Origin of the sequence: Actinomycetospora aurantiaca (assembly GCF_037401875.1) — a bacterium.
In the GTDB taxonomy this organism is placed as follows: domain Bacteria; phylum Actinomycetota; class Actinomycetes; order Mycobacteriales; family Pseudonocardiaceae; genus Actinomycetospora; species Actinomycetospora aurantiaca.
Genome location: NZ_JBBEGN010000018.1, coordinates 1 through 56,929, shown reverse-complemented (window position 1 = coordinate 56,929; position 56,929 = coordinate 1). Strand labels below are relative to the sequence as shown.

Below are 56,929 nucleotides of genomic sequence, written 5' to 3'. Positions count from 1 at the left end.
TCCCGGGAGGACGCCGACCGGCTGCGGCTGTGGTGTGCCGCGGAGCTGGACCTCGACGGGCTCGGGGACGTGGTGGTGCTCGTGGCACGGACGCGCTCGTGAGCGCGCCGGGGTGGCTCGCGACCCGGCGGGTCGTGGTCGTCGACGGTGGGACCGGGCAGCCGTCGGTGACCCATGCCCTCGCGGAGCGGACGACGGCCCAGGTGGCGGCTGCGCTGCGGGCGCGGGTCCCGGCCGTCGTCACCGTCGAGCGGATCCTCGCCCGCCACCACGTGGCCGACCTCGCGACCTCCGTGCTCACCGGCACGATGCCGCCCGGGCTCGCGGACGTGGTGGACCTGGTCGGTCGGGCGGACGCCGTCGTCCTCGTCGTGGGGCCGACCGCGCTGCTCGCGACGCTCCTGGCCGCGATCGACCACACCCTCGACGGCGTGCCCGTGCTGGTGGCGGGCGCGTCGTCGAGCGGACCCGCAGCACAGGTCCGGGCCCTCGGTGGGGTCGTCGTGCCGTCGCCGGAGGCGTTGGCCGACGGGGTGGTGCGGCGTGGCGGGCCGGCGACGGTCTCGCTCGAGCCGGTGCCCGAGCCCGTGGCGATGGTCGACGGGAACTGGGAGGACGCGCTTCGGCACGGCGAGCTGGGGGAGTGGAGCGAGGCGGCCCGTCTGCTCGACGGGGTGGTCGAGGACGACCCGGACACCGCGGCGCCCCGGTTGTTGCTGGTGGAGGCCCTGATGTCCTCCGCGCAGTGGCGACCGGCCGCGGCGCACCTGCGCCGCCTGCTCGCGGAGCACCCGGCCGATGAGTACGCCCGGTTCCTGTTCGACCGGTGCACCGCGAACGCGGCGGCAGTGTCGCGGCGGTGACACTGCGACCGTCGGCGCGAGGACGGACACCGGCGACGGCAGGCGCGACGCTGGCCCGGTCGATGCCGACCGATCAGCGGAGCGTGAGTCCCATGACCGTCACCACCCCGTCCACGTCCCCGTCCGCCCCGATCAGGACCGCGGGTGCTCCTCCGGGCCGCGTGTACCCCCTGGCCGGCCGGGGGGCTGCGATCACGCTGCCGTCGGGCGCCGCGCTCGCCCTGGTGAGCACGAGCTTCGACCCGCCGTCGCGGGAGCCGGAGCCGCGGGGCATGTACGTCGCCTACGGGGCCGACCCGGCCGGCGCCGACCTCGCGGCGACGATCCTCCACTACGGCTTCCTGCTGATCGGTGTGGGTCTGCTGCTCGCCGGCGTCGCCCTGGCGTCCCGCCGGGGCCGGGTCGTGACGATCCTGGGCGGCGCGCTGGGCTTCCTCGGCTTCGCGAACCTCTCCGGCTCCGTGCTCGAGGACTGGTTCGACGCCCAGATCTCGGCCGCCTACGGGCCGGACGCCGCCATGGCGATCGCGGAGAAGGCCCTGGGCATGCCGGTGATGACCGCCGGCTGGCAGATCCCCATGGTGATCGGCTTCGCGCTCGGTCCGGTGCTGCTCGCCGTCGGGCTGGCGCGCGGTCGGGTGCTGCCCTGGTGGGTCGTGGCCCTGCCGGTCGCCTGCTCGGTGCTCTTCGTCGCCGCCCACGACCTCGGCGCGGTCGGCTTCCTCATCACGCTGGTGCAGATGGCGGTGTTCGGGCTGATCGCGGGCCGGGCGCTGTGGATCGCACCGTCGGTCTGACCGGGGACTAGACGGCCGGCCAGTCCAGCGTCGTGGTGTCGAGCGAGTCGAGCAGGTCGAACTGCGGACCCGTCCGGGGCAGCTCGAAGCGGAAGAAGTAGCGCGAGGCCGCCCGCTTGCCGACCGCGAACGCGTCGTCCCGGTCGCCCAGGGCGAGCAGCTGCTCCAACCAGATCCACGCTGCGACGACGTGGCCGACGGCCTCCAGGTAGACGCTCGCGTTGGCGAGCGTGACGTCGGGGTCGCCGGTCGCGTGCAGGGTGGCCGTCGTCTTCTCGACCCGGACGAGCGCCGCCTCGAGGGCGGCCGCCTCCTCCGCGTGGGCGTCGGCGCGGGCGATCGTGTCGCGCACGGTCGTCGTCAGGAGCTCGAGGCCGGCCCCGCCGCGCATCACGGCCTTGCGGCCCAGCAGGTCGATCGCCTGGATGCCGTGGGTGCCCTCGTGGATCGGGTTCAGTCGGTTGTCGCGGTAGAACTGCTCGACCGGGAAGTCGCGCGTGTACCCGGAGCCGCCGAGGATCTGGATGGCCAGGTCGTTGGCCGTCACGCACCACTGCGAGGGCCAGCTCTTGGCGATCGGCGTCAGGACGTCGAGCAACAGCGCGGCACGCGCCCGGGCGCTGTCGTCGGGATGGGTGTCCTTCTCGTCGACGAGGCGCGAGCAGTACAGCCCGAGGGCCATGCTCGCCTCGGCGTACGACTTCTGTGCCAGCAGCATCCGCTTGACGTCCGGGTGCTCGGCGATCGGGATCATCGGGCTGGAGACGTCGCGGCCGCCGACGGCGCGGCCCTGCGTGCGGGTCCGGGCGTACTCGAGCGAGTGCAGGTAGCCGGTGACGCCGAGGGCGGCGGCGCCCATTCCGACCCCGACGCGTGCCTCGTTCATCATGTGGAACATCGCCGCGAGGCCGCCGTGCTCGGCGCCGACGAGGTGGCCGACGGCGCCGCCGCGCTCGCCGAAGTTCAGCAGGGTGTTGACGGTGCCGCGGTAGCCCATCTTGTGGTTCAGTCCAGCGAGCGCGACGTCGTTGGGCGTGCCGTCGGCGAGCAAGCGCGGGACGGCGAACAGGCTGATGCCCTTCACTCCGGCGGGTCCACCGGGGATCTTGGCGAGGACCAGGTGCAGGATGTTCGGCGTCAGCTCGTGCTCGCCGCCGGAGATCCACATCTTGGTGCCGACGACGCGGTAGGAGCCGTCGGGCTGTGGCTCGGCGCGCGTGGTGATGTCCGCGAGCGACGACCCGGCCTGGGGCTCGGACAGGCACATCGTCCCGGAGACGCGGCCGTCAAGCATCGGCGGCACCCAGGTGTCGACCTGCTCGGCCGTGCCGTGGGTGAGCAGCAGGTTGGCCGCCGCCGTCGTCAGGAACGGGTAGGAGGCCGTGCCGATGTTGGCGGCCTGGAACCAGGCGAGGGCGGCGCGGGCGACGGTGAACGGCAGGCCGGTGCCACCGTGCTCGGCGGGTACGGAGGCGCCGACGAAGCCCGCCTCGGCGAAGGCCGCGATGGCCTCGGCGACCCCGTCGACGACGACGACCTTCCCGTCCGCGTCCTGGTGCGGCTCGGCGAGGTCGGCGGCCCGGTTGTGCGGCTCGAAGCGCTCCGTGGCGATCTGCTCGGCGAGGTCGAGGACGGCGTCGATCGTGTCGCGGTCGTGGTCCGCGAACGGCGCGCGGTCGGTGAGGTCGCCGACCCGCAGCCAGTCGTGGAGGAGGAAGTCCAGGTCCTGGCGCGAGAGGATGCGGGAGTCGCTCACGCCTCTCAGCGTGACACGGGTGCGGACCGGCCGCCGCCCTGTCAGAAGGGCGGTCGGTCGGTGGCGTAGGGGGTGCGGTCGGTGCGCCCGTGCAGGTGGCGTGCGGTGTCGAGGGAGGCGTCGGTGACCAGGCCGTGTTGGTTGGCGCGGGGTGTGCCGGGTGGTCGCCGGGCGGGTGGGTGCTCGGGGGTGCGGGGTCGGGGGCCGGCGCGGGCGACGGGGTCGGGCATGCGCCGGTAGCGGTGGGGGCGTCGGTGGTGGACCCGGCCGGTGGGGGAGGTCCAGCAGAACAGCCCGGGCCGGGGTTGGGTGACCGTCCAGCCGGTGTCGGGGTCGTGTTTGAAGCGGTGGTCGCGGCGGCAGAACGCGCCGAGGTCGTCGGCGACGGTCCGGCCGCCGTCGAGGACGGACACCGTGTGGTCGAGGTCGCAGCGGGTGGCGTCGACGGCGCAGCCCGGGGCGCGGCAGGTCCGGTCGCGGGCGGTGACCCAGTCGCGGAGCCGGGTCGAGGGGAACCGGTTCCCGGCTTCGGCGGTGGTGGTGGCGGGATGGTCGCCGGTGGCGCGGGCGCGGGCACGGGCCAGGGCGTGGAGGATGCGGCGCAGCAGGTCGCGGGCCGGTGCGGGCAGGGCGGGGTCGTCGAGCCGGGCGGCGAGGGCGTCGAGGTCCGAGGTGTGGGCGGTGAGCTCGACCAGGTGTCGGCGGCGGCGCCCGCCGACCGGGGGCGGTCCGGTGGTCGGCGGGCGGATCGAGAGGGTGTGGTCGAGGGCGCCGGCGGGGTCGTACAGGGCGACCCGCCAACGACCGTGGGCGCGGGCCCAGGCCATCGCGGTGGCGGCGTCGCTGCTGATGGGGCCGAGGCCGGGGAGCTCGCCGGGTCGCTGGTCGAGCCCGAGCACGGTCGACAGCTCGAGGCGCAGCACGGTCCGGGCGCGGAAGACCACCGGTGCGGTCGGGTCCGACCCCGTCTCGGTCGGCGCCCCGGTCTCGGCGCTCGGCTCGTCGTCCGGGCCGCTGTCGTCCGGGCCGTCATCGTCCGGGCCCTCGTCGGGGCCGGGCTCGGGGCGGTCGGGGCCGGGGCCGTCGTCCGGGCTGGGGCTGTCGGGGCCGGGGCCGCCGAGGACGGAGGTGACGTGCTCGACGACGTCGAGGTCGTACATCCCCGCCCCGGCGGGCCCGGTCAGGGTGAGCATGACCTCGGACTCGGCCTCGCCGACCGACACCGACCGGACGCCGGCGCGCTTGAGGCGCAGCAGTACCGCGTGGGCCAGGGCGACGATGCGGTCGTGCGCGTCCTGGGCGGGGTCCTCGGGCAGGTCCAGCCCGCACAGCTCGACCGCTCCCGAGGGCGCGGACCGCAACGCCACCCGCCGGCGCGCGATCGCGGCGGCCCGGCGTCGTTCGGCCCACTGCGGGTCGACGGCCATCGCGACCCGCCCGACCAGCCGGCGCAGCTCGGCGAACCCCAGCGACGGCGCGGACCCGACGACCTCGTCGACCACCGCGCGGGCCTGGGCGTCGTCGAGGTCGGCGACCAGCTCGACGATGTCGTGGGCCTTGCGTTCCTCCAGCCGCCCCGCGGTCATCTCCTCACCGAGGCGCGGGAGCCGCTCGAGGACCTGGCGGGCGAACTCGATCCGCGAGGCGCCGTAGCTCTCCGACCAGCCCAGCGACGTCGCGACGATCTTCCCGGATCGCGGGCGGGCCCGGACCCGCTCGGTGCTGCCGGCCTTCGCCCGCGAGCACTCCAGCACCCAGCGGCACAGCACCGCGGCCTGGGTGTTCGCCGCGGCGAACTGGCGGCTCATGCCCTCGTCGACCCACTGGCCCGGCAACCCCGACGGGTCCACCGGCAGCATCGGCGCGGGCGTCGGCGGCTGCCCCTCGCCCGCCGCACCGATCGCCGTCGTCATGATTCGAACACTAGAGCGACCCCCCGACAATCACGCCCCCGAGAGCCCAGGACACCGCCCAAAGGCACATCACGAACAGGTCACGATCCCGACCGACTACGCGGGCCGCTCGGCGTACGCCCGTCCCTGCAGCCGGAACAGCTCGGCGTAGATCCCCTCGAGAGCCATGAGGGCGTCGTGGTCGCCCTCCTCCGCGATCCGGCCGTCCTCCATCACGACGATGCGGTCCGCGCTGCGGATGTTGGCGAGTCGGTGCGTCACCAGCACCGTCACCCGGTCACCGTCCGCGGAGAGCTCCCGGAGGGCCGAGAACACCCCGTGCTCGGCCCGGGCGTCGAGGGCTGCCGTCGGCTCGTCGGCCACCACCAGCGCGGCGTCCCGGAAGAGCCCGCGGGCCACCGCGATCCGCTGCCACTGCCCGCCCGAGAGGTCCCGGCCCTGCTGGAACTCGCGGGAGAGCACCGTGGACGGCCCCTGCGGGAGGCCGTCGAACACCTCGTCCGCCCCGGACCGGGTGAGGGCGTCGACGTAGGCCGGCTCGTCGGCGCGGCCCAGCCGCCCGATCCGCACGTTGTTCGCGGCGGTCATCGGCCACCGCAACGGCTCCTGCAGCACCAGGGCCACCTGGTCGTGCAGGACCCGCGGGTCCACGCTCGTCGTCGGGACCCCGCCCCAGCGCACCTCGCCCGCGTCGGGCAGGTACAGCCCGACGACCAGCTTCGCGAGCGTGGACTTGCCCGAGCCGTTCTCCCCGACCAACGCGACCGTCTCGCCGCGACGCAGGACGAGGTCGACGTCGTGCACGGCGTCGGCCTCCTGGTCGGGATAGCGGAAGGACACGCCACGGAGCTCCACCGGGTCGGGCCTGGCGGCCCGCGGATCCGGCACCACGCCGCGGCGGTGGCGCCGAGCCTGGTCCACGCACTCCCGGTACAGGTCGATGAACAGGCCCGCCTCGAACAGGAAGTTGGCCTCGGTGACCGTGGTGACCACGGCGGACGCCGCGGTCCGCATCGCGATCACCGCGGTGCCCGCGAGGGCCAGGGGCAGCCCGCCCAGGAAGAGCAGCAGCCCCAGCACCACGTAGCCGAGTGCGGCCCCGACCCCGGAGAGGGCCCGCCCGAGCGTGGTCAGCACGTTGCGTCGGAGGGCCACCCGGACCCCCTCGGCGGCGAGGTCGGCGGCGATGCGGCGGTGCTCGGCGAGCAGGACGTCCTGGCTGGTGAACGCCCGCACCTCCGCGGCCGCCGTGCGTTCCGAGATCAACGACCCCGTGACCGACAGCCGCCGCGACCGGGAGGCCATCGCCAGGTGCGAGCCGAACATGACCCGGATCCCCGACAGGTTCGCCCACGCCTGCGGGATGGCCGCGAGCAGCACGACCGGGGCGAGCACGGGGTGGATCAGGCCGGCCGTGACGGTCGCCGCGACCACCGAGATCACCCCGGCGAGGAGATCGCCGACCATCTGTGCGCCCGACCGGATCCGCAGCAGCGCCGGCCCCGCCTGCTCGACGAGGGAGGTGAAGTCCGGGTCCTCGAACGCCACGAGGTCGGTCTCCACCAGGGAGCGGTACAGCTCGTCCTGCGCCCGTTGCTCCACCAGTGGCACGAGGACCGCACTCGAGCCCCCGGACAGCGCGTCCAGTCCGCCCCGCAGCACCAGGGCAGCGGCGACCACCGCCAGGGCGGGCAGGGCCGCCACGACGCGCTCGGGCGTCGGCCCGTCCGTGAGCAGCTGGGTGAACACCGAGGCGGTCGCCAGCAGCCCGGAGGCCGTGACGACGCCGGAGAGCACCTGGATCACGCCGGTGAGCACCGTCCAGCGCGGCGAGGCCGCCCAGGCCCACCCGACGAGGGTGCGCATCGTCCGCGGGACGGCCCGCGCGACCGCCAGGACGCCGGCCTGCGCCGTGGCCTCGAGCACCACCGCCCACCGCGGCGTCTCGACGTCCTCGGCCCCGATCAGTGGTTCCCCCATGCGGCGAGTGTGCGTCAGGGGCCCGACACCGTCCCGGTCCTCAGCGCCCGGCGCCCAACCACGCGCATGCCAGCAGCGCCAGCTCGACGTCGAGCCGGTCCGGCTCGACCGGCCGGCCGCGGACCTCCTTCGCCCGCCGCACCCGGTACTTCACCGTCGAGGGGTGCACCCCCAACCGGCTCGCGGTCGCGGCGTTGCTCCCGCCGGTCGCGAGGAAGACCTGCAACGTCTCGCGCAGCCGGGCCCGGGTGGCGCCCGGCTCGGCGAGCGGCCCCAGGACCCGGCGCACCCACGCGGTGGCGGCATCCAGGTCGGCGCAGAGCAGCGCGACCGCCCCCACCTCGTCGAACAGCGTGACCGGAGGCGCCGCCTCCCGGGCCGCGAGCGTCACCGCCCGGGCCCGCAGCGCCTGCTCGTGCGTCGCGCGGAACCCCTCGACGCCGCCCGCCGGCGCCCCGCACGCCACCCGGACCGGCTCGCCACCCCGCGCCAGCGCGGCCGCGACGGTCTCCCGCGCCACGGACTCCACCCCGGGCCACCACACCCAGGCGCTCTGCGTGTCCCACGGGACGACGAGCGCCCGCCCGTTCGCCCCGAGCGCGGCGGCCAGCCCGTCCGCGCACCGCTCCAGCACGACCAGCGCCGGACCCGCCGTCGGGGGCTCGTCGAGCCAGAGCACCGCCCCCAGGTGCACCGGCCCGAAGCGGTAGTTGAGCACCGCCTCCACGGCGAGGCGCTCGTCGGGGCCTCCGGGGGCGCGGCGGTCCAGCACGTCGCGGATGCGCGCGACCCGGATCGCGTGGCGGTTCTCCAGCCAGCGGTCGCGCTCGGCCTCGTAGACCGCGACCACGTGCTGGGAGACGTGGTCGACGTACTCGAAGACGGTCAGGACGACGTGCTGGGAGACCGCGGCGACGTCGTCCGGACCGCCCGCCACCTCGTCCAGGCACGAGAACGCCCACTCCATCAGGTGGGCCTGACCGAGCCGGTATGCACGCACGAGGGCGTTCACCGGCACGCCGCGCTGCGCGAGCCGGCGCGCGTACTCGACGGCGGCCGGCGGCGGCTCCACGCCGCGCGGGGACAGGTCGTGCGCCAGCACGTGCAGGATCGTCTCGACGTTGCCCCCGACGCTCGCGCCGAGCAGGTCGATCAGGGCCGGGTCGCCGCGGAGCTCGTCGATGCGCGAGGCGAGCAGGTCCCGGATCGCGGCGCTGATCTCGTCCCGGTGGCGGGCCAGGGCGGCCGCGACGGCGGCCGCCCTCCGGTGCGGCGACCCGGCGTCCGGACGGGTCACTGTGCCGCTCAGTTCCCGCACGCGACCACCGCCCTGTGACTGCCGCCACGAGGACCGTAACCCCCATCCGAGGGACAAGCCACCGTCCGGGAATCGTCCCCGGAGGACGAAGCGCCGCGGTGTGGTCGGGGTCACGGTAGGAGGCCCGACCGTCGATCGCGAGGAGACCCCCGTGCCGCTGCACCCCGAGGCCCAGGCCCTGCTCGAAGGCATGGCCGCGCAGGGCAGCCCGCCGTTCGAGAGCATGACGGTGCCCCAGGCCCGGATGGCCACCGCCGCCTTCCTGGACCTGCAGCCCCCGGCCGAGGAGGTCGGCACCGTCTCCGACCGCGCCATCCCGGGGCCGGCCGGCGACATCCCGGTCCGCGTGTACGTGCCGCACGGGCAGAAGACCCGCGGGGTGCTCCTCTACTTCCACGGCGGCGGCTGGGTGATCGGCGACCTCGAGACCGTCGACCGGCCCTGTCGCAGCATCGCGAACGCGGCCGACGTCGTGGTCGTCTCGGTGGACTACCGCCTCGCCCCGGAGCACCGCCAGCCCGCCGCGTTCGAGGACTGCTACGCCGCGACGCAGTGGGTCGCCGAGCACGCCGAGGAGCTCGGCGCCGACGCCTCCCGACTCGCCGTCGGCGGCGACTCCGCGGGCGGCCACCTCGCCGCGGCGGTGTCCCTCCACGCCCGCGACCACGGCGGCCCGGCCATCGCCTTCCAGCTGCTGATCTACCCGGTGACCGACTTCGCGTTCACGACGCCGTCGCACAGCGAGAACGGCGAGGGCTACCTGCTGCAGCGCGCGACGATGCAGTGGTTCTGGGCGCACTACCTCGGCGCCACCGACCCGGAGAAGGACCAGACCGTCTTCCCGGCGCGCGCCACCGACTTCGGCAACCTGCCGCCCGCCTTCGTCGCGACGGCCGAGTTCGACCCGCTGCGCGACGAGGGCGAGGCGTACGCGGAGTCGATGCGCGCGGCCGGCGTCCCCGTCACGTCCGTCCGCTACGACGGCATGATCCACGGCTTCCTCTGGACGCTCGGCGCCACGCCGTCGGGCGCCCGGCTGGTCGACGACGCCGTCGCGGCCCTGCGACCCGCCCTGGAGGCCTGAGCACCATGACCGTCACCGAGACCCGTCCCGAGACCACCGGCACCGGCGGGGTCGAGCACGTGGACGTCCTCGTCGTCGGGGCCGGCGTCGCCGGCATCGGCGCCGGGCACCACCTGCGCGAGAACTTCCCGGACCGCAGCTTCGCCATCCTCGACACCCACCCGGACCGTGGCGGCACGTGGTGGACCCACCGCTACCCGGGCGCCCGCTCGGACTCCGACCTGTTCACCTACGGCTACCGCCACAAGCCGTGGCGCGGACCGTCGATCGCGTCATCCGAGGAGATCCTCAACTACCTCGACGAGGTCATCGAGGAGGACGACCTCAAGGGCAGCATCCGCTACCAGCACCGGGTGGTCTCCACCAGCTGGTCGTCCGACGACGCCCGCTGGACCGTCGAGATCCGTCGGGAGGACACCGACGAGACCGTGCGGATGACCTGCGGCTTCCTGTGGATGTGCCAGGGCTACTACAAGCACGACGAGCCCTACACCCCGGAGTTCCCGGGCCGGGAGCGCTTCACCGGCCCCGTGCTGCACCCGCAGAGCTGGCCCGCGGACCTGGACTGGACCGGCAAGAAGGTCGTCGTGATCGGCTCCGGGGCGACCGCCGCGACCGTCGTCCCGGCCATGGCCGAGACCGCCGAGCACGTGACGATGCTGCAGCGGACGCCGACGTTCATGATCGCCGCGCCGAAGACCCACGAGCTCGCGATCCAGCTCCGGGCGCTCGACATCCCCGAGGAGTGGACCTACGAGATCCTCCGCCGGACCTACATCGAGCAGTTCAACGAGCTGACCCGGCTCTCGGCGGAGGAGCCGGACGCGGCCCGGCAGTACCTGCTCGACGAGATGCGTCCGCACCTGCCCGAGGACTTCGACATCGAGAAGCACTTCAACCCGGCCTACCGGCCCTGGCAGCAGCGGATCGCCCTGCTGCCCGACGGCGACATGTTCGCGTCCATCAAGGAGGGCAAGGCCTCCGTCGTCACGGACACCATCGAGACGTTCACCGAGACCGGGATCCGGCTGGCGTCGGGTGAGGAGCTCGAGGCCGACATCATCGTCACGGCCACCGGCTTCAACCTCTCCTGCTTCGGCGACGTCGACTTCACCGTCGACGGCGAGCCGGTCGACTTCTCGCAGCGCGTCACGTGGCGCGGGATCATGATCGACGGCGTCCCGAACATGGCCTTCGTGTTCGGCTACTTCCGGCACTCCTGGACCCTGCGGGCCGACCTCATCTCCGACCTCGTCAGCCGGCTCCTGACGCACATGGACGAGAAGGGGGCGCGCTCGGTGACCCCGACGGCGGGTCCGGACGTCGAGCTCCGGCCCTGGTCGGACCCGGAGAACTTCAACCCCGGGTACGTCATGCGTTCGCAGGACCGGATGTTCAAGCAGGGCGACCGCGCCCCGTGGACCCACATGCACGAGTTCGCCGAGGAGCGCCACACCCTGCCCGCGGCCGATCTCGACGACGGGTCGTTGAAGTACAGCTAGGCCGACAGGAAGAGCACGAGACCCGCGAGCACGAGGCTCGTCGCGAGGGTGACCCAGCCGCCGAGGGCGTGGGCCAGCGCGCCCCACCCTCCGTGGCGGGCCCCGAGCGCGGCGACGACGGTGGCCCCGAGCACCCCCAGCCCGATCACGACGACGGCGACGAGCTGGGGGAGTCCGGTGCACAGCAGCGCCGCGCTGCTCGACGTGCACGAGTCCGCCGCCATGGCGATCGGCAGCAGCGCGACCATCCCGACGAAGCCGCCCGCCCCGAGCAGTACCGCGGCATGGACGGCGGAGAGGGTCACGACGGCGGGGTGGGGCCGGGTCTCGAGCATCATGGGGGAGACCCTGGTCGCCCCGACCGGCCGTCGGGACCGGGGAACTACCTAGGCGCCGCGGTAGCGCGGGGGCCGCTTCTCCGCGAACGCCGCCGGCCCTTCCACGGCGTCGTCGGTGCGCATGACCGCGAGGAACGCCTCGTGCTCGCGGGCCATCGCGGTCTCGTGGTCGAGACCGAGCCCGTCGAGCACCCGAGCCCGGGCGGCCCGGACCGCGAGGGGACCCTTCGCGGCGATCGACCGCGCGAGCGCGCAGGCGGCCGGCACGAGATCCGCCGGCTCGACGACCCGGTTCACCAGCCCGGTCCGGTACGCCTCGGCCGCGTCGATCGGCTCCCCGGACAGGATCATCTCCATCGCGAGGCCCAGCGGCACCGCCCGCGGCAGCCGCACGGTGCCGCCGGCGCCCGGGATGATGGCCCACTTCGTCTCGGCGAGCCCGAACGTCGCGTTCGGCGAGCACAGCCGGATGTCGCAGGCCAGCGCCATCTCCAGCCCGCCGGCCAGGGCGTGCCCGTTGACGGCGGCGATCAGCGGCTTGCGACGCTGCGTCGCGGTGAAGCCGCCGAAGTTCCACTCCGGGTCCTCGCCCGCCCGGACGGCCTCGCGGTAGGCGGGGATGAGGCGCTTGAGATCCGCGCCCGCCGAGAACGTCGTGTCCCCGGCCCCGGTGAGCACGCCCACCAGGCGCCGGTCGTCGGCCTCGAAGGCCGCGACGGCGGCGCCGAGGTCGCGCTGGTGCTCGGGATCGAGCGCGTTGCGGGCCTCGGGGCGGTCGATGGTGATGACGACGACGCGGTCGTCGTCCGGGTCGTCCTCGACGCGGATCGGCACGCCGACAGCCTCGCCCAGCCGGGTCTCCTCGGCAACGAGACCCGGTTGTGCACGATCGGCTCGCGTGTGACAGTGAGGTGGATCACCGACGATGCTGTGGAGGCCACCACCATGAGCAGCACCTCTCTCTTCGAACGACTCGGCGGGACCTACGCGATCGCGGGGGCGGTCGACGTCCTGGTCGACCGGCTCTTCGAGAACGCCGGCGTCATCGCGAACCCGGCCGTCGCGGAGCACCACGTCGCGGCCAACGGGCCCGGCTACAAGTTCCTGGTCACCGCCTGGTCGATCGAGGCGGCCGGCGGGCCGAAGTGCTACCCGGGCCTGGACATGATCGCCGCCCACACCAAGCTCCACATCACCGACGAGCAGTTCAACGCCGTGTACTTCGAGATCGAGGCGACCCTGCGCTTCCTGGGCGTGCCGGAGCCGGAGACCCGGGAGTTCATGGAGGTCATCGAGCACTACCGCCCCGAGGTCGTGCAGCAGGAGAAGGTCGAGCAGGCCGGGACCCTCGAGCCGGCGGTCGCCTGACCCGCCGGTGAGCGAGGAGGGGCTGGACCTCGACCTGCAGCGGGCGTCGGCCGCGTGGCCGCGCCCGGTGCGGGTCGCCCTCGTCCCGCCCGACCCGGGCTGGCCCGCCGAGGCCCGCATCTGGGCCGGCCGGCTCGCCCCGCTCGCCCGGGTCGAGCACGTGGGCGCGACGGCGGTGCCGGGACTGCCCGCCGTCGCCCAGCTCGACCTGATCCTGATCGGCGAGCTCGCCGACGACGGGCTCCGGGAGGCGTACGACCTGGACCCGGCCCCCGGCGGTCTCCTGCGACGCCCCGCCCTTCCCGACGACAGGTCGTGCCCCACCGCGGTCGAGGTGCGCGTCCTGCCGCCGGCGGATCCCGCGATCGACGATGCGGTGCGTCTCCGCGACCTGCTCCGCGCCGACCCGGTGGCCGCCCGCCGCTACACCGACGTCCGACGCGGTCTGGCGGGGGAGTGGCGCGACCTGGCCGCCTACCGGCGCGCCAAGGCGCCGGTGATCGCCGCGCTCCTGCGGGGCTGAGCCGCGCGCCGTCGTCGGGACGTGAACGCCCACCCGCCCGGCGTCAACGACGCGTCAACGTCCGGTCCACCGACCCCGTCCCGGCGCAGGGTGGCGTCCGCACGGCGGCCCACCCGGGGCCGCCAGGAGCGGAACGGACGGCGGACGTGGCGGACCTCCTCTACGTGGGCCTGGTGATCGCGATGTTCGCGGTCCTGGTGCTCGCGGCGCGCGGGTTGGAGCGGTGGTGAGCGGGACCCTCGGCGACGTCGTCGGCGGGATCGTCGCGCTCGCCCTGCTCCTCTACCTCGTGGTGTCACTGCTGCGCCCGGAGTGGTTCTGATGTCGGACACGGCAGCCGGGCTGCTGCAGCTCCTCGTGCTCCTCGTCCTCCTCGCGGCCGCCTGGCGACCCCTGGGCGACTGGATGGCGCGGGTCTTCACCGACGAGCGGCACTGGGGCGTCGAACGGGCGGTCTACCGGGTCGGTCGCGTCGACCCCGACTCCGACCAGCGCGCCGTCACCTACACGCTGGCGATCCTCGCCTTCTCCCTGGTCGGCGTGCTGATCACCTACCTGGTCCAGCGCGTCCAGGGGCTCCTGCCGTTCGACGGCACCGCCACCGGCGAGTCGAAGGGCGCGGTGGAGCCCGGGATCGCCTTCAACACCGCGATCTCGTTCGTCACGAACACCAACTGGCAGTCGTACAGCCCCGAGGCGGTGATGGGCCACGTCGCGAACGCGACGGCCCTCGGGGTGCAGAACTTCGTCTCCGCGGCGGCGGGGATCGCGGTGGCGGTCGCGCTCGTGCGGGGCTTCACCCGCTCGCGCAGCGGACGCATCGGCAACGCGTGGGTGGACCTGACCCGGGCCGTCGTGCGCATCCTGCTGCCGCTGGCCACGGTCCTGGCCGTCGTCCTGGTCGCGAGCGGGGTGGTGATGAGCTTCCGTACCGGCGTCCCCCTGGTCGCCGCGGACGGCTCCACCCACCCGGCCGCGATCGCCCCGGTCGCCTCCCAGGAAGCCATCAAGGAGCTCGGGACCAACGGTGGCGGCATCCTCAACGCGAACTCGGCGCACCCGTTCGAGAACCCGAACGGGTGGACCAACCTGCTGGAGATCCTCGCGCTCCTGCTCATCCCGGTGTCGCTGACCCGCACCTTCGGCCGGATGGTCGGGTCGATGCGGCAGGGCTACTCGCTGCTCGCGGTCATGGCGACCCTGTGGGGCGCGATGCTCGCCGTGGTGTGGACCGCGGAGGCGCACGGGCCGGCCGCCACCGGCGGGGCGATGGAGGGCAAGGAGGTCCGGTTCGGGATTCCGGCCTCGGTGCTGTTCGCGAACTCCACCACCGGGACGTCCACCGGCGCGGTCAACTCGATGCACGACTCCTACACCGCCTTCGGCGGCGGCGGTGTCCTGCTGAACATGCTGTTCGGCGAGGTCTCGCCGGGCGGGGTGGGCACCGGCCTCTATTCGATCCTGGTCGTCGCGATCATCGCGGTGTTCCTCGCCGGCCTCATGGTCGGCCGGACCCCGGAGCTGCTCGGCAAGTCCCTCGGGCGCCGCGAGGTGACCTGCGCGGCCATCGTCGTGCTCACGATGCCCGCCCTCGTACTGCTCGGCACCGGAGCGGCGATCGTGCTGCCCGGGACCCGCGACGCGATGACGAACAGCGGGCCCCACGGCCTGTCCGAGGTGCTCTACGCCTTCGGGTCGGCGGCCAACAACAACGGCTCGGCGTTCGCCGGGCTCACCGTCACCTCGCCGTTCTTCCAGGTCGCGCTGGGCGCCGCGATGCTCTTCGGCCGCTTCCTGCCGATCGTCGCGGTCCTCGCCCTCGCCGGACTGCTCTCCGCGCAGCCACGCCGCGACGAGTCGGCGGGCACGTTGCGGACCGGCACGCCGCTGTTCGCGGGCCTCGTGACGGCGACCGTCGTCCTCGTCAGCGCCATCACCTTCCTGCCCGCCCTGGCCCTGAGCCCGATCGCCGAGGGCCTGGCGGCGACCGTCCCGATCGGAGCCCTCCGGTGACCTCGTCGGTCCTGAACCCGCCCAGTGCGGACACCCCGCCCGAGCCGTCCCGCGGCACCGGGAGCGCGGTCCGGGCCGGGGCGTTCCGGCCCCGGGCGCTGCTCGAGGCGATGCCGCTCGCGCTGCGCAAGCTCGACCCCCGGGTCCAGCTCGGCAACCCGGTCATGTTCGTCGTGTGGGTCGGGTCGGTCGTCGTCACCGTCTCCGCCGTCGTCGACCCGAGCGTGTTCGCCTGGCTCGTCACGGTGTGGCTGTGGTTCACCGTGCTGTTCGCGAACCTGGCCGAGGCCGTCGCCGAGGGCCGGGGGAAGGCCCAGGCCGATGCCCTGCGCCGGACGCGGACCGGCACCGTGGCCCGCAGCCTCGACGGGTCTGAGCTCCCGGCCACCGAGCTGCGTCCCGGCGACCGCGTCGTGGTCGAGGCCGGCATGACGATCCCCGGCGACGGGGACGTCGTCGAGGGCATCGCCACCGTCGACGAGTCCGCGATCACCGGCGAGTCCGCCCCGGTGGTGCGCGAGTCCGGCGGCGACCGCTCGGCGGTCACCGGCGGGACGACCGTGCTCTCCGACCGGATCGTCGTCGAGATCACCGCGAAGCCGGGGGAGTCGTTCGTCGACCGGATGATCGCGCTGGTCGAGGGCGCGCAGCGGCAGAAGACCCCCAACGAGATCGCCCTGTCGATCCTGCTCTCGGCGCTCACGATCGTCTTCCTGCTCGCCGTCGTCACGCTGCAGCCGATGGCGGTCTACTCCGGCAGCCCGCAGTCGCTCGTCGTCCTGGTGGCCCTGCTGGTCTGCCTCATCCCGACGACGATCGGCGCGCTGCTCTCCGCGATCGGCATCGCGGGCATGGACCGCCTCGTGCAGCGCAACGTGCTGGCCACCTCCGGGCGCGCCGTCGAGGCGGCGGGCGACGTGTCCACGCTGCTGCTCGACAAGACCGGCACCATCACCTACGGCAACCGGCAGGCGACCGCCCTGCACCCGGCGGGCCCGACGTCCGTCGAGGAGCTCGCCGGCCTGGCCCGGCTGGCCTCGCTCGCCGACGAGACGCCCGAGGGGCGGTCCGTGGTCGACCTGTGCGCCACCCGGTACGGGCTCCCCGCCGAGGCGTCGGCCGACGAGGCGCGCGCGGAGTTCGTGCCGTTCTCCGCCACCAGCCGGATGTCGGGGGTGGACGTCGACGGGCGCGGGCGCACGGTCCGGGTGCGCAAGGGCGCCGTGTCCGCGGTGCTGGCGTGGCTCGACGAGCACGGCACCGTCGACCCGGCCGCCCGCGAGCAGGCCGCACGGACCACCGCGGAGATCTCCGGGCGTGGCGGGACGCCGCTGGTGTGCGGACGGGTGTCGCCGGACGGCGTGCTCCTGGGTGGGGTCGTCGAGCTCTCGGACGTCGTGAAGCCCGGGATCGCGGAGCGGTTCGCCGACCTGCGGGCCATGGGGATCCGCACCGTGATGGTCACCGGCGACAACCCGGTGACCGCCCGGGCCATCGGGGAGCAGGCCGGCGTCGACGAGGTGCTCGCCGAGGCGACCCCCGAGGACAAGCTCGCGCTGATCAAGCGGGAGCAGTCCGGTGGCCGGCTCGTCGCGATGACCGGCGACGGCACCAACGACGCCCCGGCCCTCGCGCAGGCCGACGTCGGGGTCGCCATGAACACCGGGACCAGCGCCGCGAAGGAGGCCGGGTCGATGGTCGACCTGGACTCCGACCCGACGAAGCTCATCGGCATCGTCGAGGTGGGCAAACAGCTCCTGGTGACCCGCGGTGCGCTGACCACGTTCTCGGTCGCGAACGACCTCGCCAAGTACTTCGCGATCCTGCCCGCCATGTTCGCCGCGCTGTTCCCGCAGCTCGGCGTGCTCGACGTGATGGGCCTGGCCACGCGGGAGTCGGCGATCCTCTCCGCGGTCGTGTTCAACGCCCTGGTCATCGTCGCGCTCATCCCGCTCGCCCTGCGCGGCGTGCGCTTCCGGCCGGTGAGCTCCGAGCAGATGCTGCGGCGCAACCTGCTGGTCTACGGCGTCGGCGGGGTCGTCGTGCCCTTCCTCGCCATCCCTCTCATCGACCTCGTCGTCCGGCTGATCCCGGGGATCGGGTGAACCACGTGAGCACCATCGACAGCAGCACCGCGCACACGTCCGTGTGGCGGGGCCTCGCCCGGCAGCTCGGGCCGGCCCTGCGGCTGGTCCTCGTCGCCACCCTCGTCCTGGGCGTCCTCTATCCCGGGGTCGTCTGGGCCGTCTCCCGGCTGCCCGGCCTGGTGGACCGCGCGGAGGGCTCCGTCCTCGACGGCCCCGTGGCGAGCTCGTCGCTGATCGGCATCGACCCGGTGCCGGCGGACCCGGCCGCCGACCCCTGGTTCCACCTGCGTCCCTCGGCGTCGGCGCCCGACTCCGCGACGGCGGGTCTCGGCCCGGCCGACCCCTCGACGTCCGGGGGGTCGAACCTGGCGACGACCGCGGAGGACCTCGTGACGGCCGTCGCCGAACGCCGTGCGGTGGTCGCGGGCCGGGAGGGGGTCGCCCCCGCCGAGGTCCCCGACGACGCCGTCACGGCCTCGGCCTCCGGCCTCGACCCGGACGTCAGCCCGGAGTACGCGTCGCTCCAGGTGCCCCGGGTGGCGCGCGTGACCGGGCTGCCCGAGAGCGAGGTGCGCGCCCTGGTCGCCGACGCCACGGACGGCCGGGTGCTCGGCGTCCTCGGCGCGCCGACGGTCAACACCTCGGAGCTCAACGCGGCCCTCGTCGCCACCCGTCCAGGTCTGCGCTGACGGGCCAGAATGGACGACGTGGAGGACCCGGCGCAGCGCAGTCCAGGAGTGTCCGACTCCCGGCCCGCGGGCCGGGAGTCGGTGCGCAGCGACCCCGCCCGGGGTGAGCTGCGGATCCACCTGGGCGCCGCGCCCGGGGTCGGGAAGACGTTCGCCGCCCTGTGCGAGGCCCGCCGCCGCCGCGACCGGGGCACCGACGTCGTCGTCGGGCTCGTCGAGACCCACGGGCGGTCGCGCACCGCGGAGCTCCTCGAGGGCCTCGAGGTGCTCCCGCGGCGCACGGTCTCCCACCGTGGCACGGTCCTCACCGAGCTGGACGTCGACGCCGTGCTCGAGCGCGCTCCCGAGGTCGTCGTGGTCGACGAGCTCGCCCACACGAACGCCCCGGGCAGCCGGCACGCGCGGCGCTGGTCGGACGTCGAGGAGATCCTCGCGGCCGGCATCGACGTGATCTCGACGGTGAACGTGCAGCACCTGGAGTCGTTGCACGACGTCGTCGAGCGGATCACGGGCACCCGCCAGCAGGAGACCGTTCCCGACGACGTCGTCCGCGCCGCCGAGCAGGTGGAGCTGGTCGACATCACTCCGGAGGCGCTGCGCCGCCGCCTCGCGCACGGCAACGTCTATCCGGCCGAGCGGATCGACGCCTCGCTCGCGCACTACTTCCGCACCGGCAACCTCATCGCGCTGCGCGAGCTGGCCCTGCTCTGGGTCGCCGACCAGGTGGACGTCGCGCTGCGCCGCTACCGCGCGGACGAGGACATCGACGAGGTCTGGGAGGCGCGCGAGCGCGTCGTCGTCGCCGTGACGGGCGGGCCTGAGAGCCTGACGGTGCTGCGCCGGGCGGCACGCATCGCCCGGCGGGCCGGCTCCGCGGACCTGATGTGCGTGCAGGTGCTGCGCGGCGACGGGGTCGCGATCTCCGACGGCGGCCGGGGGCGGGACCTCCGGCGGCTGGCGAAGGAGGTCGGCGCCTCGTTCCACACCGTGGTCGGCGACGACGTCGCCGCGGCCCTGCTGGACTTCGCGCGGGGCGCGAACGCCACTCAGCTCGTGCTCGGGACGTCCCGACGGTCGCGGGTCGCCCGGCTCCTCGAGCCCGGCATCGGAGCCCGGGCCGTCGCCGGGTCCGGGGCCATCGACGTGCACCTGGTGTCCCACGTGGAGCCGGAGGGCGACGACCGGCAGGACGCGGCGCCCGGGTGGTGGGCGCGGCTCGAACGTCTCCTGCGGGGACGGCGGGCGGCCCAGGGCTGGCCCGCGGCGATCGTGCTGCCGCTCCTCGCGACGTGCTTCGGGTGGCTCTTCCCGGCCGCCGGGCTGTCCACGGACACGGTGGCGTTCTTCCTCGCCACCGTGCTCACCGCGATCATCGGCGGACTCGTCCCCGCCGTCGCCGCGGCGCTCTTCGGCGGGATGCTCCTGAACTACTTCTTCACCCCGCCCCTGCACACCTTCACGGTCGGGCGCGTCGAGGACCTCGTGGCGGTGACGACCATGCTCGTCATCGCCGTCCTGGTGGCGGCGGTGGTCGACCGGGCCGACCGACGCGCCGCCCAGGCGGCGCAGGCCCGGGCGGAGGCGGCGCTGCTCGCCTCGTTCGCCCGGGTCGTCATCTCCCGCTCGGACCCGTTGCCGCGCCTGCTCGAACGGGTCCGCGAGGCGTTCGGGTTCGACTCGGTGGCGGTCCTGGAACGCGGGGCGAAGTCGTCGTGGACGGTGAGCGCCCAGGTGCCCGTGGCGGCCGAGGGCCCGGACGGCGACCCGGCGGACGCCGACGCGGACGTGGAGATCGACGAGGGGTCGCACCTGGTCGGCCGCGGCCGGACCCTGACCGCCGCGGAGAACCGGCTGTTCGCCGCCGTCGCCGGGCCGGCGCTGCTGGCGCTGCGCAACCGGCGGATCAGCGCCGAGGCGGTCGACGCGGCGCGGCGCGCGGAGGCGAGCGGCCTGCGCACCGCCCTGCTCTCGGCGGTGGGCCACGACCTGCGGACCCCGCTCTCGGCCATCAAGGCCGCCGTGTCGAGCCTGCGCGATCCCGAGCTCGTCCTCGCGGCGTCCGACCGCGACGAGCTCCTGGCGACCGTCGAGGAGTCCGGCGACCGGCTCGTCGCGCTCGTGGACAACCTGCTCGACTCCAGCCGGCTGGCCACCGGGGCCGTCACCCCGCACCGGGCCGACGTGAGCGCGGGCGAGATCGCCCTCGCCGCGGCGGCCGCCCTGCCCCGGCCGGAGGACCGCGCGCGGGTGCGGGTCGAGCCCGGCCCGTTCCCCGACGACGTCGCGGTCGACCCCGGGCTCACCGAGCGGATCGTCGCGAACCTCGTCGACAACGCCCTCCGGCACGGCGGCGACGGGCCGGTGGCGGTGCGCACCAGCGCCCACGGCGACCGGGTCGAGGTCCGCGTCGTCGACACCGGGCCGGGCGTGGACCGCGACGCCGAGCTGTTCACCGCTTTCCAGCGCCTCTCCGGCCACGACTCCGCCGGGACCTCGGGCGGACTGGGGCTCGGACTGCACGTCGCCCGCGGCTTCGCGCGGGCGATGGGCGGCACGCTGGAGCCCGAGGAGACCCCGGGCGGCGGCCTGACGATGGTGCTCTCGCTGCCACGGACGGAGACCGGCCCCGCGTCTCCCGCGCCCGACGCGCTGACGGCGGCGCCGTGAGCCGCGTCCTCGTCGTCGACGACGACCCGCACCTGCTGCGCACCCTGCGGATCAACCTGACCGCCCACGGGCACACCGTCGTCCCGGTGGCCACGGGCGCGGCGGCACTGCGCGCGGCGGCCGACCGGCCCGCGCCCGACGTCGTCGTGCTCGACCTGGGGCTGCCGGACGTCTCCGGGCTGGAGGTGCTCGAGGGCATCCGCGGCTGGAGCGCGATGCCGGTCATCGTGCTGTCCGCGCGCACCGACGCGGGTGACAAGGTGGCCGCGCTCGACGGCGGCGCCGACGACTACGTGACGAAGCCGTTCGGCATGCCCGAGCTGCTCGCCCGCATCCGCGCGGCGGTGCGCCGGGGCGCGGCCGTCGCGGGGGAGGCCGAGCCGCGGGTGACCACGCCGGACTTCGAGGTCGACCTCGTGGCGAAGAAGGTCGTGCGCCGCGGCCCGGAGGGTGCGAGCACCGAGGTGCACCTGTCGCCGACCGAGTGGGGCGTGCTCGAGCACCTCGTCCGCCACCCCGGGATGCTCGTCACCCAGCAGCAGCTGCTGCGCGAGGTGTGGGGCCCGCAGTACGGCACCGAGGGGCACTACCTGCGGGTCTACCTCGGGCACCTGCGTCGCAAGCTCGAGCCCGAGCCGTCGCGCCCCCGCTACCTGATCACCGAGCCCGGCCGCGGGTACCGGTTCGAACCCGCGGGCTGAACCGTTCCCGGTGATCTCCCGCCGGGTACTCCGGTGCGCTTCGATGGGTGTGCGGGGAGGGGCGGGAGTGACGGAGGTGTCGGCGATGGCGGTGACGGCGGCCGGTGAGGTCGAGCGGAAGTTCGAGTCGGCGGGCCCGGGGATCTCCGAGTCGCTCGACGCCGACGCCGTGCGGGAGGTGCTGGGCCATCCGGTGCCGGACGAACCCACCGAGCGGCTGCAGGAGGCGGTGTACTGGGACACCGCCGACCTCGCGCTGCACCGCGACCGCATCACGCTGCGGCGCCGGACCGGGGGTCACGACGACGGGTGGCACGTCAAGCTGCCCGGCACGGGCGACCGGCGCGAGGAGCTGCACGCCCCGCTGACCCCGGCCGGCTCGGGGCCGCCCGAGGGGGTCCTGGCCCTCCTGCGCGCCTCCACGCGGGGACGGCCGGTGGAGCCGGTCGCCGAGCTGCTGACCCGTCGTCGGGAATGGCGGGCGCACGACGAGCAGGGCCGGACGGTGGCCGAGCTCGTCGTCGACCAGGTGACGGCGCGCACGGCGGACCGCACCGGGCGCGAGGACCTGCAGGCATGGCAGGAGATCGAGGTCGAGACCGGGCCGGCGGCCCCGGAGGGCTACCTGGACGACGTCGAGGCCCGGCTCGCCGCGCACGGGGTGCGCCGCTCGGCGTCCGCGTCCAAGGTCGGCCGGGTGCTCGCGGCGCGCGCCGGCGCGGACCCGGCCGCGCCGGAGCCCGACACCGCGGCGGCGGTCGTCCTGCGGTACCTGGCCGACCACGCCCGGACACTGCGTGCCTGGGACCCCTTGGTCCGGCTGGACCGCGAGGACTCGGTGCACCAGATGCGCGTCGCCGCCCGGCGGCTGCGCAGCGCGCTGCAGGGCTTCGGGCGGGTGCTCGCGCGGGACCGCACCCGGGCGCTCACCGACGAGCTGCGCTGGTTCGCGGGCGAGCTCGCCCCGGCGCGCGACACCGAGGTGATGCACGCGCGGCTGCACGAGCTGCTCGGGGAGATGCCCCGGACGCTGGTGCTGGGCCCGGTCGAGGCCGACGTGGCCCGCGTGTTCGCTCGGCGGGCCGCGACCGCCCGGGAGCAGGCGCTCGCGGCCCTGGACTCCGCGCGGTACCGCACCCTGCTGGACGCCCTCGACGCCCTCCTGGCCGAGCCACCGACGACGGAGCGGGCGCAGCGGGCCGCCCGCGCGGTGCTGCCGCGCGAGGTCGACCGCGCCCACCGGAAGCTCGCCGCGGCGATGGCCGGCGCCGACGGAGCGGCGGTAGGCCACGAGCGCGACGAGGCCCTCCACGAGGCCCGCAAGAAGGCCAAGCGGCTCCGCTACGCCAGCGAGGTCGCCCAGCCGGTCCTCCGCAAGCCGGCGCGACGGCTGCGCAAGCGGATGAAGGCGGTGCAGGAGCTGCTCGGCGACCACCAGGACACCGTGGTCACGCGGGCGACGCTGCTGGAGCTCGCCGCGAGCGGTGAGGTCGGGCAGGGCTTCAGCCTCGGGGTGCTGCACGCCGCCGAGGCGGCCCGCGCCGCGGACGCCGAGGACCGGCTCCCGGCCCTGTGGGCGGCGGTGCCGGCGCCGGGGCGCTGAGGGTCAGCCCGTCGGGCTGCCGCGCCGGGGGAGCGCGGCGTCGCGGTCGGCCGCGGGCCAGTCGGTCCCGGTCACCTCGGCGGCGGCGTCGGAGAGCAGGAAGTGGACCGCCCGGGCGGTGTCGACCGGGAGGGGCGCGGACTGCACCGAGTTCACCCGCACGCCGTCGTCGGCGAGCCAGCCCGCCAGCGACCGGATGCCTCCGGGCGGGCCCACGATCGCGACCGCCGCCCCGCGCGCCGCCCGCAGCGGAGCCCGTGCGGCACGCAGCACGGCGAAGAGCTCCCCGGGACCCCGGTCGAGGGCCACGATGCCGCTGAGCAGCCCGCGGTCGGCGACGACCTGCGAGACCGCGGCACGGAGGCGCTCCTCGCACGCGTCCGGGACGAGCGGGCGGTGCGTGACGCGCCCCCACGGCCCGCCGTGCTTCCGGGCGCAGGCGCGGGCCGCCTCGGAGTCGGAGTCCAGGATCTCGACGGTGGCGCCGTCGGCCACCAGCTCGTCCACGATCGCCCGGCCCACGTCCCCCGCGCCGCCGAGGACCAGGACCACCCGGCCGTCCATGCCACCCATGTCGTGCTCCGTCCCCGCGCTCCCCCGCGCGGTCGCGAACCCGTGAGCCAGGGAAAGTACGGCGCCGGACGATCGCTGGCTATGCGCCCGGCGAACGCGGTGATCGTGTGGCGCACACCACTCCGATCACTGCCGGATCGGCAAACATGCCGTTCATGCACCTTCGTCTACCGTGCGGGGCGTGAGCAGCGAGCACGAGCAGACGTCGTCGCCGATCGCCATGGTCGGCGTCCTCCCGCCCGACCTCCTCGAGCGTGACCGCGACCGCCCCTTCGACCCGGCTCCCGGGCTGCTGGAGCGGCGCGACGCACCCGCCGTCGCCCCGGTGGAGCTGCGCAACGGCGCCCGGGCGTGGCTGGTCACCGGGTTCGAGGAGGCCCGCGCGGTCCTCGCCGACCCCCGGTTCTCCAGCGACCGCGTGCGGCACCGCGACGCGACGCAGCTCGGGCCGGGCGAGTCCGGCGGCACCGTGCCGGACGCCCCGCCGCCGGGGGAGCGCACCGACGGGATGTTCGTGTTCATGGACCCGCCGGAGCACACCCGGCTGCGGTCGCTGCTCGTCGGCCAGTTCACCGTGCGGCGGATGCGGGCCCTCGAGGACCGGCTGACCGAGATCGCCGTCGAGCACGTCGAGGCGATGCGGGCGGCGGGCACCACCGCCGACCTGGTGCCCTCCTACGCGCTCCCGATCCCGTCGCTGATGATCTGCGAGCTCCTGGGCGTCGACTACGCCGACCGGGCCGAGTTCCAGGAGAACAGCGCCGTCGCCCTGAACGCCGCCGCGGCCCCGGAGGCCCGTGCCGCGGCGGCCGGGGCGCTGTACTCGTTCATCGCCGCCCTGGTGGCCCGCAAGCGCGCCCACCGCGACGACGACCTGCTCTCCGGCCTCGCCCACGACGCCGACCCGGCCCTGACCGACGCGCAGCTCATCGACGTCGCCCTGGTGCTCCTCGGCGCGGGCCACGAGACGACGGCGAACATGCTGGGGCTCGGCGTGTACGCGCTGCTGGAGAACCCGGAGCAGCTCGCCGCCCTGCGCGCGGACCCGTCGCTGATCGACGAGGCCGTCGAGGAGCTGCTGCGGTTCCTCTCGATCATCCAGCTGGGGGTGAGCCGGGTGGCGACCGAGGACGTCGAGGTCGGGGGCGTCACCATCCCGGCCGGCGACACGGTCGTCGTCGCGACCCCGGAGGTGAACCGCGACCCGCGGCACTTCCCCGCGCCGGACCACCTGGACGTGCACCGCGAGCGGACCCCGCACCTGGCCTTCGGCCACGGCATCCACCAGTGCCTGGGCCAGCAGCTGGCGCGGATCGAGATGCGGGTCGGCCTCCGGGAGCTGATCGCGCGCCTGCCCGACCTGCGGCTCGCGGTGCCGCGGGAGCAGATCCCGCTGCGCAACGACATGCTGATCTTCGGGGTGCACGCGCTGCCGGTCGCGTGGTCCGAGGGTTCGTGACGGCGGGTCGGGGCCGGTCGGCATGCTGACGGGCGTGACCGTCGAGCCGCCGGGCCTCCGCGAGCGCAAGAAGCTCGCGACCCGGACCGCCCTGCGGGCCGCCGCGCTGCGTCTGGTCGCGCGCGACGGCCTCGAGCGGGTGACCGTGGACCAGATCGCCCTGGCGGCCGACGTCGCGCCGCGGACCTTCCGGCACTACTTCTCCTGCAAGGAGGAGGCGGTGGTGGCCTCGGCGCAGGAGGGTGCCGCGGCCCTCGTCGACCGGTTCCGCGCGCGGCCGGCGGGGGAGAGCGTCCTCGAGGCGCTGCGGGAGGCCGTCGTCGCCGTCATGGACGAGGGCGAGGCCACCAGCCGCGACCACCTGACGGTGCTGCGCCTCGCGCGCACCACGCCGGCCCTGCAGCCCTGGCAGCTCGCGGTGCTCGCGACGGCCGAGGCGGACCTGGCGGCCGCGGTCGCGGACCGGGTGGGGGAGTCCGGGCGGTACCCCCAGGTGTGCGCGGCGGCGACGTTCGCGGTGCTGCGACTGTCCCTGGGTCGGTGGCTGGACGGCCCCGCGGCAGACCTCGACGCGCTGCGGGCCGAGATCGGCGCCGGCCTCGCCGAGCTCGCGCGGGGGCTCGACCGGCCCTGACCGGCGGTCTGTCCTCACCGCTGTGCCACGATGGCGGGCCGGTCGACCGCACGGCCGCGTCCCCCGGATGTCGCACGAGGCGAGGGTGAGGGTGGCTGATCCGTCCGCGACGTGGGCCGGAGTCCTGTCCTCGGTGATCGACCGGGCCCACCTGGCGACGGGTGACGAGATCTCCGAGATCGTCGACGACGCCGTCGCCCCGCTCGGCCTCTCCGCCGAGGTGCTGCTGGTCAACCTGGCGCAGGACACGTTGAGGTCGGTCCGGCCCGGCGTCGTGCAGGGTGTCGACGTCGAGGGCACCATCGCCGGCCGCGCCTTCCAGACCAGCGAGTCGCTCCCCGGGATCGCGCCGGACGGCGAGCGGGTGCGCTGGGTGCCCTCGCTGGACGGGACCGAGCGGGTGGGGATCGTCCGCTTCGTCCTGGGCGGCGAGGTCACCGACGACGACGAGCTGCGTGCCCGCTGCTGGTCGCTGGCGGGCCTCGTCGGGCACATCGTCATGGCCAAGCTCGCCTACAGCGACCGGCTGCGCCGCCTGCGCGGCAACGGGCCGCTGAGCGACGCCGCGGAACTGCTGTGGCAGCTCGTGCCGCCCCGGACGTTCGCCACCGAACAGGTCGTCGTGGCCGGGTTGCTGGAGCCGTGGGACCGGGTCGCCGGCGACGCCTACGACTACGCGGCCGAAGGCGCCCTGATCGACCTCGCCGTCTACGACGGGGTCGGGCACGACCTCACCGCCGGCATGACCACCGCCCTCGCGCTCACCGCCGTGCGCAACGAGCGGCGGGCGCAGGGAGCGGACATGGTCGACCTGGTCCGGCTCGCCGACCACGCCGACGAGCTGCTCGCCGGCCGCCCCGGGCCGCTGACCTTCGTCACCGCGGTGCTCGCCCGCCTGGACACGCGCACGGGCCTGCTGGAGTACCTGGTCGCCGGCCACCCGGCGCCACTCGTGGTTCGCGGCGGCCACATCGTGCGCGAGCTGGACGCGGCCGTCGGGCCGCCGCTGGGGGTCCCGCCCCGCGAGCGCCGGCGCGTCGCCGCCCGGGAGCAGCTCGAACCGGGCGACCGCGTGCTGTTCTACTCCGACGGCATCGTCGAGGCCCGCGACGCGGCGGGCGAGTTCTTCGGCGTGGAGCGCCTGGTCGACTTCACGGAGCGGGCCGAGCTCGACCGGTTGCCCGCGCCGGAGACCCTGCGACGGCTCTCCGCCGCGGTGCTCGCCCACCAGGGAGGGCGGCTGCAGGACGACGCGACCCTGCTCATGGTCGACTGGTCGGCCGGGAAGCACCGGCGCCTCCTGCCGCATCGGCGCTGAGCGCCGCGGCCGGTGGCCGGTCCGGATCCGGCCGTGTATCAAGGCGGCATGCCGATCCTGATCGACACCGCGGTCATGGCCTCGTGAGCACGCCGACCCGGGCGGGGGTCGAGATGACGATCCACGGGCGGACCCTGCGGCGGGATCGCGCCCTCGTCATGGCGATCGTCAACCGCACCCCGAACTCGTTCTACGACCACGGCGCCACCTGGGAGGCCGGGGCCGCCGAGGCCGCGATCGAGCGGGCCGTCGCCCGGGGCGCCGACGTCGTCGACCTCGGCGGCGTCCCGGCCAGCCCGGGTCCGGAGGTCACGGTCGCCGAGGAGATCGACCGGGTGCGCCCGACGGTGCGGTGGGCCCGCGAGCGGTTCCCGGACCTGACGATCTCGATCGACACCTACCGCGCGGAGGCCGCGGCGGCCCTGCTCGACGCGGGCGCGGACCTGGTCAACGACAGCTGGGCCGGCTGGGACGCCGACATCCTGCCGGTCACGGCCCGCCACGGCGCCGGGTACGTCGCGGCGCACACCGGCGGGCTGACCCCGCGCACGGACCCCGTCAAACCGGTCTACGAGGACGTCATGGGCGACGTCGTGGCGGTGACCGTCGCGCTGGCGGACCGGGCGGTGGAGGCGGGGGTCCCGCCCGAGGGCATCCTGCTCGACCCCACGATCGACTTCGGCAAGAACACCGTGCAGAGCCTCGAGGTGCTGCGCTCGCTCCCGCGCCTGGTGGACACCGGCTGGCCGGTGCTGCTCGCGATGTCGAACAAGGGCGTGGTGGGGGAGACCCTCGACGTGCCGCTCGAGGGCCGGCTGACCGGCACCCTCGCCGCGACCGCCCTCGCCGCCGCGCAGGGCGTCGCGATGGTGCGCGCCCACCAGGTGGAGGAGACGCGGCAGACCGTCGAGATGGTCGCGAGCGTGCAGGGGCACCGCCCGCCGTCGCGGGCGGAGCGCTGGACCTGATGCACCGGGTGTGGCCGCTGCCCGCCGATGAGCTCGGTCCGGCCGACCTGGAGTCGCTGTACACCTACCCGGTTCACGACGACGGGTGGGTCGCGGTGAACTTCGTCAGCTCGCTGGACGGCGGGATCGAGATCGAGGGCCGCAGCCGCGGGCTGTCGACGGACGCCGACCGGAAGGTCTTCCACCTCGGCCACGACCTCGCCGACGTCGTCCTGCTCGCCTCCGGGACCGCGGTGGCCGAGGAGTACCCGGGGCTGCGCCCGGAGGGCGAGTCCGCCCGTCGCCGGGAACGGCACGGGCTCGCGGAGGTGCCGCCGCTCGCCGTCGTGACCTCGGGGTCGCTGCCGGCGGACGCGACCAGCATCGTCGACGTGCTCGTCCCCACCATCGTGATCACGTGCGCGTCGGCACCGGAGCAGCGGCAGCGGGAGTGGGCGGACGCCGGCGCGGACGTGCTGGTCGCCGGGGACGACGACGTCGACCTGGCGGACGCGATGCGGCAGCTGGCCGCGAGGGGACTGCGCCGGATCGACTGCGAGGGCGGCCCGGGCCTCACCGGGAAGCTGCTGGCGGCCGACCTCGTCGACGAGATGCGCGTGAGCTTCGTGCCGACGGCGGTGGCCGGCCGGGCGTCGCGGCTGGCGCGGACCGACGATCCGCTGGACTCGCCGCGCGGTTTCGAGGTCTCGTCGCTGCTGGTGGAGGACTCGACGATCCTCGTGCGCTACGTCCGCACGCGATCCTGATCCGAGCGAAGGGCCCCTTCGGTCAGCTCTATCGCCGAGGGGCGCCCTTCGCCCATGCGGCGGCGTCCGGGCGATGGGCGCCCACGGCCCGTCTATCCGACCGAAGGGGCCCTTCGCTCGACGGCGGTGCGCTGAACCCGGCCCGGCGTGTGCCCCCGCTCGCGCGCGTAGGCGGCGACGAAGGCCGAGGCGGTGGCGTAGCCGACCCGCCGCGCGGTGACGCCGACCGAGCAGGTCGCGAGCAGGGCGTCCGCGGCGGCGAGTCGGACCTCCGTGCGCCAGCGGGTCCACGAGGTGCCGAAGGTCCGGACGACGTCGCGCTGGAGGGTCTTCGGGCTGATGTGCAGCCGCTCGGCCCACCCCGCGAGATCGGTCGGGTCGTCGGGGGCGTGCGCCAGCCGGTCGGCGACGGCGAGGGCGTACCCGCGCCCGCGGGCCCGGGCGACCTCGTCGGCGGGGTGCAGGCCGGCGAGGAGGGCAGTCCGGTCGCGCAGGGCGCCGTCGAGGTCGTCCAGGCGGTCGACGGCCAGCCGCAGCAGGGCCGCGACGGCCTCGTCGGTCACCTCGGCGGGCCCGGCCCGGACCTCGTCGAGCGCGCCGGGGACCTCGCGCAGGCAGACGCGGTACACCTCGTCCTGGTCGCGGGCGTCGACGACGTGCCGCGTCCCGCGCCGCACCCACACCCCGCGCCGCGGCCCGACGAAGACGGGCCGCTCCGCCGTCGTCAGGGACAGGTAGCCCGCGGGCGCCCAGAACAGCTGGTGGAGGAAGTCGTCCCGCCCGTCGGCCACGGCCAGCCGCCCGGTGGAGCGGTAGCGCACCACGAGCACGCCGTCGGGGCGCCCGAGCCCGTGCCCGAACTGCTCGCACACCAGGGGTTCCTCGCCCCGCCGTGGTCCCGTCGGCGACACGGGGTGTCCTCCTCACGACATCTCGCGGCTGTTCGGTAAGGCTAACCTCAGCGGCCGGTCGTGTCCGCTCCCCTCCCGGAGGTCCCCCGTCGTGCCCCGACGCCCCGTCCGCGTCCTGCTCGCCGCCGTCCTCGCCCTCGCCGCCGTGCTCGCCGCCGCCTGTTCCGGCGGGGGCGGAGCCGCCCCGGAGGGGCCGACCCGGGTGGTGGAGACCGACCTCGGGCCGGTGACGGTGCCGGTGTCGCCGCAGCGCGTGGTGGCCACCGGGTACGCGGTCCCGGCCCTCATCGAGGCCGGGGTACCGCTGGTGGGCATCTCCACGTGGACCCGCGGGACCGCGCTGATGAGCGCGGACGAGCGGGCGACCTACGACCGGGTGGAGAAGGTCGGGGCCGACCAGGCCGCGGAGACCGACTACGAGAAGGTGGCGGCGACCGACCCGGACCTCATCGTCATCGGGGTGCCGCGGCCGGTGCTGGCCGACGTCGACGTGGCCCGGCTGCAGTCGATCGCCCCGGTCGTCGCGATCGGGCCGAACACGCCGTCGGACTGGCGCGAGCTCACCCGCCGGCAGGCCGACGCCGCCGGGCGCCTCGCCGCCTTCGACGACGCCCGGACCCGCTACGAGCAGAAGGCGGCGGCGCTGCGGGCGAAGTACGCACCGGTGCTCGCCGGCCGCACCTTCGGCCACGTCGGCGGCTACGGCCGGGTCGCGGCCGGGACCTTCCACCGCGAGTACGCCGGGTCGTGGGGCACCAACATCGCCGGCGACGTCGGCGTGACCTACGTGGGCGAGCCGACCGTCAAGGGCGGCGGCAGCAAGGACTCCAGCGAGTACCCCGCCCTCGAGGAACTGCCGGCCAAGCTCGGGTCTGTCGACTCCATCACCTACTCCGTGCGGGCCGACGGCACACCGTCCGACGCGGTCCGCGCCGTGCTGGAGAACCCGCTCTGGCAGACGCTCCCCGCGGTGCAGGCGGGTCGGGTGTACCCGCTGGCGAGGACCGAGGCCGCGACCTACGAGACCGCGAACCGGACGCTCGACTCGGTCGACCAGGCCCTCGCCCCGCTGCTCGCGAGCCCGACGTCGTGACCGTCCGCGACCTCTCGCGCCGCGACCCCGGCCCGAAGGTGGCGGCCCACCAGCGCGAGGGCGACGGGGTGGTCCGGGTCCCGTACCCGATCGGCGTCCGCCACCTCACCGTCGCCGCCCGCAGGGTGCTGACCCCGCGCATCGTGCGGATCACCGTCGCGGGTCCGGAGCTGGCCGGGTTCCACAGCTACCAGGCCGACGACCACGTCAAGCTGGTGTTCCCCGACCCGGACGGCACGCGCCGCGTCCCGACCCCGCGGCCCGACGCCGACCTGCTCGACTGGCCCAGCCCGTTCCCGTGCACGAGGACCTACACGGTGCGCCGCCTCGACACCCGGGCCGGCGAGCTGGACCTCGACGTCGTCCTGCACGGCGAGGGTCCCGGGTCCGCCTGGGGACGGGACGCGGCGGTCGGCGATCCGGTGTGCGTGGCCGGTCCGCCGGGGTGCCGGGTGTTCCCGCACCACCGGTCCCACCACGTGTTCGCCGTCGACGAGACGGCGCTGCCGGTGGTCGGGCGGTGGATGGAGGAGGCCCCCGGGCACGTCACGGCCGACGTCGTGATCGAGACCGGCGAGGCCTCCGACCACGACTACCCGCTCGTCCCGGGGCCGGGCGTCGCGGTGCACCGCCTGGTGCGCGCGGGGACCGGCTCCCGGCTCGGCGAGGCCGTCCGCGACCTCGCACGGCCGGACGCCTTCCTGGTCGCCGCGGGGGAGGCGGACGCGCTGCGACCCCTGCGGCGCGCGGTGCGGGACGGGCTGGCCGCCGGGGCCCTCGTGACGGGGTACTGGAAGCGCGGCGTCGTCGACCTCGATGAGGACTGAGCAGGCCCGCGCGGCCGGACTGCTCGCCGCGAGCGCGGCGCTGCTGGTGGCGGCGGTGCTGGTGAGCCTCGCGGCCGGGGCGGTCCCGACCCCACCGGGCGCGGTGCTCGACGCGCTGCGCGGCCGGGGCGACGTCGGGACGGTGCTGACGGTGCGGGACCTGCGGGTGCCGCGGACACTGCTGGCGGCGGCGGTCGGGGCGGCGCTGGGCGTGGGCGGTCTGCTCATGCAGACCGTGAGCCGCAACCCGCTCGCGGAGCCGGGACTGCTGGGGGTGACCGCGGGCGCCGGCTGCGCCCTGACGGTCGGGGTGCTGCTGGGCGCGGCCGCGTCACCGGCGGAACAGCTGGCGCTGGCGCTGGTCGGTGCGGTCGCGGCAGCGGTCGTGGTGCTCGCGGTCGGCGGCACCTCGCCGCTGCGCACCCTGCTGGCCGGCGTCGCGCTCGGCCTGGTGCTGAACGGGGTGAGCCTGGGGCTGCGGCTGGCGACCCCGCCGGAGGTCTTCGACGTGTACCGGTTCTGGTCGGTCGGGTCCCTGGCCGGCCGGGAACAGGCGCCCACGACGCTGCCCCTGGTGGCGATCGCCGTCGGGCTGGTCGCCGTCGTGCCGCTCGTGCGGTCGCTCGGGACGCTGGCGCTGGGCGACCAGGTGGCGGCGGCGCTCGGCACGCGGGTCGGGGCCGTGCGGGTGGCGGCCTCCGGACTGGTGGCGCTGCTGGCCGCGGCGGCGACCGCGCTGGCGGGGCCGATCGCCTTCGTCGGGCTGCTGGTGCCGTTGGTGGCACGGTGGGCGGCGCGCGGCTCGCTGGCCCTCGCGGTCGCCTTCTGTCTGCTCGCGGGGCCGGTGGTGCTGATCGTCGCCGACGTGCTCGCGCGGGTCGCGCTGCCGGTGGGGGAGCTGCCGGTCGCTGTGGTGACGGCGTTCGTCGGGGGACCGGTGCTGATCCTCGCGGTCCGGCGCCTCGCGCGGGGGGAGGCGCGGTGACCGTCGTCGTCCGGTTCGGTCCGGTGTCCGCGCGGCCGGGCGTGCGCTCGCTGGTCGTGAGCTCGGTGCTCGTCGTGCTCGCGGTCCTCGTGGGTTTCGTGTCGTTGTCGCGCGGCGCGGGGTGGGACCCGCCGTCGGAGGTGCTCGGGGCGTTCGTCGGCGGGGGCGGGTCGCCGGTGGTCGTCCTGCAGTGGCGGTTGCCGCGCGTGGTGGCCGCGCTCGTCTTCGGCGCCGGGCTCGGCGTGTCGGGCGCCGTGTTCCAGAACCTCACCCGCAATCCCCTGGGCAGCCCGGACGTGATCGGCCTGGACGCGGGCGCCCACACGGGCGCCCTGATCGTCCTGACGACGCTCGGGGGTTCCGCGCTGTCGCTGGCCGGGGCGGCGCTGCTCGGCGGGCTGCTCGCGGCGTCGGTGGTGCTGGCGCTCGCGGCGGGGCGCAGCTCGGGCGCCGGGCTGCGGCTCGTCGTCGTGGGGGTCGCGGTGAACGCCATGCTGGTGGCCCTGAACTCGTGGATCATCCTGCGGGCGGACCTCGAGGTGGCCCTCGCGGGGGCGGGCTGGAACGCCGGGTCGCTCAACGGCGTGGGGTGGGAGGACGTGGGGCCGGCGCTCGGGGTGGTCGTCGCCGTGGCGGTCGCGCTCGTGCTGCTCGCGCCCGCGATCGCCCAGCACGACCTCGGGGACGGGCTGGCCGCCGGCACCGGCGTGGAGCTGGTGCGGCTGCGCCGTCTGCTGGTCGTGGTCGGGGCGGCGGCCTCGGCCGTGGTCACCGCGGTGGCGGGCCCGATCCTGTTCGTGGCGCTGGCGGCACCACAGATCGGGCGGCGCCTCGCCGGGGCGGCCGGGACCCCGCTCGTGCCCGCCGCGGCGACGGGCGCGGTGCTGCTGACCACCGCCGACCTCGTCGCCCGGCTCGCCCCGGCCGGGCGGGCGGTGCCGGTGGGCGTGGTGACGGTGGTGCTCGGCGGGCTCTACCTCATGGCCCTGCTCGCCCGGGAGGTGCGGACCCGATGGTGAGCCGGCTGCGCGCCGAGCGGGCGACCCTCGGCTACGGCGGTCGCACGGTCGCCGAGGACCTGACCGTGGACGTCCCCGAGGGCGCGTTCACCGCGGTCGTGGGTCCGAACGCCTGCGGCAAGTCCACCCTGCTGCGCGCGCTGGTGCGCCAGCTGGACCCGTCGTCGGGAACGGTCACGCTGGACGGGCGGCCGGTGGGCGTGTGGAAGGCGCGCGCCTTCGCCCGTGCGGTGGCGTTCCTGCCGCAGGACCCGGTGGCGCCCGAGGGGGAGACCGTCCGCCGGCTCGTGGGCCGCGGCCGCTTCCCGCACCAGCGGCCGTGGGCGCTCTGGTCGCCGGCCGACGCCGAGGCCGTCGAGGGGGCGCTGGTCGCGGCGGGGGTGAGCGAGCTCGCCGACCGGGGCGTCGCGGAGCTCTCGGGCGGGCAGCGACAGCGGGTCTGGATCGCCATGGTGCTGGCCCAGGAGACCTCGCACCTGCTGCTCGACGAGCCGACGTCGTTCCTCGACCTGCGCCACCAGTACGAGGTGCTGTCCCTGCTCGCCCGGCTGCGCGACGAGGGCCGCACGGTGGTCGCGGTGCTCCACGACGTGAACCAGGCCGCCCGCTACGCCGACCACGTGATCGCCCTGCGCGACGGGGCCGTGGTGGCCGCCGGCCCACCGGGGGAGGTGATCGACGCCGCGCTCGTCGAGCGGGTCTTCGACCTCCCGGCCCTCGTGGTGCCGGATCCGGTGACCGGGACGCCGATGGTGGTCCCCAGGGTCTGAGGCGTTCCGGCCCACGGTGTCGGACCCCTCTGCCACCATCGCGATCATGACGGCGGGGGTGCGGCGGCTCGGTGGCGTGGAGGTCCTCGCCGCCGTGCTGGTCGTCGCGCTCGGGTTGCGGGTGCTCGGGGTCGATCCGCTGGTCACGCCGCAGCTGCGCGTGGGGGCCACGGTGTTCGTGGCGGTCGTCGTGCAGGCGCTGCCGTTCCTGGTGCTCGGGGTGCTGCTCTCGGGGCTGCTCACCGCCTACGTGTCGCCCGCGGCCCTGCGGCGTCTCCTGCCCGCGCGAGCGGGGACGGCCGTCCCGGTCGCGGTGGCGGCCGGCGTGGCGCTCCCCGGCTGCGAGTGCGCCTCGGTGCCCGTGGCGCGGCGACTGATCGGGCGGGGCGTACCCGACGCGGTGGCGCTCGCGTTCCTCCTCGCCGCGCCCGCGGTCAACCCGGTCGTGCTGGTCTCGACGGCCGTGGCCTTCCCGGGCGCGCCGGAGATGGTGCTCGCGCGCTTCGTCGGTTCGTTCCTGACGGCGAGCGTGGTCGGGTGGGTGTGGGCCCGTGCCGGTCGGGCGGAGTGGATGGCGGCGCGCGTCCGGCGGGCGCCACCGCCGACCGAGGGGGCCCGCTGGCGGGTCGCGGCCGCGACGGCCCGGCACGATCTCGTGGACGCCGGCGGCTTCCTCGTCCTCGGCGGGCTGGTGGCGGCCGTGCTGACCACCGTGGTCCCCGCCGCGTGGGTGGAAGGACTGGGGGAGCAGCTGGTGCTCGCCGTCGTCGTCATGGCGGTGCTCGCGGTGGTGATGTCGCTGTGCAGCGAGGGCGACGCGTTCGTGGCGGCGTCGCTCTCGGCGCTGCCGCTGCTCCCGCGCCTGGTGTTCCTCGTCGTCGGGCCGGCGGTGGACCTCAAGCTGATCGCGCTGCAGGCCGGGACGTTCGGGCGCGGGTTCGCGATGCGGTTCGCCCCGTTGACCTTCGTCGTGGCGGTGTTGTGTGCGGTAGGCGCCGGGGCGGTGGTCCTGTGACGGGAGACGCAGCGGAGCGGAGCTCGACCCGATGAGCCGCGAGGTACGCAACGCGCTGCTGGTGTTCGCCGGCGCCGTGCTGGTGCTGATCGTCGTCGACGGCACGGTGCTGCACTACGTGCGGCCGGGGATGGCTCCGCTGGTGGCCGCGGCCGGCGTCGTCGTGATCGCCCTGGCCCTGCTCGACGTGGTGCGCGACCTGCAGCGGCGCCCCGAGACGGACGACGACCACGACCACGGCTCCGGGCGCTCGGCGTGGCTGCTGCTCGCCCCCGTCCTCGTGGTGCTGCTCGCGGCGCCGCCGTCCCTGGGCTCGGACGCGGTGGACCTCGCGGGCACCCGCACGGTCGCCGTGGGTCGGGCGCCGGAGGAGCCGCTGCCTCCGGGCGAGTCGCCGGCGGTCCCCCTGGTCGACCTCGTCGCCCGGGCCGCGGCATCCCCCGACGGCGGGGCGCTCGCAGGCCGGGAGCTCACCGTGACCGGGTTCGTGGTGGCCGCCCGGGACGGGCCGGGTGTCGACCTCGCGCGCCTCGTCATCTCCTGCTGTGCGGCCGATGCGAGCCCGGTGCGCCTGCGGCTGGACGATCCGCGGGGGCTCGTGGGCGGGCCGGGCGCGGCGTCCGACCGGTGGGTCAGCGCCCGCGTCCGGCTCGTCCCCGGCACGGCGACCCGGGAGTCCGGCTTCGTGCCGACCGTGACGGTGCTCGACGCCGCCGAGGTCCGCGAGCCGACGCCGGCCTACGAGTACTGACGCGCGGCCACCCGCGTGAGCTCGAGCCGGCTCTCGCCACTAACGAGGCGCCCCGGGAGGGTATGAGCGCGCTACGCTCCGAGTATGAGCGCTGAGCGCATCACGGTGAGTCTCCCGGCGGAGGTGGTCGCGGCGGCCCGGACCGCCGTCGAGGCCGGGGCCGCCGAGAGTGTGTCCGCCTACGTCGCGCAGGCCCTGTCGGCCCGACAGTCGAAGGCGCGCGCCCTCGCCCAGCTCGAGGATGCCCTCGGCGGGCGTCCGCCCGTCGAGGCGTTGAACGCCGCGCGGGCGCAGCTGGGGCTCCCGCTCCTGCCCACCGCGTGATCGGTGGACGGGTCCTCGATCGCTCGGCGCTGCTGGCGTTCGCCCGGCAGACGTCCGTCTACACGGCCGCCCTGGTCCGGACCGCCGTCGAGGAGGACATCGTGCTCCTCGTCCCCTCGACGGCCCTCGGGACGGCGGACGCCGTACTCGATCCGAGCACCCGGCCGGTGCTCGACGTCCTGCTCGGTCTCCCGGTGACGGTCGTGGACGACCTCGGCGCCGCCCGGGCACGCGAGATCGGTGCCCTCGGGCGCGGGCGGGACTCCCCGCTCGACGTCGTCCACGCGTCGGTGCGCGCTCGAGCGCAGCTGGCCCCTGCTGACCGCGACCCCGGCGGACTACGCCGACCTGGCCGAGGGGCTGGTCGTCGAGTCGCTCCAGTAGGTCCTCCGCACCGAGCGAGCGGGCGACAGCCACGGCCCGACGATCCGTGGCTGGGGCCCGGGACCCACCGGTAGGAACGGGGTCGTCACCGAGGAGAGGGCGGACCGCGATGATCGACCGGGCCGGGCTGGCGGCGTTCCTGCGCCGGCGTCGCGAGTCGTTGCAGCCCGAGGACGTCGGGCTGCCGCGGGGACAGCGGCGCCGGACCGGCGGGCTGCGCCGCGAGGAGGTCGCGGCGCTCTGCCACATGTCGGCGGACTACTACGCGCGCATCGAACGGCAGCGCGGACCGCAGCCCTCGGAGCAGATGGTCGCCTCGATCGCGCAGGGCCTCCACCTCTCGCTGGACGAGCGCGACCACCTGTTCCGCCTCGCCGGGCACCACCCGCCCGCCCGGGGTGCGACCAGCGAGCACGTCGGCCCCGGCATGCTGCGCATCCTCGACCGCCTCGACGAGGACACCCCGGCCGAGATCGTCACCGAACTGGGGGAGACGCTGCGCCAGACCCCGCTGGGCGTCGCGCTCACCGGGGACGCCACGCGCCACACCGGTCCGGCCCGCAGCCGCGGGTACCGCTGGTTCACCGATCCCGCCGACCGAACGCTGTACGCCCCGGAGGACCACGCCTTCCTGTCCCGCATGTACGCCGCCGGGCTCCGGGCGATCATGACGATGCGAGGTCCTGACTCGCGGGCCGCCCACCTCGCCGATCTCCTGCTCGCGCGTAGCGACGAGTTCCGCGGGCTGTGGGACGCCCACGAGATCGGCATCCCGCCGCCGGACGTCAAGCGGTTCGTGCACCCGGAGGTCGGGCGCCTGGAGCTGCACTGCCAGACCCTGCTGGACCCCGATCAGTCGCACCGGCTGTTCGTCTACACCGCCGTGCCCGGCAGCGAGAGCCAGGACAAGCTGCGGCTGCTCTCGGTCCTGGGCCCGGCGCCCGTGCGCGCGTAGCGTCGGAGGCGATGAGCACCGCCGTCTCGCAGCTCGAGCACACCTACGCCGACGCCGTGCCCGACCTGGTCGTGCACTGGACGGCCGCCCGGACGACCAACCCCTCGGCCGTCGTCGTCAACGACGACCTCGCGGCCGAGCTCGGCCGCGACCCGGCGGACCTGCGGGAGTCCGGCCTGCTCACCGGCACCGTGCCCGAGGGCGTGCAGCCGGTGGCGATGGCCTACTCCGGGCACCAGTTCGGGATGTACCAGCCCCGGCTCGGCGACGGGCGGGCGCTGCTGCTCGGTGAGCTGGTCGACCCGCAGGGGCGGCGCCACGACCTGCACCTCAAGGGCTCCGGCCGCACCCCGTTCGCCCGCGGCGGCGACGGCAAGGCGGCCCTCGGGCCGATGCTGCGCGAGTACCTCATGGGCGAGGCGATGCACGCCCTCGGCATCCCGACCAGCCGCGGGCTCGCGGTCTCGCTCACCGGCGAGGACGTCCCCCGCGACACCGGGCTGCTCCCCGGGGCCGTCCTCGCCCGCGTCGCGTCCAGTCATCTGCGCGTCGGCACCTTCCAGTACGCGGCCGCGAGCGCCGGACCCGACGTCGTGAGGGCCCTGGCCGATCACGCGATCGCGCGCCACCACCCCGAGTCGACCGGCTACCTGGACTTCTACCGCCGCGTCGTGCACGCGCAGGCGGCGCTGGTCGCGCAGTGGATGCTGGTCGGGTTCGTGCACGGCGTGATGAACACCGACAACACGACGATCTCCGGCGAGACGATCGACTACGGGCCCTGCGCGTTCATGGACCGCTACGACCCGCAGACGGTGTTCAGCTCCATCGACCACGCCGGGCGCTACGCCTACGGCCACCAGCCCCCGATCGCCCGCTGGAACCTCGCGCGGCTGGGGGAGGCGCTGCTGCCGCTGATCGACCCCGACACCGACCGCGCCATCGAGCAGGCCACCGCGGTCGTGCAGGAGTTCGGCGAGGTCTACGAGCGGCACTTCCAGGCCGGGATGGCCGCGAAGCTCGGCCTGCGCGACCCGGACCCGGACCTCGTCGCCGACCTGCTGGCCCTGCTGCACGCGCAGCAGGTCGACTGGACGACGTTCTTCCGCGCCGAGAACCCGCGCGACCTCTTCCTCGACCGCGACGCCTACGACGCGTGGGCCGCCCGCTGGCACCCGGAGCTCGACCGGGAGCACGTCAACCCGGTCTACGTCCCCCGCAACCACCTCGTCGACGAGGCCCTGACCGCCGCGGAGCAGGGCGACCTCGGGCCGTTCCAGGAGATCCTCGAGGTCGTCTCGCGGCCCTACACCGTCCAGCCCGGGCGCGAGCGCTACGCCGAGCCGGGCTCGGGGCCGTTCGTCACGTACTGCGGGACCTGACGAGGCCCGCACCCACGACGCCGCTGAGCAGGGCGGACGCGACGAGCAGCGCCGGCAGCCCCGTCGTCGTGACCAGGGCCCCGACGACGATCGGCGCGACGACCGCCCCGAGCGCGCCCACCACCATCGTCACGGACAGCGCGCGGCCGGGGTCGGCGGGGACCAGTTCCGCGGTCCACACCGCGAGCACGGCCGCACCCACCATGTACCCGGGGGCGAAGACCGCGACGGCGACCAGGGCGAGGACGGCCGACCGCTCGGCGGCGGCGAGCACCAGCAGGCTCCCCGCGATCGAGAGCAGGCAGCCCGCCGCCACCCGCGGCGACCCGACCCGCGCGGCCATCTCCCCGGTGACCAGCCCGACCAGCCCCAGCACGCCGATGACGACGAACAGCACGGGCCGGACGCCCGCGGCGAGTCCGGCGCGCGTCGCGACGTCCGCGGTGTAGGTGAACGCCACGGCCGTCCCCGCCTGGTGGACCACCGCGAACAGGGTGGCCGCGCCGAGGGCGCGCCAGGCCAGGGGCCGGCGCTCCGTCCGTGCGGGCGGCGGGACGGCGGGCACCCACCGCAGGTTCAGCAGCGCGGCGAGCGCCGAGCACAGCGCCACGGCCGCCCAGACCAGCCGCCACCCGGTCGCCGCCGCCATCGCGACGAGGGCGACCAGCACCAGCCCGCCGCACGTCCCGGTGCTGATCAGCGAGAGCAGCCGCGGACGGCGGTCGGCACGCACCAGGGCGGCCGCGACGTCGGAGTAGGGCGCCCACACCCAACCCGCCGCGCTCCCCGCCAGCACCGCCCCGACCGCGAGCACGCCGGGCGAGCCCGCGAGGACCACGATCAGCGCCCCGCCCGCACCGCAGATCCCGCCCACCGTCGTCGGGGCCCGTGGCCCGCGCCGCGCGGCCAGCAGCGGCGCGCCCACGATGCCGGCGAGGAACCCCGCGAACGTGCCGCCGGCGATGAGGCCGAGCACGGCCTCACCGACCCCGGTGCTCGACAGGCCCGGGTCGACCCGCAGGTCCGGCAGCGTCAGTCCGAAGCAGAACCGCGCCATCCCGAAGGCGACCCCGACGACCGCCGCCCCGGCCGCGCCCACCCGCAGCTCGGTGTCCCGCGCGGACCTCACGCGGTCGAGGCCGTGTTCGAGGCCGTGTTCGTGGCCGTGTTCGTGGCCGCGGTCGACCGGTCCGAGCGCACGACGACGGCCGCCACGAACGTCGTCACCGGCACCGCCGCGACGATCCCGATCGACCCGACCAGCGTGCGCAGCACCTCCTGCGCGACGTCCTCGGCGGTCAGCAGGTCGCCCACCCCGCGCCCGGAGAGCGTGAACAGCAGCAGCAGCGGGAGGGCCGCACCGGCGTAGGCCAGGACCAGGGTGTTCACCGCCGAGGCGACGTGGTCGCGCCCCACCCGCATCGCGGCCGAGTACAGGTCGCGGGTCCCCGACGACGGGTCGGCGCGGTGCAGCTCCCAGACGGTCGAGGTCTGGGTGACCGTCACGTCGTCCAGCACGCCCAGGGCGCCGATGATCAGCCCGGCGAGCAGGAGACCCCGGGCGTCGACCCCGGCACCGAGCACCCCGATCAGCTCGGTCGACGAGTCGTCGAGCCCGGTCAGCCGCGTCAACCCCCCGAAGACCAGCGCCAGCACCCCGATCAGGCCGAGCGAGACCACCGTCCCCAGCGCCGCGGTCGCCGTCCGCGCCGAGAAGCCGTGGATCGTCGGGAAGACCACCGCCACGATCACGCCCGCCGCCACCAGGGCCACCGGCACCGGCGCCGAGCCGGTCAGCAGGGCCGGGAGCACGAACACCCCGAGCACCGCGAGGGTGATCACCAGCGCCCCGAGCGCCGCGAGGCCCTGCCAGCGCCCCAGCAGCACCACCGCGACGGCGAACACCGCGGCCAGCAGCAGCAGCGGCCCGCCCCGCTGCCGGTCCACCACCTGGTAGCCGCTCGGGTCGGCGGGGTCGCCGCCGGACCACGCGAGGACGACCGCGTCCCCGTCGGCGAACTGCGGAGTGGCCGGGCCACCGGGCAGCAGCGTGTCGATCGTCCGCCCGGTCGCCGGACCCTCGTCCAGCCGCACCTGCAGCGGGAAGCAGCCGGTCCCGGCCTCGACGGCGAGCGTCGGATCCGAGCAGTCGGCCTCGGCGCCGGCGCGCACGACGGTCCCGTCCAGCGGCTGCGTGGCCACCGCGGCGGCCGCCCCGCTCGTGGTGCCGGGCCCCTGTCCCGCGGCTGCGGCGTGGCTGCCGTCGACCACGGCCCGGTACTCCGAGGGGGTCGGAGCCAGCAGGACCAGCCCGATGATCACCGCCAGGCCACAGGGCACCAGCAGCGCCGCGAGCACCCGGCGGACCGTGGTCCCGACGGCGGGCGCGGGCCCGTGCCCGTGCCCGTGGCCGTGCGCGTGCGCCTGCCCGCCCGACGCGACCCGGCGTCGGGACCCGGACCGTGACCTGGACCCGGAGGCGGCCCGGCGCCGGGGCGGTGCCGGAGCCGGGGCCGGAGCCGGCGCCTCGACGGCGGCCCGCTCCCCGGAGTCGGCGCGCGGCGGCCGCTGCGCGGGGATCGGCGCCGTCACCGGGTCGTCGGTGTCCATCGGCGTCCAGTGTCCGGGTCGCTACGCCGGGGCGGGCGGGGTGGGCTCCACCCGGTAGCGGATCAGCCGCGACGAGTTCGCGACGACGGCCACCGACGAGGCGTTGTGCAGGATCGCGGCCACGACGGGGGAGAGGGCCCCGCCCGCCGAGACGACGAGCCCGACGGCGTTGAGCGCGATCGACATCCCGTAGTTCTGCCGGATGACGCCGACCCCGCGGCGACCGAGGTCGCGCACGTCGAGCAGCGCGGTGAGGCGGTCGCCGGCCAGGGCGACGTCCGCGGTCTCCACGGCGACGTCGGTGCCCGCGACCCCCATCGCGATGCCGAGGTCGGCCAGAGCGAGCGCGGGCGCGTCGTTGGTGCCGTCACCGACCATGGCGACGGTGAAGCCCTCGTCCTGCAGCGCGCGGACCGCGTCCTGCTTGTGCTCGGGCAGCACCTCGGCGCGCCACTCGTCGATGCCGAGCTCGCGGGCGACGGCCTCGGCGACGTCGGGATGGTCGCCGGAGAGCATGACGACGCGCCGGACGCCGTCGGCCCGCAGCGCCGCGATCACCTCCGCGGCCTCCGGGCGGACGGTGTCGCGCAGGCTGATCAGCCCGGTGAGCTTCCCGTCGACGGCGAGGAGCAGCGGGGTCTCGGCCTGGCGCTGCAGCCGGCGCACCCAGTCCGAGGCCTTCCGCGACACGCTGACCTTCTGCTCGCGGAACAACGCGCGCGAGCCCAGCAGCAGCGTCCGCCCGTCGGCCTGCACGCGCATCCCCTGCCCGAGCAGCACCTCGCACTCCTCGTGCGGCGGGATCTCGATGCGCCGCTCCTCGGTCGAGCGGATCACCGCCTGCGCGAGCGGGTGGCGGGAGTGGATCTCCGACGAGGCGGCGAGGGCGAGGACCTGCTCGGGGGAGTAGTCGTCGTCGAAGGAGACGACGTTCGTGACGACGGGCCGGCCGGTCGTCACCGTCCCGGTCTTGTCGAGGACGACCGCGTCGACCCGGCCCGCGGACTCCAGGTGCGAGCCGCCCTTGATGAGGATGCCGCGGCGGGCGCCGTTGCCGATCGCGGCGCTGATCGCCGTGGGGGTGGCGAGCCCCACCGCGCACGGGCAGGCCACCAGCAGCATCGTCATGGCCCGGCGCACGTCGCGGGTGACCAGCAGGGTCGCCGCGGACAGCGCGAAGGAGAGCGGGACGAAGCGGCGGGAGAAGTTCTCGCCGACGGTCTGGATGGGGGCGCGGTCGGCCTGCGCGGCCTCGACCCGCTCGATGATCCGCCCGACCGCGGTGTCGGCGCCGACCGCGGTCGCCCGGACCACGAGCCGGCCCCGCAGCAGCACCGACCCGGCGTGCAGGGCGTCGCCGACGTCGACGGTCACCGGGAGGTTCTCGCCGGTGATCGCGGCCTGGTCCACCAGGCAGCCCTGCGCGGCGGCCTCGACGACCTCGCCGTCCACCGGGAGCACGACGTGCTCGTGGATCACGACCTCGTCGCCGACGCGGATCCGCTCGATCGGCACCTCGACCTCGACGGCCTCGCCCGCCGGGTCGACCGGGGCCACCCGCATCCAGGTGGTGGTGCGTGCCCCGGTGAGCAGGTCGGAGATGGCCCGGCGGCTGCGGCGCAGCGTGAGGTCCTGCAGGTACTCCCCGATGTTGAGCAGCCAGAGCACGGTCAGCGCGACGACGTTCTCGCGCAGCACGAGCGAGGCGACCGTGGCCGCGGAGACCAGCGCGTCGGTGCCGGCGCCGCGCCCACCGACCAACGAGCGCAGGGCTCCACGCAGGAAGGGGTAGCCGGTGAAGATCGTGACGCCGGTGGCGACGGTGCGGCTGGTCGGGCCCAGCACGGGCGGGCGCCGCAGCAGCCACCGGCGGCCGCCGAGCAGCAGCAGGGCGAGACCTCCGACGGCCATGCGCAGCAGGTCGCCGTTGCCGACCTCGGCCGATCGCGGCGCCCGGGTCGCCGGCAGGGTGGCGGGCGTGGCGGCGGCGACGGTGCGGTAGGCCTCGACGATCGCCGTAGCCGAGCACCTCGCGCGGTCGTACCAGACGACGAGCGCCCCGGTCCGCGGGAACGCGTGCACCTGCCGGACGCCCTCGACCTCGTCGAGCGCCTCCTCGACGGCGACGGCGAGCCCGACGGCGGCTCGCAGGCCGGGCGCGTCGAAGCGCACCCGTCCGGCGGCGTCGGAGACGACGCGGAGCTCTCCGAGGGGCACGTCAGTGCTCGTGGTCGTGCTTCTCGACGGTCCCGGGCGGCGGGGCCTGCTCGCCCAGGCGGTCGCGGGCCTCGGCCACGACGTCGGCGGTGTTCAGCCGGACCCGCTCCGCGCCGGCCTCGGCCGCCCGGGAGACCCTGAGCCCGAGGGTGGTCACGGCGACCGCGGACTCGTGCACCGCCCGGCCACCGGACAGCTTCTTCACGCCCTCGACGACCGCGACCCCGGCCACGCCGCTCGCCACGGCCCCGGCCGCCTTCGCCGCCAGTGCACCCCACGCCACCATCGTTCGTCGTCTCCTCGGACTGTTGGGAACGGTTACCGATCCCATCACATCACGGTGCGCAGCGCCCGGGGGCTCCGAACGGGGGGCGGGTGACCCCGACCGGACGGCATCCGTCACGATCTCGGGGTGGAACCCGACACCGGGCACGGGACCTCCGACGGCGAGGACGCTGCCGGCACCGTCGTCACCCTGAACGGAGGAGCGCCCGCGAGCGTGAGCGGCCGCTTCGACCTCGGCGAACGGCTCGGGCAGGGCGCCACGGCCACGGTGTACCGCGCCCACGACCGCGTGCTCGGCCGCGACGTCGCCGTGAAGCTGTTCGCACCCGGCGTCGGGACCCTCGAGTCCGCCTCGGTGCGCCGCGAGCTGCAGGCGGCCGCGCAGGTCTCGCACCCCGGCGTGCTCGAGGTCTTCGACGTCGGCGAGGCGACGGCGCCGGACGGCACCGACCGGGTGTTCCTCGTGACGCGCCTGGTGCCCGGGGGGTCGCTCGCGGACACGCTCGAGCGGGGCCCGCTGCCGCCGGAGGTGGTGGTCGGCCTGGCGGGGGAGCTGCTCGCGGCGCTCGCGCACGTCCACGCCCTCGGCATCGTGCACCGCGACGTGAAGCCGGCGAACATCCTGCTCGACCCGGTGGAACCCGAGCCCGGGGCCGACGACGGAGGACCGGCCCGCGTGCACCCGGTGCTCGCGGACTTCGGCGTCGCGGCGGTGGCGACCGCGACCACGGTGCACGGCCAGGTCACCGGCACCGCCGCCTACCTCGCCCCCGAGCAGGTGCGCGGGGACGAGGTCTCCTCGCCGGCCGACGTGTACGCCCTCGGCCTGGTCCTGCTGGAGTGCCTGACCGGGCGGCGCGAGTTCCCCGGCGGTCCCGTGGAGTCCTCCGTGGCGCGGCTGCACCGGGACCCGGCGGTCCCCGCCGACCTGCCGGCCGATCTCGCGGACCTGCTCGCCGCCATGACCGCCGCCGCACCGGCCGAGCGGCCGTCGGCCGAGGCGGCCCGGGCACGGCTGCGTGCCCTCGCCCCCGTGCTCGGTCTCGACGAGGAGACCCTGGCGGTCCCCGCCGCGGCACTCGCGACCACCGGTCTTCCCGCGCGCTCACCGATCGTCGTCGGCCCGGCGACCGCGGCCACCGTCTCGGGCGCGGGCGCGTCGGCGGTGACGGTGTCCGCGCCGCCGCCCGTCAGCGGTGGCCCCCGACGCACGCCCGGTGTCAGCAGTGGGCCACCGCTGACACCGGCCGACCCGCCGACCGGCCCCGTCGCGACCCCGGCTCCCCGCGGCGGTGCCGTCCGCCGGGGCCTGCTGGGCGCCGCCGCGGTGCTGGTGCTCGCCGGGGGTGTGGTGGGCGGGATCGTCCTGACCGGGAGCTCCACGCCCCTGGCCGACGGCGGTCCGGCCCCGGTCGCGCCCGCCGCCCCCGCACCCGTCCCACCGCCCGGCCCGCCCGCGGACGTGCTCCCGGCCACGCAGCCCGCGGCCGCACCGGCGGAGTCGAGCGCCGCGGCGGCCACCGGGGACGAGGCCGAGCCGGTCGGGACCGACGACGGCGGGGACGCCGCGGTGCCCGAGCAGCCGGCGCCCGCACCGGCTCCGGGCGCACCGCCCGCCCCCGCACCCCCGGCGGCCTGCCGCAGCGTCGTCTCCTCGATCACCGGCGCCGGTGCGAGCGTCCGGGTCGTGTTCACCAACCGGGGCGAGGCGGCGTGCACGCTGCGGGGCTTCCCGGCGGTGTCGTTCGTCGCCGGCGGGAAGACCGTGGGCAAGCCCGCGAGCCGGGCCGGTGCACGCGGACCCGCCGTCGCGCTCGCTCCCGGCGGCTCGGTGGCCGCGACGCTGCGGATCGTGCCGGTGAAGGAGTTCGACGCGAAGAACTGCGCGGCCGTCGACGTGTCCGGCCTCCGCGTGCGGGCCCCCGGGACGACCGCCCCGGCCACCCTCCCGCGCGCCGGGAAGGCGTGCTCGGGCACCGTCGGGAAGCCCCAGCTCACCGTGACGACGGTGGCGGGGCTCTAACCGGCCAGGGCGCGCTCGCCGAGGTCCACCGCATGCGCGAGGCGCAGCGTGGTCGCGAGCCAGAGCAGCAGGTCGTGCAGGCGCAGCGGGCCGGGACGCGCGTCGGTCGCCGCGCCGACGGCGGCCCCGAGCCCGGCGAACGCCGCGGCGTTCGCCCGCAGCTCACGGTGCACCACGGCCTCGACGCCGCTGTCGCCCTCCTCGACGTGCGGCAGCAGCGCGCGCCGCGTGGTGGGGGTGAGGTGCGGGACCAGGTCCGGGTGCCGGTGGTGCAGGGCGGCCGAGACGTGCGCGGGATGGGCGCCGGAGGCGTGGGCGAGGTGCCGGAGCAGGGCCCCGACCGTCCCGGGCTCGTCGAGCACCGAGAACTCGTGACCGGGCAGGTCCGGGAACGCCCGGTCCCCGGCGCGGCCGCGCAGCCGCTCGATCGTCGGTTCGAGACCGACCAGGGCGTCGTGCACGTCCTGCCACCCGGCCCGGTCGAGTCGTCCGTGCAGGCCCTCCGCGACGAGCACGTCGCCGTCGGGGCCGGTGCTGCGGGGACGGGCGTCGAACCGGGCCCACCCGAAGGCCGGGACCTCCACCCAGCGTCCCTCGGGCCGGCCGGGCGAGCGGAAGCGGAGCCAGCGCCGTCCGCGGGCGTATCCCACGACGGCGGCGACCGCCCGGTCGAACGGCAGCGGGTCGGGCCCGACGCCGGGCAGGTGGAGACCCACCCGGGTGCCCCGCGATCCCGTCGTCATCGGTGTCGATGGTGCCCGACTCCGACGACGGTTCGGGGGACGGGTGGTGAGGGCATCACCGCCCATGACGAACTCTCGCGACACCGGTTTCCGCGCCCTCCACGACATCGGCCTCGCGGCCTGGTTCGGGGGTTCGCTGTTCGGCGTGGCCGGCCTGAACGCCGCCGCCGAGGAGGCGGACCAGCAGCGCACCACCGCCCGCATCACCAGCGTCGGCTGGGCCAAGTGGGCCCCCGTCAACACCGCCCTGATCGGCGCACACCTGGTCGGCGGCGCCGGCCTGCTCGTGAACAACCGCAAGCGCGCCGCCGCGCAGAAGGGCGCGACGGGCACCACCGTGGCCAAGCTCGTGCTCACGGGCGCCGCGCTCGCCGCGACCGCCTACACCCGGGTGGTCGGCAAGAAGGTGGAGGACGCGGTGATCCACGACCCGCCGGGCGTGTCGTCCAGCACCACCACCCACCTGGACCGCGGCACCACCCAGCAGGGCCGCGGGGGCGCCGCCCAGGCCGTGCAGGAGGCCGACAAGCAGGCCGGCCAGGCCGTCAGCCAGGCCGCGGAGGCGCTGCCGATCGGCGCCGCGCAGGCTCAGCGGCAGCTGACCTACCTGCAGATGGTCATCCCGGCGCTCACCGGCGCCCTGGTGGTCCTCAACGCCCAGGCCGGCGAGCAGCAGAAGCCGACCGACCAGCTGCGCGGCGTCGCCCGTCGCGCAGCCGAGGCGGTCGGCGTGGCCGCCTGACGCATCCGGGGGAGTGAACCGGGGGCGGGGCGTGGTACACCACCTCATCCGTCCCGCGGTTCACCCCTGACGCCGTGCGATCCCTCCTGCGTCCGGGAGACAGCATGGCGTCCATCTCGTTCCCGGTGGCTCCCGACGGCCCGACGGTCGTCCTGGAGATCACCGGCGAGCTCGACCGATCCGCCCGCGGCCGGCTCGCCGTCCTGCTCGAGGCGCTCCTCCAGGTCCCGCATCCCGTGGTGCTCGACGTGTCCGAGGCCCGGTCCGACTCGTCGCTGAGCCTCGCCCAGCTGTGCAGCTTCCGGGAGACCCGGCGGGCCGCCGGGCTCGCGTGCCGCATCCAGGGCCTGCACCCCGCGGTCGTGCCGGGGTGGGACCGGGTCCCGCTCGAGCAGGTCTTCGCCGTCTACACCGACTCCCGCCCCGGGCCGGCCGCGAGCTGACCTGGCACGATGATCTCCATGGCGCGCACCGTGGCCGATCAGATCATCGAGGTGCTCGTGCAGGCCGGCGTCCGGCGCATCTACGGGCTCGTGGGCGACAGCCTGAACCCGGTCGTCGACGCCGTCCGCCGCTCCGGCGGCGCGGCCGCCGAGGGCATCGACTGGATCCACGTGCACAACGAGGAGGCCGGCGCTCTCGCGGCGGCCGCCGAGGCCCAGCTCACCGGCACCCTCGCGGTGTGCGCGGGCAGCTGCGGACCCGGCAACACGCACCTGATCCAGGGGCTCTACGACGCGCACCGCTCCGGCGCCCCGGTGCTCGCGCTCGCCTCGCACATCCCGTCGGTGCAGATCGGCACGACCTACTTCCAGGAGACCCACCCCGAACAGCTCTTCCTGGAGGCCAGCAGCTGGTGCGAGCTGGTCTCCCGTCCGGAGCAGCTGCCGCGCCTGCAGCGGATCGCGATGCAGACCGCGCTCGCCGACCGCGGCGTCGCGGTCATGGTGATCCCGGGCGACGTCACCGCGGAGGCCGCCGCGCACCCGACGGGCGTCGGCGACCTCGTCGCCCCCTCCTCCGTCGTCGTCCCCGCGCGGGACCGCGTCGAGGCGCTGGCCGAGCACGTCAACCGGGCTGGGCGCGTGACGCTCTTCGTCGGTGCCGGCGCGCGCGACGCCCGCGACGAGGTCCTGCAGCTCGCGGGGAAGGTCAAGGCCCCCGTCGGGCACTCGCTCGGCGGCAAGGAGTGGATCCAGTACGACAACCCGTACGACGTCGGGATGAGCGGCCTGCTCGGGTACGGCGCCTGCTACGAGGCCTCGCACGAGGCCGACCTGCTGGTGCTGCTCGGCACCGACTTCCCCTACGACGGCTTCCTCCCGCAGGCCCGCACCGTCCAGATCGACGCGGACGGGCGGCACCTGGGCCGGCGGACCGTGCTCGAGCTCGGCGTCGAGGGCGACGTGGCCGAGACCCTGCGGATGCTGCTGCCGCTCGTCGTCGAGAAGACCGACCGCTCGTTCCTCAACGAGATGCTGCGCCACCACGCCGACGCCCTCGAGCACGTCGTCGACGCGTACACCGCGAAGGTCTCCGAGCGCACGCCGATCCACCCGGAGTACGTCGCCGACGTCCTGGACGACGAGCTCGCCGACGACGCGGTGGTGACGGTCGACACCGGCATGTGCAACGTCTGGGCGGCGCGCTACATCACCCCGACCGGGCGCCGCCGCATCGTCGGCTCGTTCCGCCACGGGACGATGGCGAACGCGCTCCCGCACGCGATCGGCGCGGCCACGGCGTTCCCGGGACGGCAGGTCGTCTCGATGTCCGGCGACGGCGGGCTGACGATGCTGCTCGGCGAGCTGCTCACCGCCGTGGAGCACGACCTCGACCTCACCGTCGTCGCGTTCAACAACGGTGCCCTCGGGATGATCCGGCTCGAGATGATGGTGGCCGGCTTCCCGTCGTTCCAGACCGACCACGGCCCCGCCGACCTCGGGGCGATCGCCGCCGCGGCCGGGCTGCACGCGGTGACCGTGACGCAGCCCGGCGACCTCCGGGCGGCGCTGCGGGCCGCGCTCGACCACCGCGGACCGTCCCTGGTCGACGTCCGCACCGACCTCGACGCGCTGTCGATCCCGCCGCACATCACCGCCGAGCAGGTCCGCGGGTTCGCGCTCGCGGGCATGCGGACGGTGCTGTCCGGCGGCGTCGGGAAGATGGTCCAGCTCGCCCGGTCGAACCTGCGGTCGATCCCGCGGCACCCGCTGCGGTGACCGGGCAGACTCTGCGGCGATGAACGAGAGCACTCCAGACCGGGCCGTCCGTGACCTCGCCGACGACCACGTCCGCCGGCTCGCCGAGCTCGACCCGATCGTCGCGGGCGAGCTGGGCCTGGGGGAGGGGCAGGACCAGCTGCCGGACCTCTCGCCCGCCGGGCTCGCCGCCGGCGACGCGCTGCGCCGCGACACCCTCGCCCGGCTCGACGGCCTGCCCGAGCCGGCCGGCCCCGACGAGCGCCGGTGCGCGCGGTTGCTGCGCGAGCGGCTCGAGGCCGAGCTCGGGTACGGCGAGAGCGGGGAGCCGCTGCGCGCGGTGCAGGAGCTCTTCGGCCCGCCGGCGGGGGTGCGGATGGCGTTCGCGCTGATGCCGGTCGCGACCGAGTCCGACTGGGCGACGGTCGCGGCCCGCATGGCGCGTGTCCCGCAGGCGCTCGACGGCTACTGGCGCTCGCTGGACGAGGGGCGCCGGCGCGGCCTGTTCGCCGCCCCGCGCCAGGTGGTCCGCGTGGGCGAGCAGCTGCGGACCTGGCTCGACGACGACGGCGGACGGGGCTGGTTCTCCGCCTTCGCGCGCGAGGCGGACGTCGGACCCGCCGTCCGGAAGGACCTGGAGCAGGGGGCCGCCGCCGCTGCCGGCGCACTGGCCGAGCTGCGGACCCGGCTGCTGGAGGACTACCTGCCGGCCGCGGAGGGGACGCCGGATGCCGTCGGGCCGGAGCGCTACCGGGTCGCGACCCGGTTCTGGAACGGCGCGGACATCGACGTCGACGAGGTCTACGCGTGGGGCTGGGAGGAGTTCCGGCGCCTGCGCGACGAGATGGTCGTCGAGGCGGACCGGGTCCGCTCCGGCGCCACCCCGCGCGAGGCGATGGACCTGCTCGAGACCGAGGGCACGGTGATCTCCGGCGGCGAGGCGGCCCGGGAGCACCTGCAGGCGCTCATGGACACCACGATCGCCGCGCTCGACGGCACGCACTTCGACCTGTCCGGCCCGATCCGCGACGTCGAGGCCCGGCTCGCACCCGTCGGTAGCGCGGCCGCGCCGTACTACACGCCGCCGACCCTGGACTTCAGCCGGCCCGGCCGGACCTGGCTGCCCGCGACCCCGGACGACCGCTACCCGATGTGGAATCTGATCTCCACCTGGTACCACGAGGGCGTCCCCGGCCATCACCTGCAGCTGGCGTCGTGGCCGCTGCACGCGGAGTCGCTGTCGACGTTCCAGACCTCGGCGGTCGGGATGGTCTCGGCCAACGTCGAGGGGTGGGCGCTGTACGCGGAGCGGCTGATGGACGAGCTCGGCTTCCACGCCGACCCGGCGTCGCGCCTGGGCTACCTCGAGGGCCAGATGCTGCGGGCGGTCCGCGTCGTCATCGACCTCGGGATGCACCTGGAGCTGGCGATCCCGGCCGACTCGCCGGTCGGCGCCGGGCAGCGGTGGACCCCGGAGCTGGGCCGGGAGTTCTTCGGGATGCACGTCGGCCGCGGCGACGCGATGGCCGACTCGGAACTGCTGCGCTACCTCGGCGGCCCGGGCCAGGCGATCGGCTACAAGCTCGGGGAGCGGGCGTGGCTGGCCGGGCGCGCCGAGGCCGCCGCCCGGCCCGGGTTCGACGTGCGCCGGTGGCACGCCGACGCCCTGGCCCAGGGCTCGCTCGGGTTGGACGACCTGGTGCGAGAACTCGCAGGTGAGCACTGAGTGGGGCTATAACCCCACTTAGTGCTCACGAGCGAAGCACCTAGTGGCGGAGACCCGCCTCGCGCATCAGCGGCATGACCTGCTCGCCGAACTGGTCGATCTCCTCGTTGTAGTCGAGGAAGCCCATGATCATGCCCTCCATGCCGTGGTCGGAGAGCTGCTGGAAGCCCTCGACGACCTGCTCGGGCGTGCCGACGAGCGGCTGCCCGGCCCACCCGGCGATGAAGCGCTCCTGGAACTTCTCGATCTGCTCGTTGAACGACTGCGACTCCATGCCGATGATCGACATGAGGTTGCGGGCGCCCGGCCAGTCGCCCTCGTCGATGATCCGCTGGTGGTCGCGCTTGGCCTCGGCCTCGGTGTCCCGGCAGACGACCAGCCCGTAGGTCATCGTCGAGATCTGCCGCTGGTAGTCCTCGCGCGCCTTGCGCTTGATGTCCTTGGTGTAGTCGGCCATCTTCTCCATGTCGAGCGAGGCGAAGTTGATGTCGACGTACTTCGCGGAGAAGTCCGTGCCGGACTTCGAGTTCCCGGCGTTGATGAGCACCGGGCGCGGGTTCTGCACCGGCTTCGGCTCGGACTCGAGGTTCTGCGCCTGGAAGTATGTCCCGTCGACGTCGAACTCGCCCTCGGCGGTCCAGAGCCGCTCGACGAACTCGAGCCATTCCCCGCCGTAGACGTAACGCTCGTCGTGCTCGAGCTGCTTCGGGTTGAACATCCCCATCTCCGGGGTGAACCAGCCCATCACGAGGTTCATCCCGAACCGGCCCTGCGCGATGTGGTCGTTGGTGACGGCCATGTTCGCGGCGACGACGGGGTGCACCGTCGGGATGTGGGTGGTGGTGAAGACGGTGATCTGCTCGGTGGCCTCGGCGATGCCGGCGGCCCAGGTGAAGGTCTCGAAGTTCGTGCCGTTGAAGTTGACGTTGCCGCCGAAGCCCTTCCAGCGGGCGACCGGGACCATCGCCTCCATGCCGAGCCGGTCGGCCTTCTGCGCGATGGAGCGCGTGTGGTCCCAGGTGATCTCGTAGGTGGTCGGGGCGTCGGTCATGCACAGGCCGCCCGAACAGTTCGAGCCGAACAGACCGAGCTTCATCTTCTGGTCGTTGAAGATCGACGGCCCGGTGCGGGGGTGCTCCAGGGGCAGCGTCTGCTCGCGGCCGTACGTGATCGTCTGGACCATGGGGGACCTCCAGCGGCGTCGTCGGTGATCGGCATCACGGTAGGAAGACGCCGGGCGGGGAGGACATCCGTCAGGCGCAGCCGGACATCCGAAGTGCGCAACCGACCCGTCAGGAACGCAGCGTCTGCGACGGCAGGCGGCCGTACTTCGCGCGGTACTGCTCGGAGAACCGACCCTGGTGCAGGAAGCCCCACGTCGCGGCGAGCTCGGTGACCGAGCGGTCCGCCGGGTTGGCCGCGAGCAGGTCGGCGTGCACCCGCGTCAGCCGGACGTCCCGCACGTACTCGCTCGGCGTCATGCCGACGTGCCGGGCGAACGTGACCTGCAGCGTCCGCGTGGACACCCCCATCCGCCGCGCGAGCTGCGGGATGCTGAACGCCTCGCCGGCGTGCGCGTCGATGTAGTCCTGCGTCTGGCGCACCAGCATCGGCCGGTCCTCGGTGCGGGGCGCGGCGAGCTCGTTCGTGTACTGGTGCGGCACCCCGTGCAGCAGGGCGGTCATCACGTATGTCTCGAGCTGGGCGCGGGCGAGCGGGGCGGCGGCGATCCCGCCCGGCCGGTCCATCTCGGTCTGCAGGAACCGGACCGCGCCCATCAGCGCCGCCCCGGGACCCGCCGTCAGGTCCATCGAGACGTCGAAGTCGAGCGCGTCGTGGATAGGGTGCCCCAGCAGGCCGCCCAGGTGCTCCTCGAGCGGCGCGCGCGGGAACTTCATCGCGAACTGCGTCGCCTCGGGCGTCCACTGCACGGTCGAGTCCTCGGTGGGGATCAGGACCGCGCCGCTGCGCGCGCCCTCGGTGACCGCCCGCTCCTTCCCGCGACGGCGGGTGACCTCCGTGCGCCCGGACAGGGTCAGGTTCACGTGGTAGCAGTGCTCGAGCGGCGGGAGGTCCAGCGAGGCGTGTGCCCCGTAGACCAGGTAGCCCAGGGTCAGGCGCTCCGAGGCGATGCTGTTGAGCCGCGCGTCGAGGGGCCGCCCGCCGAGGGAGTCGAGTTCGTGCCGGACGTAGACCTCCGACACGACGTGCTGCGCCTCGTCGACGTCGGCGGTGTTCATCACCGCGTGCGCCGCGAGGGGCTCCTCGGCTGGGCTCACCTGCGAGACCTTCTGCTTGATCACGCCATTGTGTGGTGGGACACACGGTTGCACGCAGGGGGATCGTCGCGCAAACGTGCGGCGGCGCCTGCGTGAATCGGCTGCCGCGGTGCGCACGGCGGATGGGGCGGGGCGGGTGCCGTGCCTACCGTCGACGGCGTGAGCAGGCATACGGTCCTCGGCCTCGGGGGGTCGCCGAACGCGGGCGGGCGCAGCTCCACCGCGCTCGTTGCGTTCCTCGACGCCACCGGGCTCACGACGACCGTGATCGAGCTCGGCGACGGGCCCGACCCGGAGGAGGTGCAGCGGGCGATCGAGGCCGCGGACGGCGTCGTCATCGCCACCCCGACCTACCGTGCCCGCTCGTCCGGGCTGGTCAAGGCCCTGCTGGAGAACACCCAGCGCGGCGCCGCGGGGGAAGAGCGGGCACCGCTGCGGGGAAAGGCCACCGCGATCCTGCACACCGGCAACGCCGCGGAGCACTTCCTCGCCGTCGACGACCTGCGCTCCGTGCTGGCCGGATTCTTCGCGGCCCAGGTCCTCTCGCCCGGGCTCTTCCTCCACGGAGGCCACTTCGGCCCCGACGGCGACCTGGGTGACGAGGCCCGCGCCCTCGTCGCCGCACACGGGCGGGCCTTCGGGGAGTTCACTGCGGCGGTGCGCGCCTCGCCCGCCGTGACCGCGCTCGCCCCGCTGCTCTAGCGACCCGCCGTCCGGAAGGATCCATCGTGACCTGCGCCCTCGTCGCGCCCCCCGCCGCCCCCGATCTCGTCGACCACGCGGTCGTCGAGACCCGACGAGGCCGCCCCGTCGTCGTGACCGCGGGATCGCAGGGCGCGGTGCTCGTCGCCGCCGCCGCGGGGATCGAGCCCGCGACGGTCGCCTTCCTCGTGCGCTACGGCAGCGGCTTCCTGGAGGCGGCCGCGCCGGAGGCGACCCTGGCCGCGCTCGACCTCGCCCCGGCCTGGGGGCGGAGCGCGCGGACGGTCCCGTTCGACGCCGCGCACGGCGTGACCACCGGCATCAGCGCGACCGACCGTGCCCGGACCCTCGCCGTGCTCGCCGACCCCGGCAGCCGCCCGGCCGACCTGAGCCGCCCCGGCCACGTCGTCGCCACCGCCGTCAGACCCGGCCGTGCCGGGGCGCCCGAGGCCGCCTCGGCGCTCGCGGAGCTCGCCGGCCTCGGACCCGTCGCGGTCACCTGCACGCTGCTCGACGAGGAGACCGGGGACCTCGTGCCCCCGTCCTCCGCCGCCGCCTTCGCCCGGGTGGAGGGACTCGCGTTCCTCGCCGCCACCGATCTGATCACGAGGTGAGCACCATGGAGACGTTCCGCATGCTGATCGGCGGCCAGTCCGTCGACGCGATCTCGGGGGCGACGTTCGAGTCGCAGAACCCCTACACCGGCGAGAACTGGGCGACGATCCCGGACGGCGGTCCGGACGACGTCGATGCGGCCGTCGCGGCCGCCCGCTCGGCCTTCGACGGCGAGTGGGGCGCGATGACGGGGTTCGCCCGGGCCGCGTGCCTGCGCCGCCTGGGCGACCTGATCGGCCAGAACGCCGAGCGCCTCGCGACCCTGGAGGTCAACGACTCCGGCAAGCTCTACCGCGAGATGCTCGGCCAGCTCAACGGCCTCGGCGGCTGGTACCACTACTTCGCCGGGCTGGCCGACAAGATCGAGGGCGCCCAGATCCCCTCGCCGAACCCGAACTACCTCGTCTACACCCGCCGCGAGCCGATCGGCGTCGTCGCCGCGATCACGCCGTGGAACTCGCCGCTGCTGCTGATGACGTTCAAGCTCGCGCCGCTGCTCGCCGCCGGCTGCACCGTCGTCGTCAAGCCGTCGGAGCACGCGCCGGCGTCGACGCTGGGCTTCGCGGACCTCATCGAGCAGGCCGGCATCCCGGCCGGCGTCGTCAACGTCGTCACCGGGCTGAACCGCGAGACCGGTGCCCACCTGGCGGCCCACCCCGGCGTCGACAAGGTCGCGTTCACCGGCTCCACCGCGACCGGCAGGCACGTCGGGCAGGCCGCGATGGAGAACCTCAACCCCGTCACCCTTGAACTCGGCGGCAAGTCGCCGCAGGTCGTGTTCGCCGACGCCGACCTGCAGGCCGCCGCGAACGGGCTGGTCGCGGGCGTGTTCGCGGCGACCGGGCAGACCTGCATGGCCGGATCGCGGCTGATCGTGCACGCCGACGTCCACGACGAGCTCGTGCGCCTGGTCGCCGAGCGTGCCGCGTCGATCAAGCTCGGCAACCCGATGGACGCCGAGACCGAGATGGGGCCGGTCGCCAACCAGCCGCAGTACGAGAAGGTGCTCGGCTACCTCGACAAGGCCCGCGAGGAGGGCGCGACGATCGCCTACGGCGGCGTCGCCGAGGAGTCGCTGGGCAGCTACTTCGTGCGGCCCACCGTCCTGAGCGTCAAGCCCACCGACACCGTCTACCGCGAGGAGGTGTTCGGCCCGGTCCTCTCGGCGGTCACCTTCACCGACGAGGAGGAGGCGATCAAGCTCGCGAACGACACCCCGTACGGACTCGCCGGTGCGGTGTGGACCAAGGACGTGCACCGGGCCCACCGGGTGGCCGCGCGCGTCCGTGCCGGGTCGGTGTGGATCAACGCCTACCGCGTGCTCTCACCGAGCGTCCCGTTCGGCGGGTTCAAGCAGTCCGGCCTCGGCCGCGAGAACGGCTTGCACGGGATCGACGCCTACCTGGAGACCAAGGCCGTCTGGGTCGAGCTGACCGGCGGCACGCGGGACCCGTTCACCTTGGGCTGACG

General features: G+C 75.2%; 53 protein-coding genes (1 of these 53 cut by a window edge). 38 read left to right on the top strand and 15 right to left on the bottom strand.

The window, feature by feature from the left end; all coding sequences use genetic code 11:
• From WCD74_RS25020 to WCD74_RS25010, 3 genes are all read left to right on the top strand, one after another.
• On the top strand, positions 1-102 hold the 3' portion of the coding sequence (locus WCD74_RS25020) for a hypothetical protein (RefSeq protein WP_337697619.1). 78 nt of this gene lie to the left of the window's left edge; 102 of the gene's 180 nt are visible here — the last part of the coding sequence; its start codon lies beyond the left edge, outside the window; it ends in the stop codon at positions 100-102.
• Positions 99-863, top strand: a complete 765-nt coding sequence (locus WCD74_RS25015) for a tetratricopeptide repeat protein (RefSeq protein WP_337697618.1) — start codon at positions 99-101, stop codon at positions 861-863. Before WCD74_RS25020 ends, WCD74_RS25015 begins: the two co-directional genes overlap by 4 nt.
• Before the next feature lie 92 nt (positions 864-955).
• A complete protein-coding gene (locus WCD74_RS25010) occupies positions 956-1,660 on the top strand; it encodes a hypothetical protein (protein WP_337697617.1) in 705 nt (234 codons plus the stop codon).
• A gap of 7 nt (positions 1,661-1,667) precedes the next feature.
• On the opposite strand, the gene WCD74_RS25005 is transcribed toward WCD74_RS25010, so the two are convergent.
• From WCD74_RS25005 to WCD74_RS24990, 4 genes are all read right to left on the bottom strand, one after another.
• Complete coding sequence (locus WCD74_RS25005; RefSeq protein ID WP_337697616.1) at positions 1,668-3,416, bottom strand: acyl-CoA dehydrogenase; 1,749 nt, start codon at positions 3,414-3,416, stop codon at positions 1,668-1,670.
• Positions 3,417-3,457: 41 nt separating this feature from the next.
• Complete coding sequence (locus WCD74_RS25000; protein WP_337697615.1) at positions 3,458-5,329, bottom strand: HNH endonuclease signature motif containing protein; 1,872 nt, start codon at positions 5,327-5,329, stop codon at positions 3,458-3,460.
• 96 nt (positions 5,330-5,425) lie between these two features.
• On the bottom strand, positions 5,426-7,309 hold the full coding sequence (locus tag WCD74_RS24995) for an ABC transporter ATP-binding protein (RefSeq protein ID WP_337697614.1): 1,884 nt from the start codon (positions 7,307-7,309) through the stop codon (positions 5,426-5,428).
• A 40-nt stretch (positions 7,310-7,349) separates the two neighbouring features.
• Positions 7,350-8,606, bottom strand: coding sequence for a PucR family transcriptional regulator (locus WCD74_RS24990; protein WP_337697613.1), 1,257 nt, complete (start codon positions 8,604-8,606; stop codon positions 7,350-7,352).
• Between the two features lie 172 nt (positions 8,607-8,778).
• On the opposite strand from WCD74_RS24990, the gene lipP1 reads away from it, so the two are divergent.
• Both lipP1 and WCD74_RS24980 read left to right on the top strand, forming a co-directional pair.
• Positions 8,779-9,711 carry a LipP1 family hormone-sensitive lipase gene (gene lipP1, locus WCD74_RS24985; RefSeq protein WP_337697612.1) on the top strand — a complete coding sequence of 311 codons (933 nt, stop codon included), beginning with the start codon at positions 8,779-8,781 and terminating at the stop codon, positions 9,709-9,711.
• Between the two features lie 5 nt (positions 9,712-9,716).
• A complete protein-coding gene (locus WCD74_RS24980; protein WP_337697611.1) occupies positions 9,717-11,213 on the top strand; it encodes a flavin-containing monooxygenase in 1,497 nt (498 codons plus the stop codon).
• Here WCD74_RS24980 and WCD74_RS24975 read toward each other — a convergent pair.
• Positions 11,210-11,551, bottom strand: coding sequence for a hypothetical protein (locus WCD74_RS24975; RefSeq protein WP_337697610.1), 342 nt, complete (start codon positions 11,549-11,551; stop codon positions 11,210-11,212). The genes WCD74_RS24980 and WCD74_RS24975 overlap by 4 nt on opposite strands.
• 48 nt (positions 11,552-11,599) lie before the next feature.
• A complete protein-coding gene (locus tag WCD74_RS24970) occupies positions 11,600-12,385 on the bottom strand; it encodes an enoyl-CoA hydratase/isomerase family protein (RefSeq protein WP_337697609.1) in 786 nt (261 codons plus the stop codon).
• A 111-nt stretch (positions 12,386-12,496) separates the two neighbouring features.
• On the opposite strand from WCD74_RS24970, the gene WCD74_RS24965 reads away from it, so the two are divergent.
• From WCD74_RS24965 to WCD74_RS24925, 9 genes are all read left to right on the top strand, one after another.
• Entirely contained in the window at positions 12,497-12,919 is a 423-nt protein-coding gene (locus WCD74_RS24965) for a group I truncated hemoglobin (RefSeq protein WP_337697608.1), read from the top strand.
• Positions 12,920-12,926: 7 nt separating this feature from the next.
• Positions 12,927-13,442 (top strand): GrpB family protein, encoded by a 516-nt coding sequence (locus tag WCD74_RS24960; RefSeq protein WP_337697607.1) that lies wholly within the window; start codon positions 12,927-12,929, stop codon positions 13,440-13,442.
• 226 nt (positions 13,443-13,668) lie between these two features.
• Positions 13,669-13,764: a K(+)-transporting ATPase subunit F gene (kdpF, locus tag WCD74_RS24955; RefSeq protein ID WP_337697606.1), complete on the top strand. Its 96-nt coding sequence runs from the start codon at positions 13,669-13,671 to the stop codon at positions 13,762-13,764.
• Positions 13,764-15,455: a potassium-transporting ATPase subunit KdpA gene (kdpA, locus tag WCD74_RS24950; protein ID WP_337697605.1), complete on the top strand. Its 1,692-nt coding sequence runs from the start codon at positions 13,764-13,766 to the stop codon at positions 15,453-15,455. Before kdpF ends, kdpA begins: the two co-directional genes overlap by 1 nt.
• A gap of 110 nt (positions 15,456-15,565) precedes the next feature.
• The gene (kdpB, locus tag WCD74_RS24945) at positions 15,566-17,560 is read left to right on the top strand and encodes a potassium-transporting ATPase subunit KdpB (RefSeq protein ID WP_373696125.1); all 1,995 of its coding nucleotides are present in this window, start codon (positions 15,566-15,568) and stop codon (positions 17,558-17,560) included.
• A 5-nt stretch (positions 17,561-17,565) separates the two neighbouring features.
• Positions 17,566-18,231, top strand: coding sequence for a potassium-transporting ATPase subunit C (locus WCD74_RS24940; protein WP_373696124.1), 666 nt, complete (start codon positions 17,566-17,568; stop codon positions 18,229-18,231).
• 9 nt (positions 18,232-18,240) lie between these two features.
• Positions 18,241-20,898 (top strand): sensor histidine kinase, encoded by a 2,658-nt coding sequence (locus tag WCD74_RS24935; RefSeq protein WP_337697604.1) that lies wholly within the window; start codon positions 18,241-18,243, stop codon positions 20,896-20,898.
• Complete coding sequence (locus tag WCD74_RS24930; RefSeq protein WP_337697603.1) at positions 20,895-21,599, top strand: response regulator; 705 nt, start codon at positions 20,895-20,897, stop codon at positions 21,597-21,599. The genes WCD74_RS24935 and WCD74_RS24930 overlap by 4 nt, the downstream gene beginning before the upstream one ends.
• A 67-nt stretch (positions 21,600-21,666) precedes the next feature.
• Entirely contained in the window at positions 21,667-23,202 is a 1,536-nt protein-coding gene (locus WCD74_RS24925; protein ID WP_337697602.1) for a CYTH and CHAD domain-containing protein, read from the top strand.
• 3 nt (positions 23,203-23,205) lie between these two features.
• On the opposite strand, the gene WCD74_RS24920 is transcribed toward WCD74_RS24925, so the two are convergent.
• Positions 23,206-23,775 carry a Rossmann-fold NAD(P)-binding domain-containing protein gene (locus WCD74_RS24920; RefSeq protein ID WP_337697601.1) on the bottom strand — a complete coding sequence of 190 codons (570 nt, stop codon included), beginning with the start codon at positions 23,773-23,775 and terminating at the stop codon, positions 23,206-23,208.
• A 181-nt stretch (positions 23,776-23,956) separates the two neighbouring features.
• Between WCD74_RS24920 and WCD74_RS24915 the strand changes: the two genes are divergently transcribed.
• The 5 genes from WCD74_RS24915 (at position 23,957) to WCD74_RS24895 (ending at position 28,900) form a co-directional block, all read left to right on the top strand.
• Complete coding sequence (locus tag WCD74_RS24915) at positions 23,957-25,234, top strand: cytochrome P450 (protein WP_337697600.1); 1,278 nt, start codon at positions 23,957-23,959, stop codon at positions 25,232-25,234.
• Between the two features lie 34 nt (positions 25,235-25,268).
• Complete coding sequence (locus tag WCD74_RS24910) at positions 25,269-25,868, top strand: TetR/AcrR family transcriptional regulator (RefSeq protein WP_337697599.1); 600 nt, start codon at positions 25,269-25,271, stop codon at positions 25,866-25,868.
• A 91-nt stretch (positions 25,869-25,959) separates the two neighbouring features.
• A complete protein-coding gene (locus WCD74_RS24905) occupies positions 25,960-27,186 on the top strand; it encodes a PP2C family protein-serine/threonine phosphatase (RefSeq protein ID WP_337697598.1) in 1,227 nt (408 codons plus the stop codon).
• Positions 27,187-27,299: 113 nt separating this feature from the next.
• Complete coding sequence (gene folP / locus WCD74_RS24900; protein WP_337697671.1) at positions 27,300-28,154, top strand: dihydropteroate synthase; 855 nt, start codon at positions 27,300-27,302, stop codon at positions 28,152-28,154.
• On the top strand, positions 28,154-28,900 hold the full coding sequence (locus WCD74_RS24895) for a dihydrofolate reductase family protein (protein WP_337697597.1): 747 nt from the start codon (positions 28,154-28,156) through the stop codon (positions 28,898-28,900). The genes folP and WCD74_RS24895 overlap by 1 nt, the downstream gene beginning before the upstream one ends.
• A gap of 92 nt (positions 28,901-28,992) precedes the next feature.
• On the opposite strand, the gene WCD74_RS24890 is transcribed toward WCD74_RS24895, so the two are convergent.
• Positions 28,993-29,811: an AraC family transcriptional regulator gene (locus tag WCD74_RS24890; RefSeq protein ID WP_337697596.1), complete on the bottom strand. Its 819-nt coding sequence runs from the start codon at positions 29,809-29,811 to the stop codon at positions 28,993-28,995.
• A 91-nt stretch (positions 29,812-29,902) separates the two neighbouring features.
• Here WCD74_RS24890 and WCD74_RS24885 point away from each other — a divergent pair, with 91 nt between their 5' ends.
• From WCD74_RS24885 to WCD74_RS24835, 11 genes are all read left to right on the top strand, one after another.
• Positions 29,903-30,904 carry an ABC transporter substrate-binding protein gene (locus tag WCD74_RS24885; protein ID WP_337697595.1) on the top strand — a complete coding sequence of 334 codons (1,002 nt, stop codon included), beginning with the start codon at positions 29,903-29,905 and terminating at the stop codon, positions 30,902-30,904.
• On the top strand, positions 30,901-31,731 hold the full coding sequence (locus WCD74_RS24880) for a siderophore-interacting protein (protein WP_337697594.1): 831 nt from the start codon (positions 30,901-30,903) through the stop codon (positions 31,729-31,731). Before WCD74_RS24885 ends, WCD74_RS24880 begins: the two co-directional genes overlap by 4 nt.
• Positions 31,721-32,716, top strand: a complete 996-nt coding sequence (locus tag WCD74_RS24875; protein WP_337697593.1) for a FecCD family ABC transporter permease — start codon at positions 31,721-31,723, stop codon at positions 32,714-32,716. Before WCD74_RS24880 ends, WCD74_RS24875 begins: the two co-directional genes overlap by 11 nt.
• Positions 32,713-33,735: a FecCD family ABC transporter permease gene (locus WCD74_RS24870; RefSeq protein ID WP_337697592.1), complete on the top strand. Its 1,023-nt coding sequence runs from the start codon at positions 32,713-32,715 to the stop codon at positions 33,733-33,735. Before WCD74_RS24875 ends, WCD74_RS24870 begins: the two co-directional genes overlap by 4 nt.
• Positions 33,729-34,505 carry an ABC transporter ATP-binding protein gene (locus tag WCD74_RS24865; protein ID WP_337697591.1) on the top strand — a complete coding sequence of 259 codons (777 nt, stop codon included), beginning with the start codon at positions 33,729-33,731 and terminating at the stop codon, positions 34,503-34,505. The genes WCD74_RS24870 and WCD74_RS24865 overlap by 7 nt, the downstream gene beginning before the upstream one ends.
• A gap of 46 nt (positions 34,506-34,551) precedes the next feature.
• Positions 34,552-35,520 carry a permease gene (locus WCD74_RS24860; RefSeq protein ID WP_337697590.1) on the top strand — a complete coding sequence of 323 codons (969 nt, stop codon included), beginning with the start codon at positions 34,552-34,554 and terminating at the stop codon, positions 35,518-35,520.
• Between the two features lie 31 nt (positions 35,521-35,551).
• On the top strand, positions 35,552-36,271 hold the full coding sequence (locus tag WCD74_RS24855) for a TIGR03943 family putative permease subunit (protein ID WP_337697589.1): 720 nt from the start codon (positions 35,552-35,554) through the stop codon (positions 36,269-36,271).
• A gap of 84 nt (positions 36,272-36,355) precedes the next feature.
• On the top strand, positions 36,356-36,595 hold the full coding sequence (locus WCD74_RS24850) for a hypothetical protein (protein ID WP_337697588.1): 240 nt from the start codon (positions 36,356-36,358) through the stop codon (positions 36,593-36,595).
• Between the two features lie 240 nt (positions 36,596-36,835).
• On the top strand, positions 36,836-36,979 hold the full coding sequence (locus tag WCD74_RS24845) for a hypothetical protein (RefSeq protein WP_337697587.1): 144 nt from the start codon (positions 36,836-36,838) through the stop codon (positions 36,977-36,979).
• Positions 36,980-37,088: 109 nt separating this feature from the next.
• Positions 37,089-37,934, top strand: a complete 846-nt coding sequence (locus WCD74_RS24840; RefSeq protein WP_337697586.1) for a helix-turn-helix transcriptional regulator — start codon at positions 37,089-37,091, stop codon at positions 37,932-37,934.
• A gap of 11 nt (positions 37,935-37,945) precedes the next feature.
• On the top strand, positions 37,946-39,316 hold the full coding sequence (locus WCD74_RS24835; protein WP_337697585.1) for a protein adenylyltransferase SelO: 1,371 nt from the start codon (positions 37,946-37,948) through the stop codon (positions 39,314-39,316).
• Here the strand turns inward: WCD74_RS24835 and WCD74_RS24830 are convergent.
• The 4 genes from WCD74_RS24830 to WCD74_RS24815 are packed head-to-tail and all read right to left on the bottom strand — an operon-like array spanning position 39,297 to position 44,429.
• On the bottom strand, positions 39,297-40,445 hold the full coding sequence (locus tag WCD74_RS24830; protein WP_337697584.1) for an MFS transporter: 1,149 nt from the start codon (positions 40,443-40,445) through the stop codon (positions 39,297-39,299). The two genes, WCD74_RS24835 and WCD74_RS24830, sit on opposite strands and share 20 nt — an antisense overlap.
• Positions 40,442-41,926 carry a YibE/F family protein gene (locus WCD74_RS24825; protein WP_337697583.1) on the bottom strand — a complete coding sequence of 495 codons (1,485 nt, stop codon included), beginning with the start codon at positions 41,924-41,926 and terminating at the stop codon, positions 40,442-40,444. Before WCD74_RS24825 ends, WCD74_RS24830 begins: the two co-directional genes overlap by 4 nt.
• Positions 41,927-41,947: 21 nt before the next feature.
• Positions 41,948-44,143 (bottom strand): heavy metal translocating P-type ATPase, encoded by a 2,196-nt coding sequence (locus WCD74_RS24820; protein ID WP_337697582.1) that lies wholly within the window; start codon positions 44,141-44,143, stop codon positions 41,948-41,950.
• 1 nt (position 44,144) lies between these two features.
• The gene (locus WCD74_RS24815) at positions 44,145-44,429 is read right to left on the bottom strand and encodes a DUF1490 family protein (RefSeq protein WP_337697581.1); all 285 of its coding nucleotides are present in this window, start codon (positions 44,427-44,429) and stop codon (positions 44,145-44,147) included.
• Between the two features lie 126 nt (positions 44,430-44,555).
• Here WCD74_RS24815 and WCD74_RS24810 point away from each other — a divergent pair, with 126 nt between their 5' ends.
• Positions 44,556-46,451: a protein kinase domain-containing protein gene (locus tag WCD74_RS24810; RefSeq protein WP_337697580.1), complete on the top strand. Its 1,896-nt coding sequence runs from the start codon at positions 44,556-44,558 to the stop codon at positions 46,449-46,451.
• Here the strand turns inward: WCD74_RS24810 and WCD74_RS24805 are convergent.
• On the bottom strand, positions 46,448-47,194 hold the full coding sequence (locus tag WCD74_RS24805) for a hypothetical protein (protein WP_337697579.1): 747 nt from the start codon (positions 47,192-47,194) through the stop codon (positions 46,448-46,450). The two genes, WCD74_RS24810 and WCD74_RS24805, sit on opposite strands and share 4 nt — an antisense overlap.
• Before the next feature lie 64 nt (positions 47,195-47,258).
• On the opposite strand from WCD74_RS24805, the gene WCD74_RS24800 reads away from it, so the two are divergent.
• From WCD74_RS24800 to WCD74_RS24785, 4 genes are all read left to right on the top strand, one after another.
• The gene (locus tag WCD74_RS24800; protein WP_337697578.1) at positions 47,259-47,936 is read left to right on the top strand and encodes a hypothetical protein; all 678 of its coding nucleotides are present in this window, start codon (positions 47,259-47,261) and stop codon (positions 47,934-47,936) included.
• 104 nt (positions 47,937-48,040) lie between these two features.
• Positions 48,041-48,379, top strand: coding sequence for an STAS domain-containing protein (locus WCD74_RS24795; protein ID WP_337697577.1), 339 nt, complete (start codon positions 48,041-48,043; stop codon positions 48,377-48,379).
• Positions 48,380-48,397: 18 nt separating this feature from the next.
• A complete protein-coding gene (locus WCD74_RS24790) occupies positions 48,398-50,158 on the top strand; it encodes a pyruvate dehydrogenase (RefSeq protein WP_337697576.1) in 1,761 nt (586 codons plus the stop codon).
• Between the two features lie 19 nt (positions 50,159-50,177).
• Positions 50,178-51,863 (top strand): DUF885 domain-containing protein, encoded by a 1,686-nt coding sequence (locus WCD74_RS24785; protein ID WP_337697575.1) that lies wholly within the window; start codon positions 50,178-50,180, stop codon positions 51,861-51,863.
• Between the two features lie 40 nt (positions 51,864-51,903).
• Here WCD74_RS24785 and WCD74_RS24780 read toward each other — a convergent pair whose 3' ends face one another.
• On the bottom strand, positions 51,904-53,046 hold the full coding sequence (locus WCD74_RS24780) for an LLM class flavin-dependent oxidoreductase (protein ID WP_337697574.1): 1,143 nt from the start codon (positions 53,044-53,046) through the stop codon (positions 51,904-51,906).
• Positions 53,047-53,155: 109 nt separating this feature from the next.
• Positions 53,156-54,142, bottom strand: coding sequence for an AraC family transcriptional regulator (locus WCD74_RS24775; RefSeq protein WP_337697573.1), 987 nt, complete (start codon positions 54,140-54,142; stop codon positions 53,156-53,158).
• 159 nt (positions 54,143-54,301) lie between these two features.
• Here WCD74_RS24775 and WCD74_RS24770 point away from each other — a divergent pair, with 159 nt between their 5' ends.
• The 3 genes from WCD74_RS24770 to WCD74_RS24760 are packed head-to-tail and all read left to right on the top strand — an operon-like array spanning position 54,302 to position 56,927.
• Positions 54,302-54,844, top strand: coding sequence for an NADPH-dependent FMN reductase (locus WCD74_RS24770; protein WP_337697572.1), 543 nt, complete (start codon positions 54,302-54,304; stop codon positions 54,842-54,844).
• 26 nt (positions 54,845-54,870) lie between these two features.
• Positions 54,871-55,458, top strand: coding sequence for a 3,4-dihydroxy-2-butanone-4-phosphate synthase (locus WCD74_RS24765; protein ID WP_337697571.1), 588 nt, complete (start codon positions 54,871-54,873; stop codon positions 55,456-55,458).
• Positions 55,459-55,463: 5 nt separating this feature from the next.
• A complete protein-coding gene (locus tag WCD74_RS24760; RefSeq protein WP_373696123.1) occupies positions 55,464-56,927 on the top strand; it encodes an aldehyde dehydrogenase in 1,464 nt (487 codons plus the stop codon).
• Positions 56,928-56,929: the final 2 nt, after the last annotated feature.

Excerpts from the sequence above, each read along its gene's own strand:
- WCD74_RS25010 (WP_337697617.1), top strand. The coding sequence starts at position 956 with ATGACCGTCACCACCCCGTCCACGTCCCCGTCCGCCCCGATCAGGACC.
- WCD74_RS25000 (WP_337697615.1), bottom strand. The coding sequence starts at position 5,329 with ATGACGACGGCGATCGGTGCGGCGGGCGAGGGGCAGCCGCCGACGCCC.
- WCD74_RS24995 (WP_337697614.1), bottom strand. The coding sequence starts at position 7,309 with ATGGGGGAACCACTGATCGGGGCCGAGGACGTCGAGACGCCGCGGTGG.
- WCD74_RS24980 (WP_337697611.1), top strand. The coding sequence starts at position 9,717 with ATGACCGTCACCGAGACCCGTCCCGAGACCACCGGCACCGGCGGGGTC.
- WCD74_RS24975 (WP_337697610.1), bottom strand. The coding sequence starts at position 11,551 with ATGATGCTCGAGACCCGGCCCCACCCCGCCGTCGTGACCCTCTCCGCC.
- WCD74_RS24965 (WP_337697608.1), top strand. The coding sequence starts at position 12,497 with ATGAGCAGCACCTCTCTCTTCGAACGACTCGGCGGGACCTACGCGATC.
- kdpA (WP_337697605.1), top strand. The coding sequence starts at position 13,764 with ATGTCGGACACGGCAGCCGGGCTGCTGCAGCTCCTCGTGCTCCTCGTC.
- kdpB (WP_373696125.1), top strand. The coding sequence starts at position 15,566 with ATGCCGCTCGCGCTGCGCAAGCTCGACCCCCGGGTCCAGCTCGGCAAC.
- WCD74_RS24935 (WP_337697604.1), top strand. The coding sequence starts at position 18,241 with ATGGACGACGTGGAGGACCCGGCGCAGCGCAGTCCAGGAGTGTCCGAC.
- WCD74_RS24920 (WP_337697601.1), bottom strand. The coding sequence starts at position 23,775 with ATGGGTGGCATGGACGGCCGGGTGGTCCTGGTCCTCGGCGGCGCGGGG.
- folP (WP_337697671.1), top strand. The coding sequence starts at position 27,300 with ATGACGATCCACGGGCGGACCCTGCGGCGGGATCGCGCCCTCGTCATG.
- WCD74_RS24895 (WP_337697597.1), top strand. The coding sequence starts at position 28,154 with ATGCACCGGGTGTGGCCGCTGCCCGCCGATGAGCTCGGTCCGGCCGAC.
- WCD74_RS24875 (WP_337697593.1), top strand. The coding sequence starts at position 31,721 with ATGAGGACTGAGCAGGCCCGCGCGGCCGGACTGCTCGCCGCGAGCGCG.
- WCD74_RS24865 (WP_337697591.1), top strand. The coding sequence starts at position 33,729 with ATGGTGAGCCGGCTGCGCGCCGAGCGGGCGACCCTCGGCTACGGCGGT.
- WCD74_RS24860 (WP_337697590.1), top strand. The coding sequence starts at position 34,552 with ATGACGGCGGGGGTGCGGCGGCTCGGTGGCGTGGAGGTCCTCGCCGCC.
- WCD74_RS24855 (WP_337697589.1), top strand. The coding sequence starts at position 35,552 with ATGAGCCGCGAGGTACGCAACGCGCTGCTGGTGTTCGCCGGCGCCGTG.
- WCD74_RS24850 (WP_337697588.1), top strand. The coding sequence starts at position 36,356 with ATGAGCGCTGAGCGCATCACGGTGAGTCTCCCGGCGGAGGTGGTCGCG.
- WCD74_RS24840 (WP_337697586.1), top strand. The coding sequence starts at position 37,089 with ATGATCGACCGGGCCGGGCTGGCGGCGTTCCTGCGCCGGCGTCGCGAG.
- WCD74_RS24835 (WP_337697585.1), top strand. The coding sequence starts at position 37,946 with ATGAGCACCGCCGTCTCGCAGCTCGAGCACACCTACGCCGACGCCGTG.
- WCD74_RS24825 (WP_337697583.1), bottom strand. The coding sequence starts at position 41,926 with ATGGACACCGACGACCCGGTGACGGCGCCGATCCCCGCGCAGCGGCCG.
- WCD74_RS24815 (WP_337697581.1), bottom strand. The coding sequence starts at position 44,429 with ATGGTGGCGTGGGGTGCACTGGCGGCGAAGGCGGCCGGGGCCGTGGCG.
- WCD74_RS24805 (WP_337697579.1), bottom strand. The coding sequence starts at position 47,194 with ATGACGACGGGATCGCGGGGCACCCGGGTGGGTCTCCACCTGCCCGGC.
- WCD74_RS24800 (WP_337697578.1), top strand. The coding sequence starts at position 47,259 with ATGACGAACTCTCGCGACACCGGTTTCCGCGCCCTCCACGACATCGGC.
- WCD74_RS24795 (WP_337697577.1), top strand. The coding sequence starts at position 48,041 with ATGGCGTCCATCTCGTTCCCGGTGGCTCCCGACGGCCCGACGGTCGTC.
- WCD74_RS24790 (WP_337697576.1), top strand. The coding sequence starts at position 48,398 with ATGGCGCGCACCGTGGCCGATCAGATCATCGAGGTGCTCGTGCAGGCC.
- WCD74_RS24785 (WP_337697575.1), top strand. The coding sequence starts at position 50,178 with ATGAACGAGAGCACTCCAGACCGGGCCGTCCGTGACCTCGCCGACGAC.
- WCD74_RS24780 (WP_337697574.1), bottom strand. The coding sequence starts at position 53,046 with ATGGTCCAGACGATCACGTACGGCCGCGAGCAGACGCTGCCCCTGGAG.
- WCD74_RS24760 (WP_373696123.1), top strand. The coding sequence starts at position 55,464 with ATGGAGACGTTCCGCATGCTGATCGGCGGCCAGTCCGTCGACGCGATC.